The organism is Acidovorax sp. NPDC077693 (assembly GCF_044542805.1).
Lineage (GTDB): Bacteria > Pseudomonadota > Gammaproteobacteria > Burkholderiales > Burkholderiaceae_C > Acidovorax.
This window is the reverse complement of the sequence record NZ_JBITVD010000008.1, coordinates 230,687-283,058: the sequence shown is the minus strand read 5'-3', so window position 1 is coordinate 283,058 and position 52,372 is coordinate 230,687. Positions and strand designations below refer to the sequence as shown.

Here is a 52,372-nt window from a genome sequence, read left to right as displayed (position 1 = left end):
GGGGCTTGGGGCTGGTTCATCATGGCTGTCATGGCAGTTGCTTGTGCCTGACTGGTGAATGGGGCTGCGACCAGGGCATGCGGGCGCAGCCCCCGTGGCCGGCAGACGGTGCGATGATTGGCGGGCCCTCTGCCGCACTGCCGCTGCCTTGGCATCCTCCCAAATCCGGTGTGGCTGCTGCAGGCGGGCGCTTGATCTTCAGCCCCCCATGACCCAGGCAACGCCCCACCAGTCCCCCGTCTCGAATCCGCTGGATTCAATCGCCCCGTTGCTGTTTGTCGCGCTCTGGAGCACGGGCTTCATCGGTGCCAAGCTGGGCTTGCCCTACATCGAGCCGCTGACCTTCCTGGGGCTGCGCTTTGCCATCGTCACCGTGCTCATGCTGGCCGTGGTGGCGCTGGCGCGCGCGCCCTGGCCCCCGGCAGGCAGGGCCTGGGGGCACATCGCAGTGTCGGGCCTGCTGGTGCATGGCGTGTACCTGGGCGGGGTGTTCATGGCCATCGGGCACGGGTTGCCGTCGGGCATCACGGCGCTGGTGGTGGGCTTGCAGCCTCTGTTGACCGCACTGGTCGCGGGCGCCTTGCTGGGCGAGAAGGTGCGGCCCGCGCAGTGGGTTGGGCTGGGGTTGGGGTTCAGCGGCGTGGCGCTGGTGGTGGCGGGCAAGGTGGCGACCGTGCCTGCCGGGGCCTTGGCGGGCATGCTGCTGCCCGCCCTGGTGGCGCTGCTGGGCATCACGGCGGGAACGCTGTACCAGAAGCGGTTCTGCCCCTCGTTCGACCTGCGCACGGGCTCGGTGATCCAGTACCTGCCGTGTGCCGTCGCCATGGCGGTGCTGGCCTATGCGACTGAAACCATGGCGATCACATGGAGCGGTGAGTTCGTGTTCGCGCTGGGCTGGCTGGTGCTGGTGCTGTCCCTGGGCGCCGTCAGTTTGCTGAATGTGCTGATCCGCCGCGGCGGCGCGGTGAACGTGGCCAGCCTGTTCTACCTGACCCCGCCCACGACCGCGCTGATCGCCTGGGCCGTGTTTGGAGAGACGCTCAGCGGCTGGGCGCTGGCGGGCATGGCGCTGGCGGCTGCGGGGGTGTGGCTGGCCAGGCAGGCTCGATAGCGGTCGCGTGTCCCTCCGATTGGGGTCATGCGGGCATTGCCTGAACTCGCGCTGCTCCTACCTTGCTATGCAGGGCTGGAGCGGTCTCGGAAGTCGTGTGCCCATGAGAAAGCCCGCAAGGTGGGCTGGGAGCCAGGAGCGCTCGCATCCTGATGCTCGAAGTGAAGGGTGACGCCCTCACTCGTTGTGAGTATCACTGCAAGCGGTGGTTGCGTTGGAACGACCGAGCGGATTTCGAGGCCTCTTGACTTCGCTAGGATCAAGAATTCATTGAGTGGCCTGCTGTGGCGCAGCAGCGCCGTGTCCGTCAGTTTGAGAGGGCCGCCGCGAGGGCGTCCTGAGAAGAAACAGTCTGAGAACAACGTATACATCAGCAATGGCGCATCGAAATGAAATTCGATGACGCCGTAGGCCAGGATGACTGGAAAACAGCGCTCATCTCCAGCACGATAGGGTCCATTGGGGCCGATGGGCCCGTACATCTCGATGCTGTCTGGTTGACCGAAGATTTTCGTAATGTCTTCGGGCGAGCAATTTCTTTTTGGCGTAAGAGGCCCAAACCAGCCGGACTGAAGAAATTCGAAAAGCGATATCTGAAGCTTCTTGTTTTTCATCTTCGAGTTTGGGCGCGCTTCAGTGCATCACAGCTTGCGCAGCCGCTCCAGCGCGGCGCGCAGCGTCTCGTCCTTCTTGGCGAAGCAGAACCGCACCACGCGCTGGTCGAATCCGTCGCCGTAGAACGCCGACAGCGGAATCGCCGCCACGCCCACTTCGCGGGTGAGCCACTGGCAGAAGTCCGATTCGTTCAAGTCGCTCACGGCAGAGATGTCCACGCACTGGAAATAGCTGCCGGTGCTGGGCAGCAGCTTCAGGCGCGAGTCCGCCAGGCCCTGGCGGAACAGGTCGCGCTTGGCCTGGTAGAACGCGGGCAGCTGCAGGTAGGGCGCCGGGTCTTGCAGGTAGGCGGCCAGGCCGTGCTGCATGGGCGTGTTCACGGTGAACACGTTGAACTGGTGCACCTTGCGGAATTCGGCCGTCAGCGCTGCAGGGGCCGCCACGGTGCCGACCTTCCAGCCGGTGACGTGGAAGGTCTTGCCAAAGCTCGACACGATGAACGCGCGCGCCGCCAGGCCCGCAAAGCGCGCGGCGCTTTCGTGCTCGGCGCCGTCGAACACCATGTGCTCGTACACCTCGTCGCTGATGAGCAGGATGTCGGTGGGAGCGAGCAGGTCTTCGAGCTGGCGCATCTCCTCGGCCGTCCAGATCGTGGCGCTGGGGTTGTGCGGGCTGTTGATGAGGATGGCGCGGGTGCGGGGCGTGATGGCCGCGCTGATCTTGCCGAAGTCGGGCCGGAAGCTGCCGGGCGTGAGCGGCACGCGCACCGCCTTGCCGCCCGCCAGTTCGATGTTGGGCACGTAGCTGTCGTAGCAGGGGTCGAGCACGATGACCTCGTCGCCCGGGTGCACGACGGCCAGGATGGCGGTGATGATGGCCTGCGTGGCGCCGGCCGTGATGGTGATCTCGGTGTTGGGGTGGTAGGCCCGGCCATGCAGCGCTTCGATCTTGCGGGCCACGGCCTCGCGCAGCACCGGCACGCCGGGCATGGGCGGGTACTGGTTGTGGCCGGCCTGCATGGCCGCCGTGACGGCGTTCACCAGCTCGGGGGCGCATTCAAAGTCGGGAAAGCCCTGGCCCAGGTTGACGGCCTGGTGCTCTGCGGCCAGTGCCGACATCACGGTGAAGATGGTGGTGCCCACGTTGGGCAACTTGCTGGGGAAGGACGGAGTGCTCATCGCGTGGTGTCAATCATGGGAAATCAGCGCGGCGTTTGTCGGCCCGAAGGCCGCGGAGCAGGCCAAGCCAGCGGACGCCTTGGAACTGGCTTTGCCAGGCCACCGGCGGCGTCCCCCTGGAGGGGGAAGCCGCGAAGCGGCTCAGGGGGTGTTTCAAAGTTCGTAGTCGTTGACATGGCCGGTCATCGCGCGGGCGATGAGTTCGCGGCTCAGGCGGTCGCTGAGCAGCTCGGCAAACTTGTAGACGAAGTTGCGCAGGTAGGCGCCGCGCTTGAAGGCCACGCGCGCCACGCTCTGGCCGAACAGGTGGCCCACGGGGCGCACCACCAGGTCGCCCAGCGGGTCGTCGCGCATGGCCATCTCGGCCACGATGCCGATGCCCAGGCCCAGGCGCACGTAGGTCTTGATCACGTCCGAGTCGATGGCTTCGAGCACGATGCGCGGCTGCAGCTTGCGGGCGGCAAAGGCGTGGTCGATCTTGCCGCGGCCGGTGAACGAGGGGTGGTAGGTGATCAGGGCTTCGTGGGCCAGGTCATCGAGGCCGATGCGCTCTTTTTGCGCCAACGGGTGGTCGGTGGGCACCACCAGCACGTGCTGCCATTCGTAGCAGGGCAGGGTGACCAGCTCGGGGTAGTCCGCCAGGGATTCGGTGGCCATGCCGATCTCGGCCACCTCGTCGATGATCATGCGGGCCACTTCGTGCGGCGTGGCCTGGTGCAGGCTGATATTGACCTTGGGGTAGGCCTCGCGCAGGCGGGCCACCGGCACCGGCAGCACGTAGCGGGCCTGGGTGTGGGTGGTGGCGATGCTGAGCGTGCCGCTGTCCTGCGCGCTGAACTGCTCGCCGATGCGCTTCAAGTTGCCCACCTCGCGCATGATGACTTCGATGCTCTTGAGCACATGCTGGCCCGGCTCAGTGATGCGCTTGAGGCGTTTGCCATGGCGCGCGAAGATGTCCACGCCCAATTCTTCTTCCAGCTCGATGATGGCTTTGGAGACACCGGGCTGGGAGGTGTGCAGGGCCTTGGCGGCCTCGGTCAGGTTGAGGTTGCGACGCGCGGCCTCTTGCACAAAACGGAATTGGTGCAGATTCATATCTGATATCGCCTAAAGAGTTGCATCATTATGCTGCAACCATCTAAAGAAATCAGACGACCCTGCCGGATTTATCGCTCGGCCGGGCTCTCGCAGGCAATGTCGGCCATCAGGGCGGTCATGCGCGGGTCTTCGCCGATGGCCTGCTGCACATGGAATTGCGTGGCGGGGTGGGCGCTGCGCAGCGCCTGCACCAGCACCGGAAGGTCTTCCCGCGCGTGCTTGCCCGTGCCCAGAAACATCGGCACTACGGTGATCTGCGCGGCACCCTGCGCTACCAGCTGGGCAGCGGCCTCGGGCAAGCTGGGGCTGCACAGCTCCAGGTACGCGCAGGCCACGGGCCGCTCGGGGTGGGCGGCCGCAATGCGGGTGGCGACGGCCTCCATGGGCGCGCGCCACAGGGGGTCGCGTGATCCGTGGGCGAACAGGATGATGGCGCTGAGGCTCATGGCAGGGGGGGGTGTTTCAAGGGGGGCAGCTAGCGCCTGAGCACCAGCCAGCCGAAGGCGGCCAGGGACAGCACGGAGTAGATCAGCCCGGGCGCGGCGGCGGTCAGCCACGGCGACCAGTTCTGCAGGTTGCCTGCGTAGCCGAACACGTTGTTGAGCAGGAAGAAGCTGATGCCCGCCATCACCCCTCCGAACACATAGCCCGCAATGCCGCCCGAGCGGAAATGCAGGTAGGCAAAAGGCAGGGCCAGCACCACCATCACCAGGCACGAAAGCGGGTAGAACACCTTGCGCCAGAACTCGATCTCGTAGCGCTGGGCGGACTGTCCGTTGGCATCCAGATGCCGGATGTACTGGAACAGGTCGATGGTGGCCATGCGGTCGGGCTTGAGCAGCGAGGCAGCGACCATGTCGGCACTGATGCGCGTGGGCCACTGCAGCGTGGGGGTGTCCAGGTGCTCGACCCGGGCCCCGTCGGTGCCGCGCTGCTCGAACTTGCTGCGCTGCACCTTTTCAAGCTCCCAGGCGCCATCGGGCCCGAACTGCCCGGAGGCGGCACGTGTTTGCGATGCCAGTCGGCCCTTGCCGTCGAATTCAAAAATGCGCACGTCCAGCATGCCGCCGTTCGGGGTGAGTGCGCGCACGTTCACCGCGAAGGAGTGGTCTTCCTGGCGCTCCTTGAGCCACGCACCGGTGGCCCCCGTGGTCAGGCGGCCCAGGTAACGCACCTTCACCAACTGGGCCGCTCGGTCGGTCAGCGGCGCGATGTAGTCGCCCACCGCGAACGTGAACAGCACGAACACGCCGCCCAGCGTCAGCAGGGTGCGCAGCGCCCGCCACGGGCCCATGCCGCTCGTGCGCATGATGGTGAACTCCGAGCTTTGCGCCAGGCGCGCCATCACGAAGATGGTGCCGATGAGCACCGTGATGGGCAGCAGTTCGTACAGGTGGCTGGGAATGCTGAGCACCACGAACAGGAAGGCGTGCGACAGCTGGTAGCCCTCCGCGCCCGTCCTGCCTACCCAGCGCAGTTCGTCCACCAGGTCAAAGAAGAAGAACAGGGCCAGGAACCCGGCGGTCACGAAGGTGACGGCCAGCAGGGCTTCGCGGTGGATGAGTCGGCGGATGGTTTTCATGGGGCGCTCCGGGGCGTCGGGCCTGCCTGCCAGAGCCGGCGGATGGTCCATTGGTTGTGGCGCGCGGCCAGCACCAGCAGCGAAGCCACCAGCATGCCGCCGTGCAGCAGCACCATGAAGCTGGCCAGGCCGAGCCTGCCGGCCCCGACCCAGCTTTGCCCCAGGGTCATGAGGTTGTAGTAGACGATGAAGGCAAAGAGCGCGAACACCAGGCTGGTGCTGCGCGCGGCCCGCGGGTTGACGCTGGCCACGGCCAGGCCCAGCACCACGAAGTTCAGGGCCGCAAGCGCGAGGCCGATGCGCCAGCCCAGTTCGGCCTGGAAGGCGGGCAGGGGGTTCATCACCAGTTCATGCGTGGCGCGGGTCTTGACAGACAGTTCTTCGGCCGACCCCGAGGGCGCCGAGCCGATGCGGGTGCCGTATTCGGAGAACTCGCTCACCTTCACGCCGGGTTTGTCGCGCGTGGTCTCCAGGCGCTGGCCGTCCGTCAGCAGGGCCATGCGCTCGCCGTTCTGGGTCTCCAGCCGCGCACTGCGCGCCGATGTCACGGACTCCCGCGTGCCGTCGGTGGCGGCGATGAAGATGTTGTTGCCGGTCTGCGTGTCCGCGCTTTCCTTGTCGATGAAGAACACGCGGCTGCCGTTGGAGGATTCCTGGAATTCGCCCGGCGCGATGCGGTCGATGTCGCTGCGCTGCTCGTAGCGGGTCTTGAGTTCCTGGATCTGCGAGTTGGCCCAGGGCCAGACCAGCAGCGAAAGAACGGCGACCACCGCCATCACCGGCCAGGCAAACCGCACCAGGGGCTTGAGCAGGCTGATGAGGCCGCGGCCGCTGGCGAACCAGATGACCATCTCGCTGTCGCGGTACATGCGCGACAGCGTGCCGACCACGGCGATGAAGAGGCTCAGGCTCAGGATGGTGGGCAGCTGCCCGAGGACGGTGAAGCCCATGACCAGCATCACATCGGATGGACTGACACTGCCCCGGGAGGCCTGGCCGAGGGTGCGGATCAGCATCATGGTCATGACCACGGTCACCAGCACCACGAGCGTCGCACCGAAGCTGCGCGCCAGCTCCTTGCGGATGGATGAATCGAATAACATTGGCTCGCAGCCTGTAGAGCACGCTGAAAAAGGAAAACATCGATTATGAACTTTGATCTCAAGACCCTTGAACTCACTGCGGCCGCGTCGGAAAAATGCGATCTGCTGATCGCGCTCATCCCCGAGGGGTTCAAGCCCGGGAAGGACGCGCTGTCCACCCTGGCTGCGCAGGCGCTCAAGAATGGAGATCTGGCCACCAAGGCGGGCAAGAGCCTGCAGCTCTACCAGGCCGCCGGCACCGCCGCCCGCCGGTTGATCCTGCTGGGCGCGGGCGACGGTGCGGCCCGTGCCGTGCGCCAGGCGCTGCTGGCCGTGGGCGGCGCCATCAAGGCGCCGCAGACCAAGCGCGTGGTCGTGTGTTTTGCCGCCAAGGCGCAGGCGGGGGCCGTGAATGCCGCCGTGCAGGCGGTGGCCGAGGCCAGCTATGTCTACACCACCACCAAGTCCAAGGTGGAGGCGCGGGCCCTGAGTCGCTGCGTGGTGGGCGTGCACAGCGCGGCCGACGTGCGCGAGGCCTTTGATACCGGCGTGGCCTTGGTCTCGGGCGTCGAGTTTGCGCGCGAATGGGGCAACCGCCCTGCCAACCACGCCACGCCGACCCTGCTGGCCGATGCCGCCAAGACCCTGGCCAAGCTGCCGCGCATCCAGTGCAAGGTGCACGGCCCGGCGGAAGTCGCCCGCCTGGGCATGGGCGCCTTCCTGGCCGTGGCGCGCGGCTCGGAAGAGCCCCTGCGCTTCATCGAGCTGCGCTACAGCGGTGCGGCCAAGGACAAGGCACCGGTGGTGCTGGTGGGCAAGGGCATCACCTTCGACACCGGTGGCATCTCCATCAAGCCCGCGGCCGAGATGGACGAAATGAAGTTCGACATGTGCGGCGCCGCCAGCGTGCTGGGCGTGTTCCGCGCGCTGGGCGAGCTGCAGCCCGACATCAACGTGGTCGGCCTGATTCCGGCCTGCGAGAACATGCCCGACGGCCGCGCGGTCAAGCCCGGCGACGTGGTCACCAGCATGAGCGGCCAGACCATCGAGATCCTGAACACCGATGCCGAAGGCCGCCTGGTGCTGTGCGATGCACTGACCTATGCCGCGCGCCTGAAGCCCGCCGCCGTGGTGGACATCGCCACCTTGACGGGTGCCTGCGTGATCGCCCTGGGCGGCGTGCGCAGCGGGCTGTTTGCCAACAACGATGCGCTGGCCACGGCGCTGCAGGACGCAGGTGACACTGCGCAGGACCTGTGCTGGCGCATGCCGCTCGACGACGACTACGCCGACGGGCTCAAGAGCAATTTTGCGGACATGGGCAATGTGGCGGGCCGCGCGGGCGGATCGATCACCGCAGCCAAGTTTTTGCAAAAGTATGTGGGCGACCTGCCCTGGGCGCACCTGGACATCGCCGGCACCGCCTGGAAGGGCGGGGCGGCCAAGGGCTCCACCGGCCGTCCCGTGGGACTGCTGGTGCAGTACCTGCTGAACGAAGCCGGCGCGACCGCCGGCAAGGCTGCCAAGGCGGCCAAAGTGACCAAGGCTGCCAGGCCCGCATCGGCCGCTGCAGCCGCTGGTGCGCCGCGCGCCGCCACCGCCAAGCCCGCGTCGAACCGGCGCACGGCCAAGGCCGGCGGCGCCTGAGTCCTGCAGGGCACAGCGCATGACCGAAGTCGCCTTTCACTTCAATGCCCCCGACAAGCTGGCGTACGCATGCCGGTTTGCGCGCAAGGTACAGCGCAGCGGCGCGCGCCTGGTGATCTCGGCGCCCGCCGACACGCTGGTGGCGCTCGACCGCATGCTCTGGGCGCTGGCACCGCAGGACTTTGTGGCGCACTGCCGTGACGACGCCGACGAAGAACTGGTGCACGCATCGCCCGTGCTGCTGGCCATTGACGCACGCACCGCTGCGCACCACGAGGTGCTGCTGAATCTGCATGCCGAAGTGCCCGAAGGCTTCGGCCGGTTCGACCGCCTGGTCGAGGTGGTGAGTGCGCAGGATGAGTCGGACCGCATGCAGGCACGGGCGCGCTGGAAGCACTATGCATCGCGCGGCTACGCCATCACCCGCCACGACCTCGTGCTGAAAGCCGGCTGATGGCACAGCAACCCCCTCGCACGCCGCCCCGCTTTGTTCCCACGCTCACCGAAGTGGTGCAAACGCCGGATGCCGTGCCTGCACACGGGGCGCCCGGTGCGCCCCTGGCGCCTGCTTCGCCGGTTGCAGCCGGGCGCACCACGGTGGTCTCGTCGCCCTTGCCGCCAGTGGTGCGGCCCGCCGCAGCGGGTGTCGCTGCGCCCGCGGTGCAGGTGTCTGCCGTGCGACCGCCGTTGCCCAGCGCGCAACCGCCCGCGGTGATGACCCAGCGGCCTGCACCGGCACCGGCACCCGTGCCGGCATCGATCCCCGCTCCAGCAGCGGCCTCCGGGTCTGCAGGTGTGTCAGCGTCAGCGTCAGCGACCGCGTCTGCGCCAGTGGCATCAGCCAATGCGAACACCGCGGCAAGCCCGCTGGCAGCGGCTGCCAGCGCGGGTGTACTCACCCGGCGGCTGCCCGCGGTCGATGCGCCCGCGCCGCCGCCTGCCAGTGCGCCCCGCGCCATGGTGGCGCCACCCGCTGTGGCCCGCGCGCTGCCCGATGGCTTCGAGGAATACATGGTGCACCGCGTGATGCAGCGTGTCGACGTTGTGCTGGATCAACGTCTGCGCGAAGCGATCGCCACAGTGGTGCAAGAGCAGACAAGATCGGTGCTGCCGCGGCTGCGCGAAGAGATCGAATCGGTGGTCCGCCACGCGGTGTACGAGGCCGTGGCCGATGAGTTGGCGAGTGGCACGCCTGTGGCGCCCAAGGGTTAACAGGGTATTCCCCTGTGGTTTCCCCCACATTTAATCGTGTTCCCTAATGATCTGGCCCGTAAATTGCGATATGTTCCCCTGCGTTGAGACACAAGAACATTCTCAGCGTTTATCTTTACTGGAGATTGATATGCAATTGAAGTTGAAACTGACCGTGGTTGCTGCTATCGCGGCTGCTGCTGGTGTGGCCTCTGCACAAGAGCAGGTGGTCAAGATCGGCCACGTGGCTCCGGTTTCCGGCGCCCAAGCCCACTACGGCAAGGACAACGAAAATGGCGCCCGCATGGCCATTGAAGAGCTGAACACTCAAGGCATCACCATCGGTGGCAAGAAGATCAAGTTCGAGCTGCAGGCCGAAGACGATGCTGCTGACCCCAAGCAAGGCACCGCTGCCGCACAAAAGCTGTGCGACTCCAAGGTCGCAGGCGTTGTGGGCCACCTCAACTCCGGTACCACCATCCCCGCTTCCAAGGTTTACAACGACTGCGGTATCCCGCACGTGACCGGTGCTGCCACCAACCCCAACCTGACCAAGCCTGGCTACAAGACCACGTTCCGCATCATCGCCAACGACAACGCCCTGGGCGCTGGCCTAGCGTTCTACGCTGTGGACACCCTGAAGCTCAAGACCGTCGCCATCATCGATGACCGTACCGCTTACGGCCAAGGCGTGGCAGACGTGTTCAAGAAGACCGCAGCCGCCAAGGGCATGAAGGTGGTGGACGAGCAGTTCACGACCGACAAGGCCACCGACTTCATGGCGATCCTGACCGCCATCAAGGCCAAGAACCCTGACGCCATCTTCTTCGGCGGCATGGACCCACAAGCCGGCCCCATGCTGCGTCAGCTGGAACAGTTGGGCATGGGCAACGTGAAGTACTTCGGTGGTGACGGCGTCTGCACGTCGGAAATCGCCAAGCTGGCTGCCGGTGCCAAGACCCTGGCCAACGTGATCTGCGCTGAAGGCGGCTCTTCGCTGGCCAAGATGCCTGGCGGTACCGCCTGGAAGGCCAAGTACGATGCCAAGTTCCCCAACCAGTTCCAGGTGTACAGCCCCTACACCTACGACGCCACGTACCTGATCGTGGACGCCATGAAGCGTGCCAACTCGGTCGACCCCAAGGTCTACACCCCCGAGCTGCTCAAGTCCAACTTCAAGGGCGTGACCTCCACGATCGCCTTCGAACCCAATGGCGAAATGAAGAACCCCGCCATCACCTTGTACAACTACAAGGACGGCAAGAAGACGCCTCTGTAATTCAGAGCGGCTTCCCTTCTCTGTCTGGTGCAGCATTCAGTGCTGCACCGGCAGGCGCAAAAAAGGCTTCCTTCATGGAAGCCTTTTTTTATGGGTGGTGTGTCCGTGTGCGGCGCTGATCGATGCCCGATGCCTGGCGGCGCAATGCAGGCCCGGTGATGATCCCGGTATGCGGGCTTGCACCGCGACCGGTCAAGGCTGGAGATTCAGTGTGGGGCCGGTCAGAGGCCGCCTGGGTGCGACCCTGGTCACCCGTCTACCGAACAGGGCGCGCACCAAAGCCTCAGCGGCGCACCTGCAGCGATCCGGGATTCACGATATTGGTGGGCGTGCCCTTGATGAAATTCACCACGTTGTCGAACGCAGCGCCGAAGTACAGCTCGTAGCTGTCCTGCTCCACATAACCGATGTGCGGCGTGCAGATGCAGTTCTCGAGCCGCAGCAGGGCATGGCCTTGCAATATGGGCTCGCTTTCGAAAACGTCGACCGCTGCCATGCCAGGGCGGCCGCGGTTGAGTGCGGCAATCAGGGCATCAGGCTCGATCAGCTCCGCGCGGGAGGTGTTGACCAGCAGGGCCGTGGGCTTCATGCAGGACAGGTCTTCCAGCGACACGATGCCGCGTGTCTCATCGTTCAGGCGCAGGTGCAGCGAGATCACATCGCACTGCGCGAAGAATTCTTCGCGCGTGGTGGCTGCCTGGTAGCCGTCCGTCAGGGCCTGCGCACGCGACGCTTCGCGGCCCCAGATGCGGACGTTCATGCCGAAAGCGCGCCCATAGCCCGCCACCAGCTGGCCGATGCGGCCGTAGCCCCAGACACCGAGCGTCTTGCCGCGCAGCACATTGCCCAGCCCGAAGTTGGGTGGCATGGAGGCCGCTTTGAGGCCCGACTGCTGCCAGGCGCCGTGCTTGAGGTTGGAGATGTACTGCGGCAGCCTGCGCATGGCGGCCATCACCAGCGACCATGTCAGTTCTGCAGGAGCCACCGGCGAGCCGATGCCCTCTGCCACGGCGATGCCGCGTTCGGTGCAGGCGGCCACGTCCACGTGGCTGCCGACCTTGCCGGTCTGCGCAATCAGCTTGAGCCGGGGGAGCTTTTCCACCAACTGCCGCGTGATCTGCGTGCGCTCGCGGACCAGGACGATGATGTCTGCATCCTTGAGTCTGACGGAAAGTTGGCCCAGCCCCTTGACGGTGTTGGTGTAGACCTTGGCTGTGTATGCGTCGAGCCGAGAGGCGCAATGGAGCTTGCGCACTGCATCCTGGTAGTCGTCGAGAATCACGATGTTCATCCCGACATTGTGCCTTGGCACGCAGCGCCGCACTGCACTGGCAGGTCTTCGGGGGGCCCAAAACGCCAGCTTTTGGTGACGGATTGTCGCGGCGGCTGCCGCAGCCGCACGGAGTGGATGGGCTGCGCAAGTCTGGCGAGTGCAGCAGAGCCGACCGCGGCCACGAAGCAGGTGTTGTCAGCGTTTTTTGGTGCCAGTGCTCACAGCACGCCGCGTCGCGACGGCACTGTTTGCAGCACCCTGTGCGGGTTGCAAGCCCGAGGCCGGTGCAGCACCGGCGCGCCGGCCGCCAGCCGCCACCCGCCGGCCTGGGCAGCGATGATCTTTCTACGCTTGGAGCGCCTCGCACGCAGCCATGCGGTCGAGTTCTGCACACACGTCGGCCATGCGGCCTGCGATCACCAGGCGGCCGCTGGCGTGGGATACCTTGCGCACGGCCGGCACGGGCCGTGAGGGCAGCGCGCTGGATGCGATGGACGCCATGAATGCATCACGGCTGCTGCCGCAGGGTGCAGACAGAAACGACCGGTTGGCCGCCACGGAGGTGCGGGCGGCGGATGCCTTGGGCTCGGGTGGAGCCGGCTGGACGGTGAAGGGCCAGTTGCCCCGCAAAGGGCGGAGACGTGGTGACCCTGCGCTGCGCTGGTCGCCGGCAGGCCCGCCATGGCCCGGCGTGCCATGCTCGCCCGGCGGGTTGGCGCTGGCAGGTGGTGATGAAGCCGGGGCGCCAGCGCGTGGGGCTTCGTCCAGGCGGACGAGGTTGTGCAGCCAGCGCGACAGATTCTGCAGCGAATGGGGCAGGGCGGCGGACAGGGTGGACAAGGCAATTCCCATGTGAAAACTCCGAAAGTCGGGGGTTGGACATAGGCAGGATTGCAATGACAACCGGCACCGCAGGGCTGGCGTACCGACGTTGTGCCGGTACACCAAACGCCCGCCACCTGCGGCGCGGCCAGGCAGGGGGCTCTACATGAGCATGGTGTTGCGGATCAAGCCGACGGCCAGGCCTTCGATTTCAAAGGGCTCGCCAGGCTGGACCACGATGACGGGGTAGTCGGGGTTCTCGGGCAGCAGCTCGATGGCGGTGGCCGTGCGGCGCAGGCGCTTGACGGTGACGTCCTCGCCCAGGCGGGCCACGATGATCTGGCCGTTGCGTGCCTCACGGGTGGACTGCACAGCCAGCAGGTCGCCGTCCATGATGCCGGCGTCGCGCATGGACATGCCGCGCACCTTGAGCAGGTAGTCGGGCTTGTGCTGGAACAGGCTGTTTTCCACGCTGTAGGTCTGGTCGACATGTTCTTGCGCGAGAATCGGCGAGCCCGCCGCCACGCGGCCGATGAGCGGAAGCACCAGCTGAGACAGGCCCGGGATGGGCAGGCTGAACTGGCTGCCGCGTGCTGCATTGATGGAGCGCACCGTGTCGCTGCGCAGACGGATTCCGCGGGATGTGCCGCTGACCAGCTCGATCACGCCTTTGCGGGCCAGCGCTTGCAGGTGCTCTTCGGCGGCGTTGGCCGACTTGAAGCCCAGCTCGGCCGCGATTTCTGCGCGGGTGGGGGGCGCACCGGTACGGGCGATGGCGGTCTGGATGAGGTCCAGGATCTGCTGCTGGCGGGCGGTCAGTTTCGGGTTGTCGAGCATGGTGGTTTCCGGTGGAGACGCTACAGTGGCGAACAACTGTTTTTTAATCCAGTAACTGTATTTTTCACCAGTTTTTCGGAGTACGCAAGTGAGTGGGCAAAAAATTGTGGTTTTGGGCACAGGTGGAACCATCGCGGGCACCTCGGCCCAGGCCGGCGACAACATCGGCTACACGGCCGCCCAGGTGGGCGTGGAGCAGCTGCTGGCCGCCGTGCCGGGGCTGACCCTGGCAGCCGGCGGCGCCACCCTGCAGGCCGAGCAGGTGGCCCAGCTCGACAGCAAGGACATGGACATGTCGGTGTGGCAGGCGCTGGCCGTGCGCTGCGCGCAGCTGTTGCAGGACCCCGCCGTGCAGGGCGTGGTCATCACCCACGGTACCGACACGCTGGAGGAAACCGCGTGGTTTCTGAGCTTGGTTCTGGATGCGCGGTCCAAGCCCGTGGTGCTGACGTGCGCCATGCGCCCGGCCAGCGCGCTCACCCCCGATGGCCCGCAGAACCTGCTGGACGCGGTGGCCGTGGCCACCACGCAGGGCGCGCAGGGCGTGGTGTCGGTGGCGGCGGGTGAGGTGCATGGCGCGCGCCATGTGCAGAAGGTGCATCCGTACCGCGTCCATGCATTCAGCTCCGGCGACGCCGGGCCGCTGGGGTGGGTGGAGGAGGGCCGGGTCCGCCTGGTGCAGGATTGGCCTCTGGCGCCCGCTGAGAAAGCGCCATTAGCTATTGAAAAGATAGCGAATGCCGCCGTGTGGCCGCGGGTCGAGATCCTCCTGAACCATGCAGGTGCAAGCGGCGCCATCGTGGACGCGCTGGTGCGCGATGGCGTGCAGGGCCTGGTGGTGGCCTGTACCGGCAACGGCACGATCCACCATGCGCTCGAGGCCGCGCTGCTCAAGGCGCAGGATGTGGGCGTGCGCGTGGTGCGTTCCACCCGCTGCCCCGAAGGCCAGGTGCTGCCCAAGCCGGGCGATGCCCTGCCGGATTCGCGGGGGCTTTCGCCCGTCAAGGCGCGCATCTCGCTGATGCTGGACCTGCTCTCGCATTGACGCGCGGCCGAGCAGTCCACAACACACTACAAGCCCCCAGGCGCCGCGGCCATGCTCTTTGCCTCCCTCAAGACCCACGCCTGGGCCTACCCGGCGCTGGAGGTGGTCCACATCGTCGGCATTGCACTGCTGCTGGGCAATCTGGTGCTGCTGGAGCTGCGGGTGTTCGGCCGTGGCGCCGCATTGCCGGTCAAGGACCTGGCCCGGCTGAGCCTGTCGGTGGCCTTGTGCGGCTTCCTGCTGGCTGCGGCCTCGGGCCTGCTGATGTTCGCCACCCAGCCCGCCGAACTGCTCAGCAGCCGCGCATTCACCTTGAAGATGCTGTTGTTAATGCTTGCGGGTTGCAACGCGGCGTGGTTCCATGGCCGGGGTTCGCTGGCACGCCTGGACGGCGTGGCCAAGGTGCAGATGCTGGTCTCCACCGTCATCTGGCTGGCCGTGGTGGTGTGTGGCCGCTGGATCGCCTACCTGTAGCGCATGCCGCGCCGCAATGGCTGGGCAGTCTGGCTGCTGCAGCGTGCGCACCCCCGTTGTGTTCCCTGATTGATCTTCGAAGGAGAGCCCCGATGACCCTGCAACGACGCCATCTCCTGGTGGCAGCCTCCGCCTTGCCGCTGGCAGCGCATGCGCACCATGGCTGGAGCAGCTTCGACGCGGACCGCCCGATCTATCTGGAAGGCACGGTGAAGTCCGTGCGCTGGCAGAACCCGCACGCGGAGCTGCAGTTGGAGATTCCGGCCGGGCTGAAGCTGCCCGCCGACCTGGCGCAGCGTGCGGTGCCCGCGCAGACCGCGCCGGTGGACGGCAAGGCCTTGCTGGCCAAGGCGGTGCTGCCCACGCGCAAGGACCGCCAGTGGGAGGTGGAACTGGCACCCCTGACGCGCATGCAGGCTTGGCAGGTGCCGCAGATCCAAGCCGGTGCAGCCGTGTCGGTGGTGGGCTTTACCCTGCGGGACGAGAAGGGCGACGCCGTCTTGCGGGCCGAGTATCTGTTCGTGGATGGCAAGGCGTACGGCTTGCGCTCGGGGCCCGCATAAGTCTGGAGCGCGTTCCAGCCAGCCTGCGGGCCTTGATGCCCCAGCCGGCAAGTCCGCAGCGGTGCAGGTAACTGTGCTGACAGGTGGGCCTGACGAGGCTGTGCAAAAGCGCTTTCACTACCCCCAAGAAAAACGGCGCCTTGGTGTCAAGGCGCCGTTGGGGTGCGGTCAGTGCCGGCGCTACTCGGTCGTGCAGACCGTGCGCGCCGCGTTGCCAGTCGCTGTGGTGGTCAGCTGGCCAGGGCCTGCAGCGCGCGGGTGGTGATTTCGTCCACGCTGCCCGTGCCGCTGATGGCGCGGTACTTGGGGGCGGCAGCGGGTTCGGCCTTGGCCCAGTTGCTGTAGTAGTCCACCAACGGGCGGGTCTGGTCGCTGTACACCTGCAGGCGCTTCTTGACGGTCTCTTCCTTGTCGTCTTCGCGCTGGATCAGTTCTTCGCCCGTCACGTCGTCCTTGCCTTGCACCTTGGGAGGGTTGAACTTGACGTGGTAGGTGCGGCCGCTGGCCGGGTGCGAGCGGCGGCCGCTCATGCGTTCGATGATGGCGTCGAAGGGAACATCGATCTCCAGCACGTAGTCGAGCTTGACGCCCGCCGCCTTCATGGCGTCGGCCTGCGGGATGGTGCGGGGGAAGCCGTCGAACAGGAAGCCCTGCGCGCAGTCGGGCTGGGTGATGCGTTCCTTCACGAGACCGATGATGATGTCGTCGCTGACCAGGGCACCAGAATCCATCACCGCCTTGGCCTGCAGGCCCAGAGGCGTGCCAGCCTTCACGGCGGCGCGCAGCATGTCGCCGGTCGAGATTTGCGGGATGCCGTACTTCTGGCAGATGAACGTGGCTTGCGTGCCCTTTCCGGCGCCAGGCGCGCCCAACAGAATCAGTCTCATGGAAGTCCTCGAAGTTTAGAAATCGGGTGGCGCCGCTGGCCGGGGCGCGCCAAGGCCACCGCGTGCAGTCAGCGGTGGCCAGAGTACTCCCGGGGTGCGATGCTCTCTCTCGTTACAGTCGAGGATAGCATGTGACAACCTTGCCCTGACTTACACGGCGCACCGTTTATGGGCGTGTTTTCCTGGGGGCCCGCATCCCTGCCAGCTCAGGGCCCGGGCGGCTCTGCACCGTGGTCTGCCAGGGTGGGGTGGATACGGCGCACGCGTTCGGTGGGCACCACCCCGGCGAGTCGCACGCGCGTCAGCGCAGCGAGCCGGGGGTCAGCGGAAAAGCGCGCGCACGCGCTCCAGGTCCTGCGGCGTGTCCACGCCGGGGCCTGGTGCTTCCCCGGCCAGATAGACGGCAATGCGGTGGCCGTGCCACAGGGCACGCAGTTGCTCCAGGGCCTCCACCGCCTCGGTCGGCGCGGGTGCGAGGGTGGGAAACTGCCGCAGGAAACCCGCACGGTAGCTGTAGATGCCCACATGGCGCAGCGGCGCAAAACCCGCCAGTGCGGCGACGCCGGGTGTTGCCGCTTGCGCGGCGCCGTCCTGCCACCAGGCCGTGCCTGCATGGTCGCGTGCCCACGGGATGGGCGCGCGGCTGAAGTAGTGCGCCAGGCCCCGGGCATCGAGCACCACCTTGACCACATTGGGGTTGGAGTAGTCGGCCAACGTGGCCAGTGCATGGGCTGCGGTGCCCATGCTGGCTTCGGGCCGCGCGGGCAGCAGGGCGGCCACTGCGTCGATGAGGGCCGGGTCCATCAGGGGTTCGTCGCCCTGCACGTTGACGACGATGTCATCGCCGTCCAGCCCCAGCTGGGTGCAGGCTTCTGCCAGGCGGTCGCTGCCGCTCGCGTGGTCGGCCCGGGTGAGGATGGCCTCGACACCGTGCCGGGCACAGGCCTCGAGGATGCGCGGATCGTCCGCGGCCACCACCACGCGGCTCGCGGCGCTGTGGGCGGCGCGCTGCGCCACCCGCACCACCATCGGCAGGCCGCCGATGTCTGCCAAGGGCTTGTCGGGCAGGCGGCTCGACGCCATGCGCGCCGGGATCAGCACCGTGAAGGCCTCGTCACCTCCAGGCAGCGTGGCGGGCAGCGCGCTCACCGCTCCAGTTCCTCGTCGGTCAGCGTGCGGGCCTCGTTTTCAAGCAGCACCGGGATGCCGTCGCGCACCGGGTAGGCCAGGCGTGCGCTGCGCGAGACGAGTTCCTGCGCCTCGCGGTCGTACGTCAGCGGGCCCTTGGTGACGGGGCAGACCAGCAGTTCAAGCAGTTTGGGGTCCATGGTGTGGCTCTCGGGAAAAGGGCGTTCGTCGGGCAGGCAGGCGGGGATGATAGCGGTGGCGCGGGCGGTGTATGCGGGCGTTTTGCGGGTGCAGCGGCTCAGGCCGTCAGGCGAGCGTCCAGGGCCTGGAAGAAGGCGGGATCGATGTGCAGTTGCAGCGGCACCGCCAGCGCGTCGGGGTGGCGCGGCCAGAGTTTGACGGCGTCTTTTTCAGTGCAAATGAGCAGGTACCGCTTGTCCTGTAAGCGCTGCCAGCTATCAAAATCATAGTGATCAGGCAGTGCCTCGGCATGCGCCAGCGCCAGCCCTTGCGCTTGCAGCATGGCAAAGAAGTCGCCCGGGCGCGCCACCGCGGCGACCGCGTGCAGGGGCTGGCCCCGCAGGTCCTGCAAAGGCACCCGGCTGCCATCGGCGCGCAGCGCGTAGTCGGCCAGGCGGCGGTCCAGGCGAAAGCCGGGCGCGTCGCTGCGGGGAGGCGCATGGCCGGCGTACAGCACCATGTCCACCGCCCGGGGCCACGGCTCGCGCAAGGGGCCCGCGGGCAGCAGGAAGCCGTTGCCGATGCCCTGGTCGTTGAAGATGCAGATCTCCACGTCGCGGCGCAGCGCCAGGTGCTGCAGGCCGTCATCGCAGATGATCACCTGGGTCTCGGGGTAAGCCGCCAGCAGGGCGTGCGCCGCCTCAGTGCGTTGCCGCGCCACGAAGATCGGCACGGGGGCGTGGGCGTTGGCCGCCAGATGGCGCGCAATGAGCGCAGGCTCGTCGCCGACGTCGGCGGCCAGGCTGTCGCCACGCACCTCGCGGCAATCGGTGGTGCGCCGGCCATAGCCGCGCGAGATGATCCCTGTGCGCAACCCCCGCGACTGCAGGTGCCGGGCCAGATCGATCACCACGGGGGTCTTGCCGGCACCGCCAGCAATCACGTTGCCCACCACGATCACGGGCCGGCCCGGATGGCTGGAGGCGAGCACCCCGGCCTTGTACAGCCAGCGCCGCAGCGACACCAAGGCCAGGTACACCATCGACACGGGCCACAGCGCCCAGGCCAAGGGGCCGCGTGACTGCCAGGCTTTCTGCAGGCCTTGCGCGGCAGGAACGGGCTGTGCGCGGGGTGATGAGGAAGTGAGAGAAGAGGGGGCGGGCGCTGGTTGCCCGGGCGGCCGGCTCATGGTGTGCTGTCGGCCGCGTTGCGGCGGGGCCAGGCCTGGGCCCTGGCGTTCCGGCTTGTGGCGCCTAGGGTTGCATGGGGGGCGCTGCGGCGCACCGGGTGGGGGGCCTTCAGCCCATGGCGCTCAGGCGAGCCCGCAGCCAGATAGAGAACCGTTGGCACCCAGCCCGCCATGCGGGTCAGCGGCTGGCCGCGCGCCCCGCTGCGGAGGACTGAGTGGCAAACGTGATCTGCGTCAGCCCGACACGGCGGGCCGCTTCCATCACGGACACCACGGACTGGTGCGGCGCCATCGCGTCCGCACTGATGATCACGACGCTGCCCTGGCCGGCGGTGGCCGCGGTGCGCAGGGCTTGCGCAATGGCGTCCACGCTCTTGCCTTCGACGCCGGTCTTGTTGACGGCGTAGCGCCCGTCCGACGCCACGGACACGATGACTTCCTTGGGGTGGTCGCGCTGCTGCTCGGCGTCGGCCACCGGCAGCGTGAGCTGCAGCTCGGTGAACTTGCTGTAGGTGGTGGTCAGCATCAGGAAGATGAGAACCACCAGCAGCACGTCGATGAACGGGATCAGGTTGATCTCGGGCTCTTCCTTGGTGCGGGGGCGAAAGTTCATGTCAACGATCCAATCTGCTGCACGCCGTGACAGCGGGCTTTGGAAACCGGCGCGGCCCTTGCGAGCGGCCGCCGTTCAATGGCCGCCCCGCCGCACAGGCGGCATCCATAGGCCCCTGGCGCGCAGCGCTGAACAACGGGGGAATGGAACGATGGCGTCTCAAGGGGGAGTTCACTTCTTGCGCAGGCGCAGGATGTGGCGCACGAACTGCTCGGAGGCCAGCTCCAGCGTGAGCAGATAGGCATCGACGCGGGCGCGGAAGTAGCGCCAGAAGATCAGTGCCGGGATGGCCACGATCAGGCCGAACGCCGTGTTGTACAGCGCAATCGAGATGCCGTGCGCCAGCTGCGCAGGGTTGCCGCCGCCCATCGCCTGGCCGACACCGCCGCCACCAGACTGCGAGCCGAAGATCTCGATCATGCCGATCACCGTGCCCAGCAGGCCGAGCAAAGGCGCGGCAGAGGCGATGGTGGCCAGGGCTGCCAGGTACTTTTCCAGCCGGTGCGCCACGGCGCGGCCCGTGCCTTCCATGGCGGCGCGCAGGTCGGTTTCGCTGCACTGGGGGTTGCTGTTGATGGTGCGCAGGCCGCTGGCCAGCACCTCGCCCAGCGCGGAGTTCTGCGCCAGCTGGTTCACCACGTCGGGCGTGGGAATGGCCTTGGAGGACACCGTGATCGCTTCATCCAGCAGCTTGGGCGGGGCGACGCGGGCGGTTTTCAGGGCCAGGAAACGTTCGAAAATCAGCGCCAGTCCCAGGACGGAACACGCAATCAGGGGCCAGATCGGCCAGCCTGCGGCTTGTATGATGGACAGCAAATCTCTCTCCGCGCAGATGAAGCAATCGGCGATTATGGCCCAGCTTCCCGCCCCCTCCGGCGCCAGTTTGCGTCACAAACAGTTACCTTGCTGCCCGCCCACCACGGCCTGCCGCTCACCCACAAAAACTGTGGATAACTTTGTGGGAAACCCGTCCCCGGCAGCCCGCAAAGTGGCGTCGCTGCGTGATTGCAACAGATTGATGAAAAATTGTGCAGTGAAAAATCCTTATAAATCAACAGCTTGCACGTGCAAACGTGCTATGCGGCCATTTTGCGCAGGCTTGGCCGGCGTTACGGTCGCTCCCTCCGTTCTGTGGAGTACTTCCCCGGTGGCAACGCCGCCAAACCCCGCTGTGGCCGATGCTTGAGCGTCCAGGCCTCGCTGCGACGCCGCGCGTCTGGGAAGTTGGCGCGCTGTGCCGCGCCATTGCTGATGCGCTGGAGGCAAGGTTCAATCCTGTCGCGGTCCGCGGCGAGATCACGGGCTTCTCGCGCGCATCCAGCGGTCATTGCTACTTCTCGGTCAAGGACGCGAACGGTCAGTTGCGCTGCGCAATGTTCCGGCGTGCCGCCAGCCTGCTTGACTTTTCGCCGCGCGATGGCGAATTGGTCGAGCTGCGCGGGCGCATCGGCGTGTACGAGGCCCGGGGCGACCTGCAGTTCATTGTCGAAAGCATGCAGCGTGCAGGGCAGGGCGCCCTGTTCGAACAGTTCCTGCGCCTGAAGGCACAACTGGAGGCCGAGGGCCTGTTCGACGCCGCCCGCAAGCGCCCGCTGCCCCTGATGCCGCGCGGCATCGGGCTGGTCACGTCGCTGGGCGCAGCGGCGCTGCACGACGTGGTCACCGCACTGCGCCGCCGCGTGCCGCACATCCCGGTGGTGCTGGTCCCGGCCCAGGTGCAGGGCGGTGCAGCGCCTGCATCGCTGGTGGCGGCGCTATCAAAACTGTATCGGCTCGCGCAGGCGGGGCAAGCGCCAGGGGCCGATCACGGCACCACGACGCCCATCGATACGATCTTGCTGGTGCGCGGTGGGGGCTCCATGGAAGACCTGTGGTCGTTCAACGACGAGCAACTGGCGCGCACCATCGTCCAGAGCCCGGTGCCGCTCGTCTGCGGCGTGGGCCACGAAACCGACTTCACCATCGCCGACTTCTGCGCGGACCTGCGCGCGCCGACACCCACGGCGGCGGCCGAACTCGTGTCCCAGCCGCGCGCCGTGTGGCTGGGGGCGCTGGACCTGATGGCCGAGCGCCTGGAAGACAGCCTGCAGCGCCAACTGGACAGCCGGCACCAGCGGCTGGACCAGGCCGCGGGCCGCCTGGGGCGCCCTTCGGGCCTCGTCGCACGCCAGCAACTGCAACTGGCGCGTCTGTCGCAGCACATGCGCCACGGAATGCTCCTGAAATTGCAGCAGCTGGCGCAGACCCAGCAGGCGCTACAGGCCGATCTGCCTGTCAAGATGCAGCGCCGCATCGGCCAGCAGGCAGAGCGGCTGGACCGCGCAGCCCTGCGGCTGCAATTGCTCGACCCGCGGCTGGTGCTGCAGCGCGGCTACGCATTGCTGACGGACGCCCAGGGCCACGCCGTGACCAGCGTGGGGCAGGCCCAGCCCGGCGATGCGTTGCGCGCCACGCTGGCCGATGGAGCGGTGGATGTGACCGTGGCCGCCCAGCCCCGCCTGCTGTAGTCCCGTGGGTGGGTGCCCGGCCCGCGGCACAGGGCGCGTGATGGCGCAGTGAGGGCGGCAGGTTCGGTCGCCGCTGTAGGACGTGCGCGCCATCTGAAGCTTTTTGAGGGCGGGGCCGGGCAGGAGCCTGCACAGGTCATCCGATGTTCCTACAATGCCCCTTTCGCGCTGTGTCCGACTGCATTGCCGAGGTGAGCGCTGCAGGTGGCATGCATCCCAGAATTTCAAACCACGAGGAAAACACCATGGAACATACCCTTCCCCCGCTGCCCTATGCCATCGACGCCCTGGCACCGCACTACAGCCAGGAAACGCTGGAGTACCACCACGGCAAGCACCACAACGCCTATGTGGTGAACCTCAACAACCTGCAAAAGGGCACCGAGTTCGAAAACCTGACGCTCGAAGAGATCGTCAAGAAGTCCAGCGGCGGCATCTACAACAACGCTGCGCAAATCTGGAACCACACCTTCTTCTGGAACTGCATGGCCCCCCAAGGCGGCGGCGAGCCATCGGGCGCGCTGGCAGCAGCCATCAACGCCAAGTGGGGCAGCTACGCTGCATTCAAGGAAGCCTTCGTCAAGAGCGCCGTGGGCAACTTCGGTTCGGGCTGGACCTGGCTCGTGAAGAAGGCCGACGGCAGCGTCGACATCGTCAACACCGGTGCCGCTGGCACGCCCCTGACCACCGCCGACAAGGCACTGCTGACGGTCGATGTGTGGGAACACGCGTACTACATCGACTACCGCAACCTGCGTCCCAAGTTCGTCGAGACCTTCCTCGACAAGCTGGTCAACTGGAAGTTCGCTGAAGCCAACTTCGCCTGATCCATCGCGATCAGGCCATCCCGCTGCATCGCGCGGCGGGGCCCACAAAAAAAAGCGGCCCCGGGGCCGCTTTTTTCATGGTGCGCGGGCCGCTCGCGTCACTGGCGGCGAAACGGGGCCCCGTTGAGCTTGGCACCGGCCTTGATGCCCTTCTGGGCAAACCAGCCCTGGTTCATCTCGAGGACATAGCGCACCGGCTTGGCCGAGCAGTGCGAGTCCAGCGTCTGCGGCTTCATGTCCGCCAGGTTCACCACCGTGCCGTCGTCGGCCACGAAGGCGGCCGTCAGTGGCAGCAGGGTGTTCTTCATCCAGAAGCACTGCTGCGCGGGCTGCTCGAAGACGAACAGCATGCCCTCGTGCTGGGGCATCTCCTTGCGGTGCATGAGCCCGGTCTGGCGCTGCTCCGGCGTAGCCGCCACCTGAGCATCGATGCGGTGCATGCCCGACGTCAGCTCCACACGCTGCAGGTTGAGCTGCGGGCCCTCCTGGGCCGTGGCCGCAGTGCTCACCAGGCCCAGGGCCAGCAACAGGGTGGCCGCCAGCGTGGGGCGTGCAGCGGCGGCGATTGCAAACAGCGGTGTCTTCATGGGAGATGCTTTCGGTTCAACAGGACTGGACGGCGAGAGTATGGGGCAGGGGTTGCGTGCAGTGGCGCTGCACGGGCTGAATAAAGCAGGCCACTGGAGCCAGCGCGCCTGCCTGACGATGGAGGCACGCGGGCCGCAAAAATTCCAAGGCAGGGCGCGCATGCTGGCAAAACGCTGGGCGTGCCGCAAGCCCGTCGTGCGGCCCACCAAGCAAAACGCCCGCAAATGCGGGCGATTCCGAGGTGGTGTTTAGGGCCGGAGAGGACCCTGAAGGCCCAGATCAGGCTGCCTTGTGGGCGGTTTTCTTCTTGGCGACCTTCTTGCCGGTCTTCTTTTTGGCCGTGTGGGCGGCCTTGGTCTTCGCTACGGGGGCCGGTGCTGCAGCTGCGGGTGCGGCGACGGGGGCAGGAGCGGGGGCTGGAGCCGGTGCGGGTGCCTGTGCAAAAGCACCTGCAGCGAACAGGCCAGCCACCAGGACAGCGAGGAGTTTTTTCATATATGCCGTTTCCAGTGTTGTTGAACGAAGGGTTGAGGGCCATGCGCAAAAATCGCACAGCTCCACTCGCAACGATAGCAGTGGCGGGCGCGTTGACAGGGTCTTTTGCGATTTTTTTTGTCATTAGAATTGTTCGGTTCTGAATGCCGGCAAGGCATCACCTGCTGATTCCTGTCAGCTTCCACTGGAGACCACCGTTTCATGACCAGCTACCAGCACATCACCGTGCCCGCCGAAGGGCAGAAGATCACGGTCAACGCCGACATGTCGCTCAATGTGCCGGACCAGCCCATCATCCCGTTCATCGAAGGCGACGGTACCGGACGCGACATCACGCCCGTGATGATCAAGGTGGTGGACGCCGCCGTGGCCAAGGCCTACGGCGGCCAGCGCAAGATCCAGTGGATGGAGGTCTTCGCCGGTGAAAAGGCCACCAAGGTTTATGGCCCCGATGTCTGGCTGCCCGACGAAACCTTGCAGGTGCTGCGCGAATACGTCGTCTCCATCAAAGGCCCGCTGACCACGCCCGTGGGCGGGGGCATCCGCTCGCTCAACGTGGCACTGCGCCAGGAGCTCGACCTGTACGTCTGCCTGCGCCCGGTGCAGTATTTCAAGGGCGTGCCTTCGCCGCTCAAGGAGCCCGAGAAGACCAACATGGTGATCTTCCGCGAGAACTCCGAAGACATCTATGCCGGCATCGAGTTCGAAGCTGAATCCGACAAGGCCAAGAAGCTCATCAAGTTTTTGAGCGAGGAGCTGGGCGTCAAGAAGATCCGCTTCCCCAATACGTCCGGCCTGGGCGTGAAGCCCGTCTCGCGCGAAGGCACCGAGCGCCTGGTGCGCAAGGCCATCCAATACGCCATCGACAATGAAAAGCCCAGCGTGACCATCGTGCACAAGGGCAACATCATGAAGTACACCGAAGGGAGCTTCCGCGACTGGGCCTACGCCCTGGCGCAAAAGGAGTTCGGTGCCGAGCTGATCGACGGCGGCCCCTGGTGCAGGCTCAAGAGCCCCAAGACCGGCAAGGACATCACCATCAAGGACAGCATCGCCGATGCCTTCCTGCAGCAAATCCTGCTGCGGCCTGCCGAGTATTCGGTCGTGGCCACGCTCAACCTCAATGGCGACTACATCTCCGACGCACTTGCGGCGCAGGTGGGCGGCATCGGCATTGCGCCGGGTGCCAACATGTCCGACTCGGTGGCGTGCTTCGAGGCCACACACGGCACGGCGCCCAAGTACGCGGGCAAGGATTACGTGAACCCCGGCTCCGAAATTTTGTCGGCCGAGATGATGCTGCGCCACATGGGCTGGGTCGAGGCCGCCAACCTGATTTTGAGCTCGCTCGAAAAATCCATCGGCTCCAAGAAGGTCACTTATGACTTCGCCCGCCTGATGGAAGGTGCGACGCAGGTGAGCTGTTCCGGCTTCGGGCAGGTCATGATCGACAACATGTGAACCCGTTTCACCCGGTTCTCTGGCGTTCCAAAAAATCAGCCCGCCCTATATGGCGCGGGCTTTTTTATGCCCGTTGCGTTCCGGTTAGTTCCACCGCGTTCTATACAATCTGTTCCATGGTCTGTGCCATGGTGTTCCATGGCGTGGGTGCCTGCAACCTTCATGGAACACCATGGCCACTGATAGCCGCGCGATCAATTACCAGCTCAAGGCGTCGCAGCTTGCGGCCGCGAAACCGAGGGACAAGAACTATCTGCTCCTGGATGGGGGTGGGTTGTATGTCGAGGTGCTGACCACCGGCACCAAGATCTGGCGATACATCTACTCGTTTCAGGGAAGGCGGCCAAAGCTGACCATCGGCCCGTTTCCTGAGATTTCCATTGCGCAGGCCCGCGATGTGCACGCGCTCATGCGGGCCAAGGTTGCGCAGGGCATAGACCCCGTGGAAGAGCGAAAGCGAGATGAGCAGACCCGGATCGAGGAAGAGCGGCGCGGGGTGGCCTTCCGCGACTTTGCGGCCCTCTGGGTGAAAGAGACTCTGTTTTACCGCTCCGCGTCGTACCGGGCCCAAGTGGTGCGCTTTCTGGACTCGTACATCAACCCCCACATTGGCGACAAGGCGCTGGCCAGAGTGAAAGCGGCCGATGTGTTGAAGGTGATGGAAGGCTGCAGGGCCACGCCGGTGACTGCAGACCGTTGCCGGGTGATCGTTCAGCAGGTGTACAACTACGCGATTCGCAAGCTGATCGTGGAATCAAACCCAGCCATCGCGGTGCGTGGGGCCATTGTGATTCCGCCCAAAAAGCACCACGTGCACCTGCGCGAGCCGCAGCTGGCGGCCTTCTGGCGTGAGCTGGACAAGCAGGCCGGGGCCAGCATGTTGACGGTGCTGGCGGCCAAGCTGCTGGCCTACACCATGCTGCGCAAGTCTGAGCTGCGTCTGGGGCAGTGGAGCGAGGTGGACATGGCCGCAGGCACGTGGGATGTGCCTGCCGAGCGGATGAAGATGAAGCGGCCGCATCGTGTGTACCTTTCGCGCCAGGCGTTGGAGCTGCTGCAGCAGCTGCACAAGATGACGGGGCACGGGGCCTACATGTTCCCGATGCGCTTCCGGGGAGGGGAGGGGCGCCCCATGGGCGATGCCACCCTGAACCACATGTTTGGGCGCCTGGATTTTGGCGTGCCGGAGTTTGCGCCGCATGGGCTGCGGTCCACGGCAGCCACGTTGTTGAAAGAAAACGGCTTCACGCGTGACGTGATCGAGCTGCTGCTGGCCCACCAGGAGCGCAGCCAGGTGGTGGCCGCGTACACGCATGCAGAGCTGGCCGAAGAGCGGCGCAAGGCCCTGCAGTGGTACGCGGACCGCATCGACGCCATCACTCGGACTGGGGTGGTTGTTCCGCTAGTTGCTTGATCACGGAGTAGGGCCACAGCGGCGTGCCGCCGATCTTCTTGCCCTCTGGCACCAGGCCACCATCCAGCCAGCGGTAGAAGGTGGTTTTGCCAATGGGTAGCACCCCGCGCCGCTTGGGTGTGCTGAAAATGTCGGAAGCGCGCAGCAGGCTGCTGTCGTTGTACTGCGGCGAGGCAGCGGGCGAAGCGGCCACGGTGGTGGTTTCATTCATTGGTGGCATCCTTTGCCGCGCGCTTGGCGGCAAAACGTTCCCGCACCCAGGCTTCGGCCGTCGCAGGGTCGCCCAGCTCGCCTGTGACCCGGCGGCGGGTGTTCATGGCGCCCGCCTGGCGCCAGGTGATTGCGATGGCGCCGGCGGCTAGGGCCTGGGTGCGCTTGCCCATGGCGATGTCGTAATGACTGCCACTGGTCTTCTCAGGGCTCTGCCACCAGCGGCGGGCCACGCCGATCTTGTCGGCCATGGAGTGCAGCTCTTCGTCGGTGTCTGCCAGCATGTGGGACATCTTCATGCGCCCCATCTGGCCGGCGGGGGAGAGGTACATGTCATCAACGTAGACGGCCATCACGCAGCCCCTCCGCTGCTGGCCGGGGTGTACAGCACGTCCACCACCATGCCGGATTCAAGATCCTGCGGCACCTCGGCGCCGTTGCACATCTGCAGTTGGATCTCGCCCGCGAGGTTGGCTGTTTTGACCACTTGGGCCCGCAGTTCGCTGCCGGGTGGGATCATGCCAAGAATGGGCGCGCTGTGGTCGCTGTCGCGGCTTACGAAGATGGTGGCCCCGCCGTGTTCAATCACGCTGCTTCCAGCAGGCGCGTCCTTGATGGCTTTCACCAGGTCCTGGGACAGCGGGGGCAACTTGGTGGACTCGCCGCGCATGTGCAGCATCATGGCCAGCGCCGCGACGTCCAGCGGGTCGCCCTTGTGGAGCTGCTGACGTAGCTCCATGGCGAGATCCAGTTGGTCAACCTTCGCAGTATCTTCCCAGCCGCTGCGCCCCTTTGCGCGGGCCTTGGCCAGCTTAGCCTTGAGATCCGCGGCGAACTCGTCCACGGCCGCATCGTCAGGGTGGGTTGGCGCCGGAATCCACCCCAACGCCTCCCGCGCTTCATACGTGGCGACCCTCTTGCGCAGCAGGCGCAGCTCGGCCTCAATGCCGCCGTCTGGCACCAGCACCTGGCGCAGCGCCCACTCAGCCTTGCTACTTGGTCCCATGATCTCGCCCGGCTTGTCGTCGGGAAGGTCCTCCAGATGGTCTATGGCCTCGCACAGGTCATCAAAGTGCTGGCCGTCAATGGCATGTTGGCGTCCATCTTGGCCTTGTTGTTCTTCGCTATCGTCCAGCGCCAGGTGTACGCGGCGGGCAAGTTCGATAAGGTCGCGCACTACCTTGAGGTGTGAATCGGTAAGGGCTGGCGTTGCAAAGTAGGGGGTGGCCAAGGCGCCCGTTTCTTGTTCCAGCCGGGCACGCTCTGCCCCTTCGCGTGTCCAGTAGCGGATGCTGTTGTACGCAGGGTTGAACGATATGTAGATGACGGCTTCTGGCATGGTCAAACTCCTGCAAGCGCCAGCTGCTCACTGGCCGGGGTGGGGTTGATGACGACGGCGCCGGCAGTGCGGCGCACGTCTGCGGCCGCGTGGTCTTCGGCGCGCTGGTACTCGCCGCGCGTGAGGTGGCGCAGCTGGTGGTGGTAGATGGCCAGGCCGTCGCGGATCAGGTCCAGCTCTTCGTAGAACAGGGCGGTGGGGCGCCACTCGCCGGTTGCCATGGCGCGGCGCATGACGCCATCCAGGGCGCGCTGCGCGGGTTCGATGTGCCCGCGCGTGCCGCGTATTGGGCTGGTGATGGCCACCGAGTCGGCGATGTTCATGGCACTGACCAGGTGGGCCCACTGCAGTTCAGTGGCCACGCCCTCGCGCAGCCGTGTGAAGGCTTGGCGAAGCGGGGTCATGATGGTTTCGACCTGGCTGCGGCTGAGCAGCGCAGATTGCCAAGCGGCCAGGCGCGCGGGGTCTTGTACGCGCGTGCGCTGGGTGCGGGGTTTGCGGCCGTGGGTCATTTGGGGGCCTTTCGGTGTGCCGCTGCCTTGAGGATGGCGCGGCGCATGGCTTGTTCCCGTTCGCCGTCGTAGAGGCCGAATTCGACACGCCAACCGAGATCGCCGCATTTGCGTTGGTCCGCGACGACGGCGTGATCTTCAAACCAGATCGGTATACGCAGCAGGGCAGCTAGTTCCAGTGCGTGGCCGCTGTCGTTCTCCGGGTCCCAATGGTGGGGGCGTTGCTCGGTGGCGCTTGTGACGTAGGCGCCACCAGGCTCACGCCAGTGGGTTATGCGCAAGCCAGCGGCGGCTGCGGCCGCCCTGAGGGTCTGCATCTCTTTGGGCGTCATAGCGGCAGTTCCTCCTGAGCAGGTTCGTGCTGGCGCTTGTTCCATGCCTCGGCCACCAGGGGGCGGCAGTCGTCCATGACGCTGCGGTACTGCTGGGTGCCCAGATGGCAGCGTGAGCACTCCACCCATGCCCAGCCGTCGGCGGTGGTGTGCATGGCTGCTGCCCCGCCGCAGCAAGGGCAGGGCTTGAGGGGGTGTAGTTCGGCAGTCACAGCACAACCCCCCTTGGCAACCGGAAGTAGCCCAGCGCGCCCTTGCAGGCCTGGAAGGGTACGGGCACGGCGTGGTGAAGCACGTGGCCGAAAGGGCCGGTGAAGAACGGGGACTCGTGCACGCGCGTGCATGCCACCAGCTCGGCGCGGCCCACGATGCCGCCGCGTGGCAGATCCTCGGGTGCCGGCAGCGCGTCAACGATGTGGCGCAGGCCCGGGGTGGTGCGCAGGAAGTCCACGCACTCGGCGTAGTCGTCCTGGCTCACGCGCTGGCTCGCGTGGATGGCCACCGGGCCACGGTAGACGGTCTCCCATGTGCGGTTTTCCACGGGCTTGTAACCCATGGTGATGAGCCATGGCCAGGGCTGGCGGATGCTGATGACCTTCATGCCAGGACCTCCAGCTCGCGAGCCTCGTACGTGTTCTCGCCCCGGCCGGGGAAGTTGACCGCCCAGCCGTTCCCTGCACATGCCTGCACCACGCCTTCTTCCCACAAGTAGGGGTCTCTGATGCCGCTGGCCTTGAGGCCGATCACGCGCACCTTGCTGCCGATACGCGGATCTGCGGTGTACACCTCCAGGTCCTCGTAATTCAGGCCCGTGTGCACGTCGCCAGACTTGGGGCCGAAGTGCACGAACAAACTGCCGCCGGCATTGGCCACCACGCCCACGCGGCCGCAAACTTTGAGCTTCTTGCCGCCGGGGCCGCGCACATCGGCCTTGACCCGTACCGGAGTGCAGTGGGCGATGGCGGGGCCTGGCTTCGACCCGGCTGGCTGGGATGGGGCCTCCAGATCTTCGGCGAAGAATGTTCCACGCTCTGCGTGTGCGGTGGGCTGATCGGCAGCACGCACCTTGATGCCGCCGGCTTGCACGTCGACAACGATCACGCTGCGGCCGCGCCAGCTCTTCGCGTTGGCGGTCTCTTTGACCTTCAGCAGTGCGCCTCGCTCAATCACCGCAGCACCGCCCCCTAGGGGCGGCTGCGCCTCGTTGCCCTGCGCCGCAGGCGCCACGTCCTGGGCCTTGAGCTTGGGCACCGCCTTATCCACCGGCCCCGCGCCGGCAGGTGCCGGCGCTTCGTCGCCCTGCAGCGCGGCAGCGCTGCCTGTAGTGGACCCTTCGCCCAGCGCTTGCATCGCGGCCGCGATGTCGGCTGACGCCTGCGCCTTTGACGTCTTGGGCTCACCAGCGGCCTTTGCGCCCGCGCGCGCAGCCGGTTTTTTCGCGCCGGCCTTGGCACTTTTGCCCCCCTCCGCACCTTCCCCCGCTTGCGCAGCCAGGTTGGTCGCGGCAGCTGGTTTTTTTCGTTTTTCGGCCTCTTCCAGCTCCTTCGCGCGGTCGTCGCTCTCCATGCGGCGCTTCACATCGGCTTGCACCTCGCGCACGTCAACGCCCGCAACGCCCGCCAGGAGGGGCAGCATGTGGGTGGAGTCGCCCAGCACATCGCCATATGTGCTGCCCATGGCGCGGTAGAGCAGCCACCGTGTGAAGACGCCGGGCACCTCTGCCGCCGGCATGGAGTGCAGCCGGTTCTCCATCTCTGACCAATCAAACTCGGTTGGTAGGCCAAGAGCTTCGCCAATCGGGCCTTCATCTTCGTAGCCGGCGGCATCGATCAGGTAGGCGCGCAGCGCCTCGGCCGGCACAACTACATCAGCGCCCTGGAACTTTGCGGCCACGGCATCAGCGCTGGCATTCAGCCAGGCAGTGCGGTACTCGGGGCGCTTGTCCACCGGCAGTGCGGCTTTCTTGGCCACTTCCTTGTCGGCCTCTTTGGCGGCTGCGGCCTGGCGCTTCTCGCTGATGAGGCGCTTGGCGGTGCTGGTCTTCACCGCCTCCATGCTCTTGCCAGTCAGTGGGTGGATGATGATGGTGGTCTCGGGGCAGTCAGAGCCCAGGGCTTTCCGCGCGGTGGTGCCAATCACGCCGATGCCATAGGCCGATTCGTCCAATAGCGTGAAGCCTTTGAAATTTGGGCGGTCCTCATACGACGTTGGAACAATCAACCCCCGAGCCTCGTCGGCCGTGATGACCTTGTGCCCTGTCTTCCTGGCCTTCGCAACTGCAGCCTCATCGTGTAGGGCCTCCTTCTTGCGATAGCACGCCTGATCAGTGCACAGGTCCGGGCCGTCGCTGCCGAACAAGTCGGGGTTGGCTCCTGTGCGCTTCGGGCACGTGCCGCAGGCGCCGGCCTCGGGGTGAAGCCTGTCGCTCGCAATGTCGAACCGGGCCCGGTCCATGCGCAGCATGATGTTGCTGCTGATCCAGCTCGCGAGTTCTCGAGAGCTGTGCAACGGCTCTCCGTTCCATTCCTTCTGCAACGCGTAAGTCAGCGCCTTTTGCTGCAAGGTAGGGTCCGGGATGTACGAGATCTCGCGGGCCTTGGTGGCGTCCAGCCCACCGGTGCGCATAGCCTCTTGCACCTCATGGCACAGGGTGAGCAGCTGCAGGCGCTGGTAGACGTGGCGCACACTCTTGCCGATGCGCTGCGCCACGTCCTTCGCTGTCATGTGGCTGTGTTTGATCAGCGCGTTGATGCCTTCGGCTTCTTCCAGGGCCTGCACGTCTACGCGCTGCAGGTTTTCAACAATCTGCACTTCAAGGGCCTGGTCGTCGGTCAGCTCGCGGATCATCGCGGGGATCTCTGCCACGCCCGCCAGCTGGCAGGCGCGCCAACGGCGCTCACCAGCCACCAGTTCGTACTCAATGGGCTCACGCTTGCGGGTGGTGGCAAAGGGCCAGGCCGGCACGTTGTGTTTGAGCGCGCGGGACGTTTCTTCAACCCGCGCCGCAGGCAGCGGCCGCACAAGGATGGGCTGGTGCACGTGCATGGCCTTGATACTGTCGGCAAGCTCCTGCAGCTTGGCCTGGTCGAAGGTCTTGCGCGGGTTGGTGGTGCTGGCCACGATGCCGGCCACGGCCAGCATGCGCATCTGGGGGCCTGCTCCGGGCGTGGGCAGGGCTCGGGTACGGGTGTCGTCTACTTCGGTTGCCATGGTGATGAGACCTCAGAAGGGGTAGCCGGGGGCGTTGTGTTGGAGCATTGCCAGCGCGGTCTGGATGGGGATGGCGCGGCGCTGGTGGTCGGGGGGCGGGCAGTGGCTGAAGACGATGTGGTCCTCTTCGGGCCAGCGTTCGCCTGGTACCCAGTCGGGCAGCAGGTAAGGCAGGTCGAAGTGCCTGCACAGCTCTTCCCCCGCTTCCTCGCTCTTGCCGCTGCCCTGGGAGCCGTAGATCAGGATGGACTTGCGGCCCTTGCCCGGGGTGGGGGTGTGTGGCTTGCCGCCGCCCTTGCCGCCGCGGAAGCGCGGCTTCGTGCGTGCCAGGTGTTGAAGGTTCATGGTGTCTCCTGTGGGGTCAGGGAAGGCAGAAGAGGCCATCGGTGCGGGGCGTTTTGCCGGGCAGCATCAGCAGCGATGGGTAGCCGCGGCTGCGGGTGTAGGCAGCGTGTGCCAGCGCTTCCGGCAAGGGCTCGGACGGGTCGGTGCGGCAGTAGCCGTAGTCCATCTCCCAGTTGGGAGAGCCATAGCCGCAGTTGTCGTCAATCCAGACAACGAACCGCAGCGGTCCTGTTGGCACGGTGTCTTGCTCGGGACGGCGTTCAGTGATGATTGCCGCACTCATGCGGGCACCTCGCCTGGCTGGCTGGGGGTGGGCCTGCCCAGCAGGCGGCTGGCTGCGCGGAAGACCTCGTGGCTGACTGCGTAGCCGTACTGTTCGGGGTCTACCAGCTCTTGCACCAGCTCCATGGCCTTGTCTTTGCCGTGCCAGTACCGCACATCGCTTGCGCGGTGGGCGCACTGGGTGAGCAGGTCGGTGGCCAGCGCCTGGCCGGGGGTGAGGCGCTGGCCTGGCAGCGACGTGCCGGCGGTGGTGTACACCATGACGCCGCCGCCGGGCTGGTCAATAATGTGGATGGTGGTGGTCTTGCAGTTCATTCGAGGTCGGCGCGGGGCGCGCTGGTTTGGGGTGGGTTGATCAGGTCTGCCTCGCACTCCAGGCGCTTGGCTTTGAATCGGGGGTTGATGGCCTGCAGGTCGGCGTGCTGGCCCTGCATGCGGCTGGCAAGGGACCGGGCGGCAACGCAGCTGGCGGTGCCCTTGTCGGGGTAGTGGTGGCTGATGCAGACGGTTTGGCCTGTGGTGCCGTCCTCTATCTCCAGCTCGACCACGGGCACGCCGTGGCGTGTGTAGCGGCAGGTGCTGCGGGTGACCTTGCCGCTGATGCGCAGCGTGAAGGTGCCCGCAGTGGGTTGTGCACGCGCGTGCACAGCTCACCCCACCAGCGTGAGGTAGTGGTAGGCCACGCTGAAGGTGACCAACCCCACGAACACGCAGAAGGACAGGAAGAAGGCCTTGCCCACCACGCCGACGGCGCGCACGAGCCAGTGCGGGCGCTTGCGGCGGCTGGTGGACTGCACCAGCTGTACGGGAACGAAGGGCGTGCGCAGCGCCCTGGGCGCGCCCTTGGCTGGGGGGCGGTAGGGCGGGACTTGGTAGGTCATTGGTGGGCCTCCAGGCGGGTGCGGGACGTGCACACCACGCTGGCGGGGTGCGCGTCGGGGTAGATCTGTTCGGCCTGCAGGCGGGCCGCGTTGGCGTTGGGGAACAGGCCGTGGAAGGGGTCGTGGCCTGGCACGCTGATGCGGAACTCGTGGAGCTGCGGGGCCTTGATGACCGCAAAGCGGCGGTCGCCGTTGGAGGGGCGCAGGTAGTCGGACCAGCCGGTGGTTTGCACGATGTGCAGGGCGCGGGCTGAGGTCATGGCGCAGCCCTCCCGTTGTCGATGGCGAACGGGTAGGAGATGGGGTTGATGCCGGCATGCTTGGCTACGGCAAGCCAGCGGGCTTGCATGTCCCCGCCGTCGTCGTTGCAGAGCGCTATGGCGCTTGCAGCCTCGTACATGTGGCGGAACAAGGCCTTGTCCAGGCGCGCCCGGATGGCGGCTGTTTCGCGGTGCTGCATGGCCAGCGTGGTGGTAGCGTGGAAATCCACTTCTTCGGCTACCGTGGCGCAGGCTTGGGCGCACAGGGCGTCCAAATCAGGTCTGTCGCGCTGCGCCGCTTCAAACTGGGCGGCGTCTACGTGAATCAATGCACACCCTTGGTAGGGTAGGCGGACGAACACCTTTGTTGTCCGTTGGCCGTTGCGCGGCTCCCGCACTCGCATTGCCAGCAACTCGTCGTTCGTGGGGCGGCGTGTCATGCGGCACCGCCTTGCTCTTCAGCTTCGGCAGCGAGTTCCTGCGCAGCCTCGCGCAGCTCTTCCAGCAGCTCGGCTGCTGGCTTGAGGACGGGCGGCACGTCGCACACTGCCTGCCGCCGGTCGGACTCGTACCAGCTCACCGGGGCCACCGCCGCCTCGATAGCAGCCACATCCAGCGCGGTGACTACCTCCATCTCATCAAGGTAGGACGTGCCGTCCCATTGCTTCAGCTCCCCACCGTAGGCGTAATCGAAAGCGGCCTGCAGGCCCATCAGCTCGGCCAGTTCATCCGGCGTAGCGTGGTAAATCGTGGTGCGCTGCGCCCAGCGCCATTCATCCTTCTGGATCGGGTCGGCATGGTCGTCGGTCATGTAGATGGACGTGCCGCGGTCGGCGTTGAACAGCGCGGCGCGTGCATGGCCTGGCTGGCTGATCGCGTACCCCAGCGCATTCACGATGGCCTGAGCTTGTTCAATGCTGTGGACCGGGATGTCCTCGGGGCGCTGGCCGTGGTGGCCGCACTGCCAGGTCATGAACCGCAGCGTGTAGGGGGTGGGGTTGGCTGCGGTCTCGTGCTGCGAGCTTGGCTCTGTGCACGCGGGTGCACTGGGGGTGGGGTGGGTTTGCATGTGGCCCTCGTTAGTTAACGATGGGCGCATTGTTAGTCATAACTAATGACTCAGTCAATAGGCATGACTAACGTTTTGCGATGGAGAATTGTTTTGAAACAACCTGCCGGGCACATGTGTGCTGGTCCGGTAGCACTGGGAGGAGCTATGCAATCAAGGGTCTTGTGTGGGTTTGCGTTGGCGTTTTGTGTCGCCTTGGCGGGATGTTCAAAGCCCACTGAGGCGATCATTCCAACTGATACAGGCAAGTGGGACACCGACCTCGCGCCCCACGTCAAAAATCTCTCCGAAGAGGATAAGAAGCTAATCTCTGCTTACTTGGTTCGGGTGAAGCTCGGGGAGGCTTTTGGAAAAGAAGGGATGCCGTTGGGGACGACTATTGCTGATGGGATTGCCGCGCAAAAGAAGTGGGCCGCTGACCAGGAGAAGAAGGCGGCGGAAGAGCGGGCTTTGAAGGAGAAGATGGAAAAGGAAGCTGCAGAGGCCCGCGCCGCAGTGGATAACGCAGTGACTGTGGCTCTAATCAAGCTCGGTCGTAGGCCCAAAAATTACGATGTCGGTCGTTTCAGTGAGCAGCAAGAGATCGCGATTGCGATCCAAAACAAGGGGCAAAAAGAGATCAAGGGTATCTCTGGCAGACTCGTTTTCGTTGACGTGTTTGACAAGGATCTGGGTGCAGTAGGTTTCGACGTTACCGAGAAGATCCAGCCAGGGGGCACTGTCAAGTGGGAGGGGGTGCGCGATTACAACCAGTTCATCGCAGAGCACAAAGCCATCTGGAATCTGCGCGATGGCGACTACAAGACGCGTTTTGAGCCGCGTGCGATTGTGTTTTCAGATGGCACGATCCTGTCCGCTGAAAAATAGCACCCACTGGCGGGGCAGCACGGGCGTGTTGTTCCTGCTAGGTGTCCCACAGGTCAGGCTGCGCGTTTCGCCGCGCTGGGAACTGGATCACGTTGTTGCGCGCCTGTGGTCTTGAAAGAGCTTGGGTGCTTCGTGCCCAAATATTTGAGGTAGTCCAATGCCTCAGCTTGCCCCAGCGGCGGTAGTGCTTGGAACATCCGTAACGCCTCCCTTGCGGTAGCGTCTATCTGCCAGGGATCAGGCTCCCGGGTGCCAATGGGGGTCTGAGAGGCGATGGCGTTTGCGTCCATCGGACCTTTGCCTGTCGCCAGCCATTTTGGTGAGCACTGCAGTGCCGCAGCGGCCAGCAGTAGTTTCTCGCCAGCAATCTCTTTGGTTCTCCCATTACGCCACTGTGCAACAGAGGCTGGCGCGACTTGGCATAGGCGCGCCAAGTCAACCTGACGAAGGCCAAGTGCCTTCATCCGATCTTCAACGCGTTCTGCGAGCGACGACATTAGTCTAGCCTAACGGATAAATGATTAGGCATGCTTGACTGATTTATTAGTCATGCCTAACATTGGCGGCTATGAAGAAAACTGCCGCTGAAATTGTGAAGATCCTGGGCGGGGTAAACGCTACAGCTCGGTTTTTTGGCCTGAAGCCACCCAGCGTTAATGCGTGGGTGAAGGTTGGGTGGGTGCCAGAAGAGCGGCTGATTCCAAAAGCAGCTTCCATTGAGGTCATTAGCAAAGGTGCGTTTTCTCGCGCAGCCCAGTTCCCGGACCGTTACCGCGAGATCTGGCCGGAGATGTGCCCGGTGCAGGAGCCAGCCCATGCGTAGCTCAGCCCTCGAATGGAAGCAAGCGCGCCTGCACAGGCGCGCCAAGCGCCTCCAGGCGGCCCTGTACTTCATTGCCCCTGACAGCCCGTTGAGTGGACGGCACGTGCGCGCCTTTGCTGATCCGTGGGTGTACGGCACCGCGCTGGCGGAGGCTATCGCGCGGCGCCGAGCGGTTCGGTTTGTGGCTGCACTTATGTCACAAGGTCGAACAGCATCTGATCGATCTGGTCTTCCGTCAACGTCCCATCCTCCTGCAGGCGTGCAATGAGCAGCGCCAGCAGCTTTGCGCAGCGGTCGCCTTGGATCGGTCTGTGGTCGGTGAGGGTGTAGTAGATGCGCCGGCCTGTGTCGAGTCCGTCTCCCTTGTGCGTCTGCTCGCGCAGCACATCGTCTTCTGTCATGTCCGCCTCTTTCGGTGTTGGTTGTGTAGGAGCTTCCATCGTATGCCGGAAGAAGGCGGACACCTTCTTTCACACCCACCACGCCCGCAGCCATGCCGCCGGGCTTCAACTCCTTTCCCACATGGTGTGCCGCGCGCGGGAAGGTGCGCGGCGCTTCGCATGGCGGCGTGGTGGGTGCTTTTTCTTCCCTCTTCATGTTGTTGTTCCCTCTCTTGTGGCTGCAGTGTCTGCATTCACGGGGGAGGGCGCCAGCCTGATCAATTTGACTTTTCAAGGTAGCCACCCATGACCTGCCGATATTCAGAGACCGATTGGCGCGATGTCCTCTACAACAGTGTTCGGGCCTGCCCTGGCAACGTGGTGGACGCTGCAGCCTTTCTCACCAAGCGGCGCGGCCGCAGCATGCATGGGGAGACCCTGCGCGCGCGGTTGCGGGGTGTGGATGGCGATTCCATCAGCATGGAGATTGCCGAGCTGCTGACGGAGTGGATGCAGGAGCTGAACAGGCCGGATGCACTGGATTGGCTCCATGCGTTCAATGCCCGTTTTGGCCTGGCTGCATCGGTGGTGGGGGTGGACGCCCCTGCCAGCCAGCAGGACGCGGTACAGGCCCTGCAGCGCAAGCTGCTGGAGAACAATGTGTCGGGTGGGCGCCTGACCGAGCTGGGCCTGCGCACGATTGCTGACGGCAAAGTGGACGGCCTGGAGGCTGACGCGCTGGAGGCGCAGGCCCTGGGCGAGGTGCGCGAGCTGCTGCAGCTGGTGGACGCGGTGCGTGTTGCATCGGGCAAAGGCGGTGCCGCGTGAGGCCCGCAGGCGAGATCCGCAAGGCTCTGCTGGATGCCTGCGCCGCCCTGGCCAGCGGGGTGCAAGACCCTGACCATGGGCCCACCCTGCGCGAGATTGCGCACCGGGCCTGCGTGGGCCTGGATGCCGCGCAGGACACCATGAAGAACATGGTGCGGGCGAAGGTGGTTCACACCGTGAACACGCGCAAGGTGCCGTACCGCAATCGCCCTGTGGCGGAGTACCGCCCTGGTGCCCTGGCGCTGGCCGCCAATGACCCCATCGCGGCCCTGGCCGGCGCTGTGCGGGCCTGGGGGTAAGCGATGCATTTGATTCAAGCCGCCGGCGGGAGGGACGCCGGCTTGCATGCTGCTACGTGCGCGGGAGGGCCTGCGCATGGGTGAGCCGTCTTCGGCAACAACAACTCCACCACCCCCACCGCCACACGTAGAGCCGCCTGTATGGGACACCATACCGGCGCGCCTTGCGCAGGCGCAGCAGTGGGTGCTGTGGAAGTTTGAATGGGATGCCAAGCGCAGCGCCTGGCTGAAGGTGCCGTACTACGTGCAAGGCGGGCGGCGCACGGGCGGGCAGGGTGATGACCGGGACCGGCAGCGCCTGGCCACGTTGCCGGTGGTGCGCCGGGCCTTTGAGCGTGCTGTGGGTTCGGAGAAGCCTTGGACGGGCGTGGGCTTCGGCTTTCTGCCGGGTGATGGGCTGATTGGCATTGACCTGGACAAGTGCATTGATGCCGATGGCAAGCTGAGCGAGCGCGCGGCCAAGATCGTGCAGGCGTTCTACTCGTTCACGGAATTCTCGCCATCTGGCAAGGGTCTGCACATCTACGTCGAAGGGCACACGGCGACGGCGAAGAGCAACGATATCGGCGTGGAGATGTTCTGCGAGAAGCAGTATTTCACCGTCACGGGCCGGCACATGGAGGGCACGCCGCTGGATGTGACTGTGGCGGAAGAGGGCGCTATCAAGCGCATGCATGCCACTATTGCGGAGGCCAAGGAGAAGTACCAGGGCGCAGCGCCTGCGAAGGCTGCACCGCGCAGCGCCCATGTTCCTGGCGCGCGCGAGGGGCGTGACGATTTCGCGTACGTGAACGATGAGGCCAAGAAGGCATTGCACGCGTGGGTGCCGGTGCTTTTTGGGGGCAAAGAAACCCCGCACACCACCATCAAGGGGCAGGGCTACCGGGTGACCAGCAAGGCGCTGGGGCGCGATCTGCAGGAGGACATTGGGATCACGCCCGATGGCATCACCGATTGGGGTGTGGCCGATATGGGCGACGCTCGCCAGGGGAAGCGCACGCCCATCGATCTGGTGGTGGAGTGGGGGCCCGGCACGTCGAAGGCAGCCGATGCGCTGCGGTGGCTTGCGCAGGTGCTGGGGATTCAGCTCAGCCCGCCGCCGGCACCCCGCGCGAAAAATTCGGCTCCCGCTGGGGGGGATGACGCGGGCGCGGCCACTGCGCCTGCGCCTGCGGCTTCGGCCGGTGGGGGCAAGGACGGCAAGCCGCCGGGCAAGGGTCGGGGCGGTGGCGACGATGGCGATAGCCCGGGCGGGGATCTGGATGCGCTGTATGCAAAGCTGGTAATGCATCGGGGCCGGCCCATGGATTGCCGCGAGAACGTGATGTATGCGCTGCTGCTGGACCCTGAGCTGGCAGGCCTGGCCAAGATGAACGACTTCACGCGGCTGATTGAGCGCAGCCGCACCACGCCATGGGGCCACCCTGCAGGCGAGTGGGACGAAGAAGACGACCTGATGCTGGGGGAGTACCTGTTGCGCAGCCACGGGCTCGGCATCAAGGCCAAGGGCACTCTGCGTGACGGCGTGATGATGGCCGCCCGCTCGCACCGGTTTAACCCGGTGGTTGACTTGATCAAGACTAAGACCTGGGACCGCGTGGACCGGCTGGATACCTGGCTGTCGAAGGTGTACGGCCTGGTGGAGCGCAAAGACCCTGCGGAGCGGGAGCGGTTGCAGCAGTACGCCAGTTTGATCGGCCGGTGCTTCTTCATGGGCCTGGTGAAACGGGCCATCCAGCCAGGGTGCAAGTTCGATTACATGCTGATCATCAAGGGTGATCAGGGCTTGGCGAAGTCCACTGCGTTCCGGGCCATCGCTGCGCCGTTCTTCACCGACAACGGCACGAAGGTGGGGGAGAAAGATTCCCTCATGGCGCAGCAGCTGGCATGGATCGTGGAGTCTGCCGAGCTGGAGTCTTTGAACAAGGCGGACAGTACGGCGATTAAGCAATATCTGAGCGTGCAAGAGGACCTGTACCGGCCGCCGTACGGGGCGCAGATGATCAAGGCGCCCCGGCACTTTGTGAACGTGGGCACGACGAATGCCGACACGTTCTTGAAGGACGCCACCGGGGACCGGCGCTTTTGGCCGCTGGAGGTGCTGACGGTGGACGTGGAGCTGTTGCGCGAGATGCGCGGGCAGTTGCTGGCCGAAGCGCTGCACCGTGTCCTGGCTGGTGAGCAGTATTGGCCCACGCGTGAGCAGGAGAAGTCGCTGATCTTCCCCGAGCAAGAGCAGTTCAAGCGCACGGATGCGTGGGAAGACCTATTGCACGACATCGTGAATGAGCCGATGTCGCACAAGGTGGGCGTACCTGCAGGGGCGTCCAGAGAGTTCTGGGCTACCACCGAGCTGTATGCGGCCATGGGCATCAAGGCGGATCGCATTGATGGCCAGGGCAATATGGATGAACGGATGGCGCGGGCCATGAAGGCGCTGGGCTTTGACAGGCACAGGGAGACCAGCGGCCAGCGCAGGCGCGGCTTCAAGCGGCGCAAGGAAGAACCCCCCAAGGATGGAGCACCAGGGGCGCCAGGCGGCGCACCCGCACCCGAACCACCACCACCAGCCGCCGATGCGCAGCAGGGGCCTTCGCGCCTGCCGCCCGGTGCTTTCAACGTAGTAGATGGCGACGACGATGCGTTGCCCTTCTGACTTCACACCCCTTTACCCGTGGCGCTGTGGGCGCCTTGCGGTTTGGTCACGCCCCGGCCGGGTCTGCGCACGCGTGTGCAGCCCGGTGGTCCTGTCGCCACCGCCGTCCACCCCGACCACCCTACGTCCACCCGGGGGTGGACGGCGTAAGCGGTTGATTTCGTTAGGGAAATGGGTAGTACGTCCACCCGTCCACCCCTGATGCTCCACCTTCATCACACAAGCGCGTGTGCAGACACGGGGGCGCGTGTCTGCGCACGCGCACGGGCACAGCTCACCTACCTACCTATGGTCAAGGTGGTCCTATGGACGGATCAAGGATTGGCGCGGGTTTGCGCCGTCCACCCCTCGTCCACCCTGGTCCATCTGGTGGCCGTCTTTCACCACATCACAGGCAGTGCACGCGCGTGCACATCAAGGATTTCGCTATGACCACACCCACCAAGCCAGCCAGCATGCGGCTATCGATGCCAGAGACTGCGGAGTTTGTAGACCGCAAGCGCGTGGAGTGGGGCCGGGCCTACGTGGACGACTGCCTCAAGCGGGCGTTGGCCGGTGAGCCGGGGTACTTCTACGCCATTGAGGGCGGGCATGTGATGGGCACGCCGTGGGGTGTGCCGGTCGGCGGCATGGCGGGTGGCATGTGCATTGCCAGGCTGCAGGCAATGGCGCTGATGATGGGCACCACGTTCGCGGGGTTCATGCGGGAGCCGTCTGCATCTGTTGCAGTGCAAGGGGGCGGCAGTGGCAAGGCTTGAGCACATCCGCCAGCGGCTGGAGAACTGGGCACTGTGGAAGGTGCGGCAGAACGATGGTGGCCTGGGCTACCACACGCGGAGCGTGCTGGCGGTGGACGTGTGGGATGCGGGCAGCTACAACAACAACCATGTGCCGCACCTTGAGCTGGAGGCAGAGCGGACCGATGAGGCAGTCGGGGCCTTGCGCCTAGGGCGCGGTCACTTGCACGTGACGCTGTGCCATTACTACCTTGATGGCCTGGGCATCAGAGAGACAGCGCGTGTGATGAGGCGAGGTGAGTCCACCATCCGTGCGCAGCTGGAACAGGCTGACCATGCCATCGCGGTGTTGCTGTCGCATCAGGCCGAAGAGCGCGAGCGGCAGCGCATGGCAGCGGAGCAGGCAGAACGAAAAAGGAGTTTTACACCTTAGCGCTACTTGCTACATTTCAGGCACCTTGTGTTTATTGCGTCCCCTCCCAGCGATGGGCACAAGGGGGAACCCCGGCAGGCTCAGCTTGTCGGGGTTTTCTTTTTGGAATCACCACATGAACACACGCCGCGCAGCTGACCGCAAAGACTTTGACGCACGGCGGGGCACGGCGCACGAGCGCGGCTACACATCCGCGTGGCAGCGTGCGCGGGACGGATTCCTGCGGTCGAACCCGTTGTGTGTAGAGCATGAGAGGCGCGGTGATGTTGTGGCCGCTGCGGTGGTGGACCACATCAAGGCGCCGAAGCTCAAGGAAGCGAACGACAGCGGAGACCCGGACCGGATCACCGAAGCGCGGCAGCTGTTCTGGGACCGGGCGAACTGGCAGAGCTTGTGTAAGCACTGTCACGACTCCATAAAACAGCGGTTCGAAAAGTCAGGCCGCATCGCGGGCTGCGGGCCAGACGGCCGGCCCATCGATGCCGGGCACCACTGGAACCGCGAACCAGGGGGTAGGGGGGGGTGAAAAGTTTCTGCCCCCTTCAACCAAGACCGACCTCCACTCTTCGCTCGCAACGCCGGGAAATATGGGGAGGGGGGGGTATCGACAGAAGGGGCCACCATGGCAGGAAATGGAAACTCGGGACGACACGCAGACCCGGCATTCATGCACCAGCTGCGCGGGGACGCCAGCAAGCTGGGTAAGGCTGCTCTGGCAGCAAAGAACGAAGAGCAGCAGATTGCAGCCAGCTCGCCGGACAAGCCGGCGTGGCTCAGCGTGAAGGCGTCGAAGGAATGGGACCGTGTGGTGCCTGACCTCCTGTTGCTCGGCTGGGTGCACCGCCTGGACCGCGTGGCGCTCGCCAGCTACTGCGAAGCGGTGGCGGACTATGAGAAGTTCCGTGAGCGCATCGCTGCCGAGAACAAGCGGCAGGACGATGCCGGCGATGTGCAGACGTTCGCCACCGGCGCCAAGCAATTGAGCATCTGGCGACAGCTCGCCAACGATGCAGAAAAACGCGCGAACGCCGCTGGCGCGGGCTTCGGCTTTACCCCGCTTGCGCGCCGCACGATGAAGGCCGTGGCCGTTGCACCCCAGGGGTCACTGTTCCCCAACGAACATGAAGAGGCCGCAAACCGATACTTCAACTGACCGCGTTTCCGATTACTGCCATCAGGTTCTCAGCGGTGCCATCGTTGCCGGGCCGGCGGTCCGGGACGCGGCGCAGCGGCATCTTGACGATTTGCTGGTGGGCCACCTGCGCGGCTTGGTGTGGAGGCAGGACAAGGCAGACCATGCCATCGGTTTCTTTGAAGATGTCCTGAAGCTGAACGGCGGCGAGTATGAAGCAAAGCCCTTCTTACTCGCGCCGTGGCAGTCGTTTGTAGTCGGGTCCATCTTTGGCTGGTACACGGATGATGGTTCCCGCCGGTTCAACACGGCATATATCGAGACCGGCAAGGGATCGGGCAAGTCGCCCTTGGCAGCGGGCATTGGGCTGTATGGCCTGGTGTCGGACAAAGAGCAGCGCGCGGAGATCTACGCGGCCGCCACCAAGCGCGATCAGGCGCAGATCCTGTTTCGGGACGCGGTGGCGATGGTTGATCTATCGCCCCTGCTCAGCTCGCGGCTGGTGCGGTCTGGCCGTGATGAGAAGGTGTGGAACCTTTTCTACGACAAGACGAACAGTTTCTTTCGAACCATCAGCGCGGACGAGGGCCAGTCCGGGCCGCGCCCGCACATCGGTCTGGTGGATGAGGTGCATGAGCACAAGACCCCCACTGTGGTGAACATGATGCGCGCCGGCCGCAAGTCGCGGCGGCGTGCGTTGCTGCTGATGATCACCAACAGCGGCAGCGACAAGAAGACGATTTGCGGCACGTACCACGATCTGGGCGTGCGTGTATGTCGGAGAGAGTTTCAGGACGACACACTGTTCGCGTTCATCTGCAACCTGGACAAGGGCGAAGACCCGTTCAAAGATGAGGCGTGCTGGCCGAAGGTGAACCCCAGCCTGGACTACCGTGCGCACGGCCAGTCAGATGGCATCCCTGGCCGGCGCTACCTGCGCGAGCAGGTCAACCAGGCACGAGGCGCACCGGCGCAGGAGGCATTGGTACGGCGTCTGAATTTTTGCCAATGGACCCAAGCGGAAGCGCCGTGGATCAGCTGGGAAGTGTGGAGCCAGGCGCAAGAGCGCGTGCCGCTGTCGATGCTGCGCAACCGCCCAGCCGTTGCGGGGCTGGACCTGTCCAGCACCACCGACCTGACAGCCTTTGTGCTGATGTTCTTCCCCACTGCGGAAGACCCGCACTGGCGCGTCATGCCGTACTTCTGGATTCCAGATCACGACCTGGACAAGCGGGAAGAAAACGACCGTGTGCCGTATCGCCTGTGGATCAAAGAGAAGTGGTTGGAGACAACGCCAGGCCGCGCCATCAGCAAGCTGCACGTGTTGCGCCGCCTGGTCCAGATCTGCAGCTACTTCGATGTTCGCAAGATCGCTTACGACCGCTGGCGTATCGAGGATCTGCAGATGCTCATGGCGGAGCACGGGATCACGCTGCCGCCCCTTGAAAAATTCGGGCAGGGCTACCAGGACATGGGCCCTGCAGTCGATGAGTTTGAGCGGCGGCTGCTGGGCGTAGTGCCGTTGGATGAGGACGGCAACCCGCTGGACGTTGAGGTAGAGACCCTGCGCCATGACGGCAATCCGGTAATGACCTGGTGCGCTGGCAATGCCGTGACGGTAAGCGATCCGGCGAACAACCGGAAGGTGGACAAGGTGAAGTCCATTGGTCGTATCGATGGCGTCGTGGGGGGCGTCATGGCCGCAGGCATCAGTAGCGGCGGGCGCCCCGACTCCGGGAAGTCCGTCTATGAAAAGGAAGGGGTAGGGATATGAAGCTGGTCATTCTTTCGTGGGTGGTCGGGCTGCTGGGCTTCGCCCTGGTTGTTTTGGGCGTGGCATTGGTGCACGTGCCATCAGCGTGCGTCGTCGCAGGCGTGGCCATGGTGGCGTATGCCCGATTGATGGACCGCGCCGCTGCAGCCGCCGCCGCTGCGCCGCCTGGCGGGGAGGGCTGACATGTTCTTCTCCAGCATCCTTTCGGCTGCGCCGGGCACCGGCACTGTGTCGGACAGCAGCGGCGACTTTTGGCGCGGCTTCATCGGCAGCGCACGTACCAGCTCTGGTGTTGTCGTCACACCGGGAACGGCCCTCGCGGACCCCATCCTGCAGAACTGCGTCACGCTCTTGGCAGAGAGCCTGGCCCAGCTCCCCTGTGAAGTCTTTGAGCGCAAGCTTGGAGGCCAACGGGAGGCGGCCTTGGATCATCCGGCCTACGACGTGCTGCGGTACAGGCCCAACCCGTTCCAGACGCCGTACGAGCGGACCGAGCAAGCCCAGATGTCGGCAGGCCTGCGGGGCAACTCCTATTCGTTCATTGAGCGGCGCAGCGATGGAAACATCACGGCGCTGTGGCCACTCGATACGGAGAAAGTGCAGGTGCTCAAGGGCCCCGACATGCTGCCGTACTACCGGATCGGAACGCGGGCCGATGCGGTGCCGATGCGATTCGTTCATCACGTCCGTTGGCACTCGCACAACGGGTACGAAGGCATCTCTCCCATAGCGCTGCATGCCGAGTCCATCGGGCTGGGTCAGGCCTTGCGCAAGTTCGCCAGCGCATCGTTTGCCAACGGCGCATCCATTGCGGGTGTGATCGAGCGGCCGAAAGAGGTAAGCGCGATCAAGGACCAGAAGTCCATTGACAGCGTGCTGGACCAGTGGGGCACCAAGTTCGCCGGACCGGACAACGCCAAGAAGGTTGCGCTGCTGCAGGAGGGCATGACGTTCAAACCAGTCTCACAAAACAATGTGGACTCGGAGATCGTCGCGCTGATCAAGTCGGCAGGCGTGAGCATCGCGCGGATCTACAAGATCCCGCTGCCCATGGTCAACGATCTGGAGAAGGCCAGCTACAACACGGTCGAGCAGCTGCTGATCTACTTCGTGATCTTCTCGCTGCTGCCGTGGGTCAAGCGGCACGAGCAAGCCATGGCGCGGGACTTCCTGCTGGATGCGGACCGCAAGCGGTACTTCATCGAGTTCAACCTGGCAGGCCTGCTGCGAGGCGATCAGAAGAGCCGCTTTGAAGCCTACGCCATCGGCCGCCAGTGGGGCTGGCTGTCGGTCAACGACATCCGCCGCCTTGAGAACCTGCCCCCCATTCAAGGTGGCGAGGTGTACCTGCAGCCACTCAACATGGTGGACAGCACCAAGGGCACGCCGGACCTGAAGAACCCCAACACGCGCGCCTCCCTGGAAGCGCAGCAGAAAGAAATTGAAAGGTTGCTTGCACTATGAAGTCCTACCTTCGGGCATCCAGCATGCTCTTCAACACGCCGCTGATGGTCACCCTCGAGGTGATGGACTTGGCGGTGCGCTGGGCGAACCACGTGATGAACCTCAACATCATCAACGTGGGGCCGCTCGGCAGTGAACGCATGTGGCACGATGAAGACGACCACATCAGCGCGCGCATGCAGCTGGAGGAGCAGCGGCGCGCCAGCATCGCAGCGACAGGAATCTCTGTCATCCCGGTGCACGGGGTTCTGGTCAGCCGAGATGCCCACGTCAACGCGTGCGACACCATGACCAGCTATGAGAGTCTGCGCACCGCGGTGAGTGCGGCCATGGCAGACCCGATGGTTGAGCGCATAGCGCTTGACATTGACTCGCCTGGCGGGGCGGTAACGGGCGCTTTCGAGTTCGCCGCAGATCTGCACGCCATGGCGCAGGACAAGCCCATCACCGGCATCGTCAATTTCATGGCGGCATCCGCTGGCTACCTGATCGGCTCTGCGTGTACCGAGCTGGTCACCAGCCGCACCAGCATCGGCGGGTCCATCGGTGTGATCGCTTCGCACCTTGATCGCTCTGCCGCGCTGGAGAGGGCTGGCGTGAAGGTCACCACCGTGTATGCAGGCGCGCACAAGAACGACCTGACTCCGAACGAGCCGATCTCGGACCAGTCGCTGGCAACGCTCACTGAGATCGTGAGCAGCAGCTACGACATGTTCTGCAATGCCGTCGCCGAGTACCGGGGCATCTCTGTCGCACAGGTCCGCGCGACGGAAGCCGCGGTGTATCGCGGCCCAGGCCTCATTGATGCCGGCCTGGCTGACCGCCTGGAGTCGCCGCAGGATGCGGTGAATGGCCTCATGAACGCGGTGCAACAGCAGCGCGCACTGCGCAGCCAGAGCAATCGCACATCGGTCCGTGCGAGAGCCGCGCTGATCCAGTCCCGAATCTGACAGCGTTCGCTGCCAGTCGTCCCGCCCGCATCTGCGGGCTTTTTTTTGCCCAGAAAGGCATCCCATGTCCCTCGTTTTGCAACTCCGCAGCGAACGCGCCAAGCTCAACGACGAGCTGCAGGCCCTCGCCAAGAAAGAAGCCGGAGGCGTCTCGCTCGCCGCTGAAGAGCTGGAACGCTTCACCAAGCTCGAAGCCGATATTGCCGACCTGTCGGCCAAGATCGCGCGGGCAGAAGCCGCCGAGCGCGTCAATGCATCCGTCGCGGTTCCTGTCAACGAATCGGCCCAAGGCAACAACAGCCCGCCAGTGCACATCACGGTGCATGACAACGCCCCGCGCGCCTCTGGCGTGGCCCAGATGGCCCGCCTGCTGGCCGCTACCCAAGGCAACCAGGTGCAAGCTGCCGAGCTGGCGCGGGCCGGCAACTATCCTGAACAGGTGGTGATGGCCCTGTCCACCACCACGCCCGGCGCCGGCGGCGTACTGGTGCCTACCAACCTCGCACGCGAGGTGATCGAATCGCTGCGCCCCACGTCGGTGCTGCGCAGCTTCGGCGCGCGGCCGCTGCCGCTCTACAACGGCAACATGACCCTTCCGCGCATCAAGGGCAACACCACGGTGGGATACATCGGTGTGGACACCGACATCCCGGTAACTACCATGGTGTTCGAAGACCTGAAGCTGCAGGCAAAGAAGCTCGGCGCCCTGGTGCCGATTGCGAACGACCTGCTGCGCTTTCAGGGCACCAACCCGCAGGTGGACCAGATTGTGGCTGGTGACATGTTCGTCAGCGCCGGCCTGTATGAAGACCTGACGTTCATTCGGTCTGCAGGTGGCCCGCTGATCCCGAAGGGCCTGCGTTACTGGGCGGCCGCTGGCAACGTGGTGGTGGCTCCGGCCGGCGTCACGATGGCAGACATTGACGCGTTCTGCGGTGGGCTCATGCTGCGGGTGGAGATGGCCAACGCCAACATGGCCGGTTGCGGCTGGATCATGAACCCTCGCACCATCCGCTTCCTGCAGATGGTGCGCGACGGCAACGGCAACCTGGCCTATCCCGAGATCAACGACGGCAAGTTCAAGGGCTACCCCTTCAAGCTGTCCACGCAGATCCCGATCAACCTGGGCGCTGGTGCCGACGAGTCCGAAATCTACTTCGGCGATTACTCCGATTGCTATATCGGTGAAACCGGAGAGATGTACCTGGCCTACAGCACCGAGGCGTCCTACAAGGACGGCAACGGCGACCTGGTGAGCGCGTTCAGCCGCGACCAGACGCTGGTGCGACTCACCCAGCACAACGACTTTGGCCCGCGCCATGTGGAGTCCATCGCCGTGGGCACGGGCGTGAAGTGGGGCAAGGCAATGCTGGCCTGATCCCAGCAGCTCAGTTCAGGGGCTGTGCACGCGCGTGCACGGCCCTTCTTTGATTCTTCAATTTGGAGGTGCACATGAGCACTCAACCCCACATCGTCAAATTCCTCAAGCCCTGGCGCGGGTACAACACGGGCGAAGTTGCCGGCTTCGATCCCGACGTGGTAGAGACCCTGAAAGCGGGCAAGGTGGTCGAAGACTACGACCCAGAGCAGGGCGGCAAGAAACCTGCCCAGCCGCGCAAGCCAGAATCGACAGGCAAGCGCGCAACCGGGAAGACAGCCGGTACGGAGCAGGCCCCTGATAGTTCCAACGCAGCACCAGGCAGCGACGGCAACAGCCAGGCGGACGGCCAGGCCGGCGCGGACGGCAAGGGCACCGATGGCGCACCTGATGGACAGGGCGGCAACGACAACGACCAGCGTCCTTAACCCATGGCCCGGCGCATCGCGTACACCGGCGCGCCGGTGCTGACGGCGCAGGACATCGCCACGTGGCGGCGCAATGACGCAGTGCTGCTGGAAAGCGATCTGCTGGAGACCATCATCATCCCGGGTGTGATCGGCCAGGCCGAATCCCGAACGGGTGCGGCGATCCGGCAGGCGACGTATCAGGAGCACTGGCCGGCCAGCTACGCGTCCGGGCATGCTCTGGACATGGGGCAGGCCAGCGAGATCAAGACCGTGGAGATTGTCGGGCCCGATGGTGCTGCCACGCCCACGGTTGCAGCGCGCTACCTTGAGCGCGGCCAGCGGCTGAGCTTCTTGCATTTCCCCGCTGGCCGGCCGCCTGGCGGCTTGCTCATCACGTACGAGGCCGGCGCTGATTTGGCGGCGTATCCAGCCGTGAAAAACTGGCTGTTGATGCACATCGGCACGGTGTACGCGCAGCGCGAGTCCCTGGTGATCGGCGCAAGTGTGGCGGAGCTGCCGCCTTCGTTCCTTGATCACATGCTGGCTGAAATCACCGTGCCCCCACGGTTCTAGGAGAAACCTATGTTGCAAGCCGGCGCGTTCGACAAGCGCGTGCGCTTTGAAAAGCCGTCCGACGTGGTGGCCAGGTTTGGACACCGTGCGGAGGGTTGGGCGCTGGTCAAAGAGGCCTGGGTTCGCATCCGGCCGGTGGGCAGCAACGAGCGCCTGGCAGCGTCCCAAATGCAAAGCGGGCAGACCCACGTTGTCGAGACCGGCTACCACCCTGCGCTTGCCGTAGCGGTGGGCAGCTGGCGCATTGTGTTCGGCACACGCACATTCAACATCGTGGGCCTGCCGCGCAATCGCAACGAGGCCAACGAGTTGTTGACATTCGACTGTTCTGAAGGGGGAGCCGATGGCCACTGACACCATCACCGTGAAAATCGAAGTGCGCATTGCGTGGTGGGTGCGGCCCTACATCACAGCATGCGCCTTGTTCGCAGCTCTGCACGGCCTGGTGCCGAATGCCGCCAAGATCGTCGGCACCGTGGCCCGTCACGGCATCCGCTTCAAGGTGCGGTGAATGGCCGGCGAAACACACATCGCAGGCCTAGATGAGCTATACAAGGTCCTGCAGGAGCTGCCTGCCAAGGTAGAGGGCAACGTCATGCGCGGTGCCCTGCGCGCCGGCATGAAGGTGCAGATGGACGCGGTAAAGGCCCTGGTGCCGGTCATGTCCGGGGAGCTGCAGAAGAGCATTCGAATCAGTTTCCGAAGTCGCAGCCAGAAATTCGGCTGGGTCCGCATGCACCTCGTCGCTGGCAATTCCAAGGCCTGGTACGCGCACCTGGTGGAGTACGGCACGGCCGGCCAGTACACCGGCAGCGGCAACACGGTGGGCGGCCCCTACGAGATCCGGCCCAAGGGCGCGAAGAGCCTGTTCTTTGCAGGCCTGTCTCGCACGCTCATCACGCACCCGGGCGCCAAGGCGCAGCCGTTCATGCGGCCAGGCTTTGATGCAGGGCATGTAGCGGCATTGATGGCGGTGCGTGACTACGTAGCGACCCGCCTGCCAAAAGAAGTAGCCAAGCAAGGGAGATAGTGACCATGAACGCCGTAGACAGCGACGTAGAGATTGCCGAGGCCCTGCTGCAGGCGCCCGGCATTGCCGCCCTTGTCGGGGCCCGCTGTGCCCTTGCGCAGCTGCCGCAGGGCACCCAGTTGCCGGCGCTGGTGTACCAGGTCATCACGTCCACCGACACGCCGTATCTGGACGACCAGTCCGGCGTGACGGTGTTTCGCCTGCAGGTCAACCCTCTGGCTGGGGACGTGCCCACCGTGAACCAGATCCACCAGGCTGTCGCTGCCGCGCTGCGCGATGTGCGTGACCAGGTGGTGGCGGGCAAAAGAGTTATCGGCGTGGAGTTCGCTGGCCGCGCCGGCTATGACAAAGACGATGTAACGGGTGCGTGGACGCGCCCCGCTGATTACCTCGTGAAGTTCGATCAATAGGCCCATCACCGGGCCCCAAAAGGCGTGCCGCCCGGAGAGATCCTGGCGGCTTTTTCATGCCCGCGCATTGCGGGTTTTTTTGTATAGGAAGGCAACCGCAATGGCAACCGCACCCAAGACGCACAGCTCTGCTGGCACCACCATCGGCATCGCATCCGGCGTCCCGGCCACCTGGGACCAAGCCGGTTTCACCGCACAGGCACCCGACAAGATCGGCAAGATCAAGAACGGTGGCGAGTTCGGCAAAAAGTTCCAGCTCATCACCAGCCAATACCTCTCCCAGCGTGGTGAGGAAAAGCGCAAAGGCACTTTCAATGCCGGCACGCTGTCCCTGCAGGTGGACCTTCTCAAGGGCAGTGCTGGCCAGGACCGCTGCGAGGAAGCGCTGGACAGCGACGACGACTACACATTCGAGATCGTTCTGCAGAACGGCCGCACCTTCTGGGTGCGTGGACAGGTCACATCGTTTCCGATCAACCTGGGCGGCGCCAACGACATGACCAGCTCCACGATCACCGTGGAACTCAACCCCATCTTTCTGGCGAACGGCGACGAAGTTGCCGCGCTGGAAATGACCCCCTGACCTTCGCCTAGAAGGCACCCCCGCACCGACTCCGGCCCGCTTCACCCTTCGCAGGGGTGGGCGGGCTGGGGCACGGGCATATCCCGGCCGTTCTGTGCACGCGTGTGCACAGCGCGGCT

At 65.2% G+C, this 52,372-nt stretch carries 68 protein-coding genes; 33 read left to right on the top strand and 35 right to left on the bottom strand.

The window, feature by feature from the left end; genetic code table 11:
• The first annotated feature begins 208 nt into the window (after positions 1 to 208).
• Positions 209 to 1,111, top strand: a complete 903-nt coding sequence (locus tag ACIGHN_RS13705) for a DMT family transporter (protein WP_396504808.1) — start codon at positions 209 to 211, stop codon at positions 1,109 to 1,111.
• Between the two features lie 65 nt (positions 1,112 to 1,176).
• On the opposite strand, the gene ACIGHN_RS13700 is transcribed toward ACIGHN_RS13705, so the two are convergent.
• The 6 genes from ACIGHN_RS13700 to lptF all read right to left on the bottom strand — a co-directional run bounded on the left by ACIGHN_RS13700 (position 1,177) and on the right by lptF (position 6,687).
• Positions 1,177 to 1,725, bottom strand: coding sequence for a hypothetical protein (locus ACIGHN_RS13700; RefSeq protein WP_396504806.1), 549 nt, complete (start codon positions 1,723 to 1,725; stop codon positions 1,177 to 1,179).
• A gap of 27 nt (positions 1,726 to 1,752) precedes the next feature.
• The gene (locus ACIGHN_RS13695; RefSeq protein ID WP_396504805.1) at positions 1,753 to 2,904 is read right to left on the bottom strand and encodes a pyridoxal phosphate-dependent aminotransferase; all 1,152 of its coding nucleotides are present in this window, start codon (positions 2,902 to 2,904) and stop codon (positions 1,753 to 1,755) included.
• A 153-nt stretch (positions 2,905 to 3,057) separates the two neighbouring features.
• On the bottom strand, positions 3,058 to 3,999 hold the full coding sequence (locus tag ACIGHN_RS13690) for a CysB family HTH-type transcriptional regulator (protein WP_056165626.1): 942 nt from the start codon (positions 3,997 to 3,999) through the stop codon (positions 3,058 to 3,060).
• A 71-nt stretch (positions 4,000 to 4,070) separates the two neighbouring features.
• Entirely contained in the window at positions 4,071 to 4,448 is a 378-nt protein-coding gene (locus ACIGHN_RS13685; RefSeq protein WP_396504804.1) for a sirohydrochlorin chelatase, read from the bottom strand.
• A 29-nt stretch (positions 4,449 to 4,477) separates the two neighbouring features.
• Complete coding sequence (lptG, locus tag ACIGHN_RS13680; RefSeq protein ID WP_056414872.1) at positions 4,478 to 5,584, bottom strand: LPS export ABC transporter permease LptG; 1,107 nt, start codon at positions 5,582 to 5,584, stop codon at positions 4,478 to 4,480.
• Entirely contained in the window at positions 5,581 to 6,687 is a 1,107-nt protein-coding gene (lptF, locus tag ACIGHN_RS13675) for an LPS export ABC transporter permease LptF (protein WP_396504803.1), read from the bottom strand. The genes lptG and lptF overlap by 4 nt, the downstream gene beginning before the upstream one ends.
• Before the next feature lie 45 nt (positions 6,688 to 6,732).
• Between lptF and ACIGHN_RS13670 the strand changes: the two genes are divergently transcribed.
• From ACIGHN_RS13670 to ACIGHN_RS13655, 4 genes are all read left to right on the top strand, one after another.
• The gene (locus ACIGHN_RS13670; RefSeq protein WP_396504802.1) at positions 6,733 to 8,313 is read left to right on the top strand and encodes a leucyl aminopeptidase; all 1,581 of its coding nucleotides are present in this window, start codon (positions 6,733 to 6,735) and stop codon (positions 8,311 to 8,313) included.
• A gap of 19 nt (positions 8,314 to 8,332) precedes the next feature.
• A complete protein-coding gene (locus tag ACIGHN_RS13665) occupies positions 8,333 to 8,767 on the top strand; it encodes a DNA polymerase III subunit chi (protein ID WP_396504801.1) in 435 nt (144 codons plus the stop codon).
• Positions 8,767 to 9,525 (top strand): hypothetical protein, encoded by a 759-nt coding sequence (locus ACIGHN_RS13660; RefSeq protein ID WP_396504799.1) that lies wholly within the window; start codon positions 8,767 to 8,769, stop codon positions 9,523 to 9,525. The genes ACIGHN_RS13665 and ACIGHN_RS13660 overlap by 1 nt, the downstream gene beginning before the upstream one ends.
• Before the next feature lie 130 nt (positions 9,526 to 9,655).
• Positions 9,656 to 10,783, top strand: coding sequence for a branched-chain amino acid ABC transporter substrate-binding protein (locus ACIGHN_RS13655; RefSeq protein WP_056414743.1), 1,128 nt, complete (start codon positions 9,656 to 9,658; stop codon positions 10,781 to 10,783).
• A 283-nt stretch (positions 10,784 to 11,066) separates the two neighbouring features.
• On the opposite strand, the gene ACIGHN_RS13650 is transcribed toward ACIGHN_RS13655, so the two are convergent.
• From ACIGHN_RS13650 to lexA, 3 genes are all read right to left on the bottom strand, one after another.
• Positions 11,067 to 12,074 (bottom strand): D-2-hydroxyacid dehydrogenase family protein, encoded by a 1,008-nt coding sequence (locus ACIGHN_RS13650; RefSeq protein WP_056414746.1) that lies wholly within the window; start codon positions 12,072 to 12,074, stop codon positions 11,067 to 11,069.
• Between the two features lie 327 nt (positions 12,075 to 12,401).
• Entirely contained in the window at positions 12,402 to 12,908 is a 507-nt protein-coding gene (locus ACIGHN_RS13645) for a hypothetical protein (protein WP_396504798.1), read from the bottom strand.
• A 132-nt stretch (positions 12,909 to 13,040) separates the two neighbouring features.
• A complete protein-coding gene (gene lexA / locus ACIGHN_RS13640; RefSeq protein ID WP_056414752.1) occupies positions 13,041 to 13,715 on the bottom strand; it encodes a transcriptional repressor LexA in 675 nt (224 codons plus the stop codon).
• 112 nt (positions 13,716 to 13,827) lie between these two features.
• Between lexA and ACIGHN_RS13635 the strand changes: the two genes are divergently transcribed.
• From ACIGHN_RS13635 to ACIGHN_RS13625, 3 genes are all read left to right on the top strand, one after another.
• Complete coding sequence (locus ACIGHN_RS13635; protein ID WP_396504797.1) at positions 13,828 to 14,760, top strand: asparaginase; 933 nt, start codon at positions 13,828 to 13,830, stop codon at positions 14,758 to 14,760.
• A 51-nt stretch (positions 14,761 to 14,811) separates the two neighbouring features.
• On the top strand, positions 14,812 to 15,234 hold the full coding sequence (locus ACIGHN_RS13630; protein ID WP_396504796.1) for a hypothetical protein: 423 nt from the start codon (positions 14,812 to 14,814) through the stop codon (positions 15,232 to 15,234).
• A 92-nt stretch (positions 15,235 to 15,326) separates the two neighbouring features.
• On the top strand, positions 15,327 to 15,797 hold the full coding sequence (locus tag ACIGHN_RS13625; RefSeq protein ID WP_056414761.1) for a DUF6152 family protein: 471 nt from the start codon (positions 15,327 to 15,329) through the stop codon (positions 15,795 to 15,797).
• Between the two features lie 230 nt (positions 15,798 to 16,027).
• Here the strand turns inward: ACIGHN_RS13625 and adk are convergent, their stop codons facing one another.
• From adk to ACIGHN_RS13595, 6 genes are all read right to left on the bottom strand, one after another.
• On the bottom strand, positions 16,028 to 16,684 hold the full coding sequence (gene adk / locus ACIGHN_RS13620; RefSeq protein WP_396504795.1) for an adenylate kinase: 657 nt from the start codon (positions 16,682 to 16,684) through the stop codon (positions 16,028 to 16,030).
• A 321-nt stretch (positions 16,685 to 17,005) separates the two neighbouring features.
• On the bottom strand, positions 17,006 to 17,833 hold the full coding sequence (gene kdsB / locus ACIGHN_RS13615) for a 3-deoxy-manno-octulosonate cytidylyltransferase (RefSeq protein WP_396504794.1): 828 nt from the start codon (positions 17,831 to 17,833) through the stop codon (positions 17,006 to 17,008).
• Positions 17,830 to 18,012 (bottom strand): Trm112 family protein, encoded by a 183-nt coding sequence (locus ACIGHN_RS13610; protein WP_056165650.1) that lies wholly within the window; start codon positions 18,010 to 18,012, stop codon positions 17,830 to 17,832. The genes kdsB and ACIGHN_RS13610 overlap by 4 nt, the downstream gene beginning before the upstream one ends.
• Positions 18,013 to 18,110: 98 nt before the next feature.
• Positions 18,111 to 19,181, bottom strand: coding sequence for a tetraacyldisaccharide 4'-kinase (lpxK, locus tag ACIGHN_RS13605; protein WP_396504793.1), 1,071 nt, complete (start codon positions 19,179 to 19,181; stop codon positions 18,111 to 18,113).
• 178 nt (positions 19,182 to 19,359) lie between these two features.
• Positions 19,360 to 19,794, bottom strand: coding sequence for a biopolymer transporter ExbD (locus ACIGHN_RS13600; RefSeq protein WP_056414765.1), 435 nt, complete (start codon positions 19,792 to 19,794; stop codon positions 19,360 to 19,362).
• Between the two features lie 171 nt (positions 19,795 to 19,965).
• A complete protein-coding gene (locus ACIGHN_RS13595) occupies positions 19,966 to 20,610 on the bottom strand; it encodes a MotA/TolQ/ExbB proton channel family protein (RefSeq protein WP_056414768.1) in 645 nt (214 codons plus the stop codon).
• 362 nt (positions 20,611 to 20,972) lie between these two features.
• On the opposite strand from ACIGHN_RS13595, the gene xseA reads away from it, so the two are divergent.
• Together xseA and ACIGHN_RS13585 are read left to right on the top strand one after the other, a co-directional pair.
• Entirely contained in the window at positions 20,973 to 22,301 is a 1,329-nt protein-coding gene (gene xseA / locus ACIGHN_RS13590; RefSeq protein WP_396504792.1) for an exodeoxyribonuclease VII large subunit, read from the top strand.
• Between the two features lie 245 nt (positions 22,302 to 22,546).
• Positions 22,547 to 23,128, top strand: coding sequence for a superoxide dismutase (locus tag ACIGHN_RS13585; RefSeq protein WP_056414774.1), 582 nt, complete (start codon positions 22,547 to 22,549; stop codon positions 23,126 to 23,128).
• Positions 23,129 to 23,226: 98 nt separating this feature from the next.
• Here ACIGHN_RS13585 and ACIGHN_RS13580 read toward each other — a convergent pair whose 3' ends face one another.
• Both ACIGHN_RS13580 and ACIGHN_RS13575 read right to left on the bottom strand, forming a co-directional pair.
• Positions 23,227 to 23,715, bottom strand: coding sequence for a DUF192 domain-containing protein (locus tag ACIGHN_RS13580; protein ID WP_396504791.1), 489 nt, complete (start codon positions 23,713 to 23,715; stop codon positions 23,227 to 23,229).
• 280 nt (positions 23,716 to 23,995) lie between these two features.
• The gene (locus ACIGHN_RS13575) at positions 23,996 to 24,211 is read right to left on the bottom strand and encodes a hypothetical protein (RefSeq protein ID WP_396504790.1); all 216 of its coding nucleotides are present in this window, start codon (positions 24,209 to 24,211) and stop codon (positions 23,996 to 23,998) included.
• A gap of 201 nt (positions 24,212 to 24,412) precedes the next feature.
• Here ACIGHN_RS13575 and icd point away from each other — a divergent pair, with 201 nt between their 5' ends.
• Together icd and ACIGHN_RS13565 are read left to right on the top strand one after the other, a co-directional pair.
• Positions 24,413 to 25,672, top strand: a complete 1,260-nt coding sequence (gene icd / locus ACIGHN_RS13570; protein ID WP_396504789.1) for an NADP-dependent isocitrate dehydrogenase — start codon at positions 24,413 to 24,415, stop codon at positions 25,670 to 25,672.
• Positions 25,673 to 25,844: 172 nt separating this feature from the next.
• Entirely contained in the window at positions 25,845 to 27,086 is a 1,242-nt protein-coding gene (locus tag ACIGHN_RS13565) for a tyrosine-type recombinase/integrase (protein WP_396504788.1), read from the top strand.
• Here ACIGHN_RS13565 and ACIGHN_RS13560 read toward each other — a convergent pair.
• From ACIGHN_RS13560 to ACIGHN_RS13485, 16 genes are read right to left on the bottom strand one after another with little or no spacing between them, the layout of a single operon-like run.
• Entirely contained in the window at positions 27,049 to 27,297 is a 249-nt protein-coding gene (locus ACIGHN_RS13560; RefSeq protein WP_396504787.1) for a hypothetical protein, read from the bottom strand. The two genes, ACIGHN_RS13565 and ACIGHN_RS13560, sit on opposite strands and share 38 nt — an antisense overlap.
• Complete coding sequence (locus ACIGHN_RS13555) at positions 27,290 to 27,649, bottom strand: DUF4031 domain-containing protein (RefSeq protein WP_396504786.1); 360 nt, start codon at positions 27,647 to 27,649, stop codon at positions 27,290 to 27,292. The genes ACIGHN_RS13560 and ACIGHN_RS13555 overlap by 8 nt, the downstream gene beginning before the upstream one ends.
• Positions 27,649 to 28,635, bottom strand: coding sequence for a hypothetical protein (locus ACIGHN_RS13550; protein ID WP_396504785.1), 987 nt, complete (start codon positions 28,633 to 28,635; stop codon positions 27,649 to 27,651). Before ACIGHN_RS13550 ends, ACIGHN_RS13555 begins: the two co-directional genes overlap by 1 nt.
• A gap of 2 nt (positions 28,636 to 28,637) precedes the next feature.
• Positions 28,638 to 29,147: a hypothetical protein gene (locus ACIGHN_RS13545; protein WP_396504784.1), complete on the bottom strand. Its 510-nt coding sequence runs from the start codon at positions 29,145 to 29,147 to the stop codon at positions 28,638 to 28,640.
• Positions 29,144 to 29,479, bottom strand: coding sequence for a hypothetical protein (locus ACIGHN_RS13540; RefSeq protein ID WP_396504782.1), 336 nt, complete (start codon positions 29,477 to 29,479; stop codon positions 29,144 to 29,146). Before ACIGHN_RS13540 ends, ACIGHN_RS13545 begins: the two co-directional genes overlap by 4 nt.
• Positions 29,476 to 29,691, bottom strand: a complete 216-nt coding sequence (locus ACIGHN_RS13535; RefSeq protein WP_396504781.1) for a Lar family restriction alleviation protein — start codon at positions 29,689 to 29,691, stop codon at positions 29,476 to 29,478. Before ACIGHN_RS13535 ends, ACIGHN_RS13540 begins: the two co-directional genes overlap by 4 nt.
• Entirely contained in the window at positions 29,688 to 30,080 is a 393-nt protein-coding gene (locus tag ACIGHN_RS13530; protein ID WP_396504780.1) for an ASCH domain-containing protein, read from the bottom strand. Before ACIGHN_RS13530 ends, ACIGHN_RS13535 begins: the two co-directional genes overlap by 4 nt.
• A complete protein-coding gene (locus tag ACIGHN_RS13525) occupies positions 30,077 to 32,689 on the bottom strand; it encodes a ParB/RepB/Spo0J family partition protein (RefSeq protein WP_396504779.1) in 2,613 nt (870 codons plus the stop codon). Before ACIGHN_RS13525 ends, ACIGHN_RS13530 begins: the two co-directional genes overlap by 4 nt.
• 12 nt (positions 32,690 to 32,701) lie before the next feature.
• Positions 32,702 to 33,034 carry a hypothetical protein gene (locus tag ACIGHN_RS13520; RefSeq protein ID WP_396504778.1) on the bottom strand — a complete coding sequence of 111 codons (333 nt, stop codon included), beginning with the start codon at positions 33,032 to 33,034 and terminating at the stop codon, positions 32,702 to 32,704.
• Between the two features lie 16 nt (positions 33,035 to 33,050).
• Complete coding sequence (locus ACIGHN_RS13515; RefSeq protein ID WP_396504777.1) at positions 33,051 to 33,272, bottom strand: hypothetical protein; 222 nt, start codon at positions 33,270 to 33,272, stop codon at positions 33,051 to 33,053.
• A gap of 41 nt (positions 33,273 to 33,313) precedes the next feature.
• Complete coding sequence (locus tag ACIGHN_RS13510) at positions 33,314 to 33,631, bottom strand: hypothetical protein (RefSeq protein ID WP_396504776.1); 318 nt, start codon at positions 33,629 to 33,631, stop codon at positions 33,314 to 33,316.
• A complete protein-coding gene (locus ACIGHN_RS13505; RefSeq protein WP_396504775.1) occupies positions 33,628 to 33,963 on the bottom strand; it encodes a hypothetical protein in 336 nt (111 codons plus the stop codon). Before ACIGHN_RS13505 ends, ACIGHN_RS13510 begins: the two co-directional genes overlap by 4 nt.
• 3 nt (positions 33,964 to 33,966) lie before the next feature.
• Positions 33,967 to 34,197, bottom strand: a complete 231-nt coding sequence (locus tag ACIGHN_RS13500; RefSeq protein ID WP_396504774.1) for a hypothetical protein — start codon at positions 34,195 to 34,197, stop codon at positions 33,967 to 33,969.
• Positions 34,194 to 34,457: a hypothetical protein gene (locus ACIGHN_RS13495; protein ID WP_396504773.1), complete on the bottom strand. Its 264-nt coding sequence runs from the start codon at positions 34,455 to 34,457 to the stop codon at positions 34,194 to 34,196. The genes ACIGHN_RS13500 and ACIGHN_RS13495 overlap by 4 nt, the downstream gene beginning before the upstream one ends.
• A complete protein-coding gene (locus tag ACIGHN_RS13490; RefSeq protein ID WP_396504772.1) occupies positions 34,454 to 34,897 on the bottom strand; it encodes a hypothetical protein in 444 nt (147 codons plus the stop codon). The genes ACIGHN_RS13495 and ACIGHN_RS13490 overlap by 4 nt, the downstream gene beginning before the upstream one ends.
• A complete protein-coding gene (locus tag ACIGHN_RS13485) occupies positions 34,894 to 35,526 on the bottom strand; it encodes a hypothetical protein (RefSeq protein WP_396504771.1) in 633 nt (210 codons plus the stop codon). Before ACIGHN_RS13485 ends, ACIGHN_RS13490 begins: the two co-directional genes overlap by 4 nt.
• A 93-nt stretch (positions 35,527 to 35,619) precedes the next feature.
• Here ACIGHN_RS13485 and ACIGHN_RS13480 point away from each other — a divergent pair, with 93 nt between their 5' ends.
• A complete protein-coding gene (locus tag ACIGHN_RS13480) occupies positions 35,620 to 36,393 on the top strand; it encodes a hypothetical protein (RefSeq protein WP_396504770.1) in 774 nt (257 codons plus the stop codon).
• A gap of 53 nt (positions 36,394 to 36,446) precedes the next feature.
• On the opposite strand, the gene ACIGHN_RS13475 is transcribed toward ACIGHN_RS13480, so the two are convergent.
• Positions 36,447 to 36,890, bottom strand: coding sequence for a helix-turn-helix domain-containing protein (locus ACIGHN_RS13475; protein WP_396504769.1), 444 nt, complete (start codon positions 36,888 to 36,890; stop codon positions 36,447 to 36,449).
• A gap of 71 nt (positions 36,891 to 36,961) precedes the next feature.
• On the opposite strand from ACIGHN_RS13475, the gene ACIGHN_RS13470 reads away from it, so the two are divergent.
• Positions 36,962 to 37,216 (top strand): hypothetical protein, encoded by a 255-nt coding sequence (locus tag ACIGHN_RS13470; RefSeq protein ID WP_396504768.1) that lies wholly within the window; start codon positions 36,962 to 36,964, stop codon positions 37,214 to 37,216.
• 191 nt (positions 37,217 to 37,407) lie between these two features.
• Here ACIGHN_RS13470 and ACIGHN_RS13465 read toward each other — a convergent pair whose 3' ends face one another.
• The gene (locus tag ACIGHN_RS13465; RefSeq protein ID WP_396504767.1) at positions 37,408 to 37,617 is read right to left on the bottom strand and encodes a hypothetical protein; all 210 of its coding nucleotides are present in this window, start codon (positions 37,615 to 37,617) and stop codon (positions 37,408 to 37,410) included.
• Between the two features lie 285 nt (positions 37,618 to 37,902).
• Between ACIGHN_RS13465 and ACIGHN_RS13460 the strand changes: the two genes are divergently transcribed.
• The 19 genes from ACIGHN_RS13460 to ACIGHN_RS13370 all read left to right on the top strand — a co-directional run bounded on the left by ACIGHN_RS13460 (position 37,903) and on the right by ACIGHN_RS13370 (position 52,253).
• Positions 37,903 to 38,424 carry a hypothetical protein gene (locus tag ACIGHN_RS13460; RefSeq protein ID WP_396504766.1) on the top strand — a complete coding sequence of 174 codons (522 nt, stop codon included), beginning with the start codon at positions 37,903 to 37,905 and terminating at the stop codon, positions 38,422 to 38,424.
• A complete protein-coding gene (locus tag ACIGHN_RS13455) occupies positions 38,421 to 38,723 on the top strand; it encodes a hypothetical protein (protein ID WP_396504765.1) in 303 nt (100 codons plus the stop codon). The genes ACIGHN_RS13460 and ACIGHN_RS13455 overlap by 4 nt, the downstream gene beginning before the upstream one ends.
• A gap of 313 nt (positions 38,724 to 39,036) precedes the next feature.
• Positions 39,037 to 41,379, top strand: coding sequence for a VapE domain-containing protein (locus ACIGHN_RS13450; RefSeq protein WP_396504826.1), 2,343 nt, complete (start codon positions 39,037 to 39,039; stop codon positions 41,377 to 41,379).
• Between the two features lie 428 nt (positions 41,380 to 41,807).
• Complete coding sequence (locus ACIGHN_RS13445) at positions 41,808 to 42,137, top strand: hypothetical protein (RefSeq protein ID WP_396504764.1); 330 nt, start codon at positions 41,808 to 41,810, stop codon at positions 42,135 to 42,137.
• On the top strand, positions 42,124 to 42,549 hold the full coding sequence (locus ACIGHN_RS13440) for a hypothetical protein (protein WP_396504763.1): 426 nt from the start codon (positions 42,124 to 42,126) through the stop codon (positions 42,547 to 42,549). Before ACIGHN_RS13445 ends, ACIGHN_RS13440 begins: the two co-directional genes overlap by 14 nt.
• A 115-nt stretch (positions 42,550 to 42,664) precedes the next feature.
• Positions 42,665 to 43,075, top strand: a complete 411-nt coding sequence (locus ACIGHN_RS13435; RefSeq protein WP_396504762.1) for an HNH endonuclease — start codon at positions 42,665 to 42,667, stop codon at positions 43,073 to 43,075.
• 141 nt (positions 43,076 to 43,216) lie between these two features.
• Positions 43,217 to 43,702, top strand: coding sequence for a phage terminase small subunit P27 family (locus ACIGHN_RS13430; protein ID WP_396504761.1), 486 nt, complete (start codon positions 43,217 to 43,219; stop codon positions 43,700 to 43,702).
• Positions 43,671 to 45,455, top strand: a complete 1,785-nt coding sequence (locus tag ACIGHN_RS13425; RefSeq protein WP_396504760.1) for a terminase large subunit — start codon at positions 43,671 to 43,673, stop codon at positions 45,453 to 45,455. Before ACIGHN_RS13430 ends, ACIGHN_RS13425 begins: the two co-directional genes overlap by 32 nt.
• Positions 45,452 to 45,637 carry a hypothetical protein gene (locus ACIGHN_RS13420; RefSeq protein WP_396504759.1) on the top strand — a complete coding sequence of 62 codons (186 nt, stop codon included), beginning with the start codon at positions 45,452 to 45,454 and terminating at the stop codon, positions 45,635 to 45,637. The genes ACIGHN_RS13425 and ACIGHN_RS13420 overlap by 4 nt, the downstream gene beginning before the upstream one ends.
• 1 nt (position 45,638) lies before the next feature.
• A complete protein-coding gene (locus tag ACIGHN_RS13415) occupies positions 45,639 to 46,919 on the top strand; it encodes a phage portal protein (protein ID WP_396504758.1) in 1,281 nt (426 codons plus the stop codon).
• A complete protein-coding gene (locus tag ACIGHN_RS13410; protein ID WP_396504757.1) occupies positions 46,916 to 47,869 on the top strand; it encodes a S49 family peptidase in 954 nt (317 codons plus the stop codon). The genes ACIGHN_RS13415 and ACIGHN_RS13410 overlap by 4 nt, the downstream gene beginning before the upstream one ends.
• Before the next feature lie 64 nt (positions 47,870 to 47,933).
• Positions 47,934 to 49,247 carry a phage major capsid protein gene (locus ACIGHN_RS13405; RefSeq protein ID WP_396504756.1) on the top strand — a complete coding sequence of 438 codons (1,314 nt, stop codon included), beginning with the start codon at positions 47,934 to 47,936 and terminating at the stop codon, positions 49,245 to 49,247.
• 74 nt (positions 49,248 to 49,321) lie between these two features.
• On the top strand, positions 49,322 to 49,675 hold the full coding sequence (locus ACIGHN_RS13400) for a hypothetical protein (protein ID WP_396504754.1): 354 nt from the start codon (positions 49,322 to 49,324) through the stop codon (positions 49,673 to 49,675).
• Positions 49,676 to 49,678: 3 nt separating this feature from the next.
• On the top strand, positions 49,679 to 50,230 hold the full coding sequence (locus ACIGHN_RS13395; protein ID WP_396504753.1) for a hypothetical protein: 552 nt from the start codon (positions 49,679 to 49,681) through the stop codon (positions 50,228 to 50,230).
• Between the two features lie 9 nt (positions 50,231 to 50,239).
• A complete protein-coding gene (locus ACIGHN_RS13390; RefSeq protein ID WP_396504752.1) occupies positions 50,240 to 50,584 on the top strand; it encodes a phage head closure protein in 345 nt (114 codons plus the stop codon).
• Complete coding sequence (locus ACIGHN_RS13385; RefSeq protein WP_396504751.1) at positions 50,574 to 50,741, top strand: hypothetical protein; 168 nt, start codon at positions 50,574 to 50,576, stop codon at positions 50,739 to 50,741. Before ACIGHN_RS13390 ends, ACIGHN_RS13385 begins: the two co-directional genes overlap by 11 nt.
• Positions 50,742 to 51,260: an HK97-gp10 family putative phage morphogenesis protein gene (locus ACIGHN_RS13380; RefSeq protein ID WP_396504750.1), complete on the top strand. Its 519-nt coding sequence runs from the start codon at positions 50,742 to 50,744 to the stop codon at positions 51,258 to 51,260.
• A 5-nt stretch (positions 51,261 to 51,265) separates the two neighbouring features.
• On the top strand, positions 51,266 to 51,670 hold the full coding sequence (locus tag ACIGHN_RS13375; protein ID WP_396504749.1) for a DUF3168 domain-containing protein: 405 nt from the start codon (positions 51,266 to 51,268) through the stop codon (positions 51,668 to 51,670).
• Positions 51,671 to 51,770: 100 nt separating this feature from the next.
• On the top strand, positions 51,771 to 52,253 hold the full coding sequence (locus tag ACIGHN_RS13370) for a hypothetical protein (RefSeq protein ID WP_396504748.1): 483 nt from the start codon (positions 51,771 to 51,773) through the stop codon (positions 52,251 to 52,253).
• The last annotated feature ends 119 nt before the right edge of the window (positions 52,254 to 52,372 follow it).

Coding starts and splice junctions, on each gene's coding strand:
- ACIGHN_RS13705 (WP_396504808.1), top strand. CDS start 209: ATGACCCAGGCAACGCCCCACCAGTCCCCCGTCTCGAATCCGCTGGAT.
- ACIGHN_RS13700 (WP_396504806.1), bottom strand. CDS start 1,725: ATGAAAAACAAGAAGCTTCAGATATCGCTTTTCGAATTTCTTCAGTCC.
- ACIGHN_RS13695 (WP_396504805.1), bottom strand. CDS start 2,904: ATGAGCACTCCGTCCTTCCCCAGCAAGTTGCCCAACGTGGGCACCACC.
- ACIGHN_RS13690 (WP_056165626.1), bottom strand. CDS start 3,999: ATGAATCTGCACCAATTCCGTTTTGTGCAAGAGGCCGCGCGTCGCAAC.
- ACIGHN_RS13685 (WP_396504804.1), bottom strand. CDS start 4,448: ATGAGCCTCAGCGCCATCATCCTGTTCGCCCACGGATCACGCGACCCC.
- lptG (WP_056414872.1), bottom strand. CDS start 5,584: ATGAAAACCATCCGCCGACTCATCCACCGCGAAGCCCTGCTGGCCGTC.
- lptF (WP_396504803.1), bottom strand. CDS start 6,687: ATGTTATTCGATTCATCCATCCGCAAGGAGCTGGCGCGCAGCTTCGGT.
- ACIGHN_RS13670 (WP_396504802.1), top strand. CDS start 6,733: ATGAACTTTGATCTCAAGACCCTTGAACTCACTGCGGCCGCGTCGGAA.
- ACIGHN_RS13665 (WP_396504801.1), top strand. CDS start 8,333: ATGACCGAAGTCGCCTTTCACTTCAATGCCCCCGACAAGCTGGCGTAC.
- ACIGHN_RS13660 (WP_396504799.1), top strand. CDS start 8,767: ATGGCACAGCAACCCCCTCGCACGCCGCCCCGCTTTGTTCCCACGCTC.
- ACIGHN_RS13655 (WP_056414743.1), top strand. CDS start 9,656: ATGCAATTGAAGTTGAAACTGACCGTGGTTGCTGCTATCGCGGCTGCT.
- ACIGHN_RS13650 (WP_056414746.1), bottom strand. CDS start 12,074: ATGAACATCGTGATTCTCGACGACTACCAGGATGCAGTGCGCAAGCTC.
- ACIGHN_RS13645 (WP_396504798.1), bottom strand. CDS start 12,908: ATGGGAATTGCCTTGTCCACCCTGTCCGCCGCCCTGCCCCATTCGCTG.
- lexA (WP_056414752.1), bottom strand. CDS start 13,715: ATGCTCGACAACCCGAAACTGACCGCCCGCCAGCAGCAGATCCTGGAC.
- ACIGHN_RS13630 (WP_396504796.1), top strand. CDS start 14,812: ATGCTCTTTGCCTCCCTCAAGACCCACGCCTGGGCCTACCCGGCGCTG.
- ACIGHN_RS13625 (WP_056414761.1), top strand. CDS start 15,327: ATGACCCTGCAACGACGCCATCTCCTGGTGGCAGCCTCCGCCTTGCCG.
- adk (WP_396504795.1), bottom strand. CDS start 16,684: ATGAGACTGATTCTGTTGGGCGCGCCTGGCGCCGGAAAGGGCACGCAA.
- ACIGHN_RS13610 (WP_056165650.1), bottom strand. CDS start 18,012: ATGGACCCCAAACTGCTTGAACTGCTGGTCTGCCCCGTCACCAAGGGC.
- lpxK (WP_396504793.1), bottom strand. CDS start 19,181: ATGAGCCGGCCGCCCGGGCAACCAGCGCCCGCCCCCTCTTCTCTCACT.
- ACIGHN_RS13600 (WP_056414765.1), bottom strand. CDS start 19,794: ATGAACTTTCGCCCCCGCACCAAGGAAGAGCCCGAGATCAACCTGATC.
- xseA (WP_396504792.1), top strand. CDS start 20,973: ATGCTTGAGCGTCCAGGCCTCGCTGCGACGCCGCGCGTCTGGGAAGTT.
- ACIGHN_RS13585 (WP_056414774.1), top strand. CDS start 22,547: ATGGAACATACCCTTCCCCCGCTGCCCTATGCCATCGACGCCCTGGCA.
- ACIGHN_RS13580 (WP_396504791.1), bottom strand. CDS start 23,715: ATGAAGACACCGCTGTTTGCAATCGCCGCCGCTGCACGCCCCACGCTG.
- ACIGHN_RS13575 (WP_396504790.1), bottom strand. CDS start 24,211: ATGAAAAAACTCCTCGCTGTCCTGGTGGCTGGCCTGTTCGCTGCAGGT.
- icd (WP_396504789.1), top strand. CDS start 24,413: ATGACCAGCTACCAGCACATCACCGTGCCCGCCGAAGGGCAGAAGATC.
- ACIGHN_RS13565 (WP_396504788.1), top strand. CDS start 25,845: ATGGCCACTGATAGCCGCGCGATCAATTACCAGCTCAAGGCGTCGCAG.
- ACIGHN_RS13560 (WP_396504787.1), bottom strand. CDS start 27,297: ATGAATGAAACCACCACCGTGGCCGCTTCGCCCGCTGCCTCGCCGCAG.
- ACIGHN_RS13555 (WP_396504786.1), bottom strand. CDS start 27,649: ATGGCCGTCTACGTTGATGACATGTACCTCTCCCCCGCCGGCCAGATG.
- ACIGHN_RS13550 (WP_396504785.1), bottom strand. CDS start 28,635: ATGCCAGAAGCCGTCATCTACATATCGTTCAACCCTGCGTACAACAGC.
- ACIGHN_RS13545 (WP_396504784.1), bottom strand. CDS start 29,147: ATGACCCACGGCCGCAAACCCCGCACCCAGCGCACGCGCGTACAAGAC.
- ACIGHN_RS13540 (WP_396504782.1), bottom strand. CDS start 29,479: ATGACGCCCAAAGAGATGCAGACCCTCAGGGCGGCCGCAGCCGCCGCT.
- ACIGHN_RS13530 (WP_396504780.1), bottom strand. CDS start 30,080: ATGAAGGTCATCAGCATCCGCCAGCCCTGGCCATGGCTCATCACCATG.
- ACIGHN_RS13525 (WP_396504779.1), bottom strand. CDS start 32,689: ATGGCAACCGAAGTAGACGACACCCGTACCCGAGCCCTGCCCACGCCC.
- ACIGHN_RS13520 (WP_396504778.1), bottom strand. CDS start 33,034: ATGAACCTTCAACACCTGGCACGCACGAAGCCGCGCTTCCGCGGCGGC.
- ACIGHN_RS13510 (WP_396504776.1), bottom strand. CDS start 33,631: ATGAACTGCAAGACCACCACCATCCACATTATTGACCAGCCCGGCGGC.
- ACIGHN_RS13500 (WP_396504774.1), bottom strand. CDS start 34,197: ATGACCTACCAAGTCCCGCCCTACCGCCCCCCAGCCAAGGGCGCGCCC.
- ACIGHN_RS13495 (WP_396504773.1), bottom strand. CDS start 34,457: ATGACCTCAGCCCGCGCCCTGCACATCGTGCAAACCACCGGCTGGTCC.
- ACIGHN_RS13490 (WP_396504772.1), bottom strand. CDS start 34,897: ATGACACGCCGCCCCACGAACGACGAGTTGCTGGCAATGCGAGTGCGG.
- ACIGHN_RS13485 (WP_396504771.1), bottom strand. CDS start 35,526: ATGCAAACCCACCCCACCCCCAGTGCACCCGCGTGCACAGAGCCAAGC.
- ACIGHN_RS13475 (WP_396504769.1), bottom strand. CDS start 36,890: ATGTCGTCGCTCGCAGAACGCGTTGAAGATCGGATGAAGGCACTTGGC.
- ACIGHN_RS13470 (WP_396504768.1), top strand. CDS start 36,962: ATGAAGAAAACTGCCGCTGAAATTGTGAAGATCCTGGGCGGGGTAAAC.
- ACIGHN_RS13465 (WP_396504767.1), bottom strand. CDS start 37,617: ATGACAGAAGACGATGTGCTGCGCGAGCAGACGCACAAGGGAGACGGA.
- ACIGHN_RS13460 (WP_396504766.1), top strand. CDS start 37,903: ATGACCTGCCGATATTCAGAGACCGATTGGCGCGATGTCCTCTACAAC.
- ACIGHN_RS13445 (WP_396504764.1), top strand. CDS start 41,808: ATGACCACACCCACCAAGCCAGCCAGCATGCGGCTATCGATGCCAGAG.
- ACIGHN_RS13435 (WP_396504762.1), top strand. CDS start 42,665: ATGAACACACGCCGCGCAGCTGACCGCAAAGACTTTGACGCACGGCGG.
- ACIGHN_RS13430 (WP_396504761.1), top strand. CDS start 43,217: ATGCACCAGCTGCGCGGGGACGCCAGCAAGCTGGGTAAGGCTGCTCTG.
- ACIGHN_RS13425 (WP_396504760.1), top strand. CDS start 43,671: ATGAAGAGGCCGCAAACCGATACTTCAACTGACCGCGTTTCCGATTAC.
- ACIGHN_RS13420 (WP_396504759.1), top strand. CDS start 45,452: ATGAAGCTGGTCATTCTTTCGTGGGTGGTCGGGCTGCTGGGCTTCGCC.
- ACIGHN_RS13415 (WP_396504758.1), top strand. CDS start 45,639: ATGTTCTTCTCCAGCATCCTTTCGGCTGCGCCGGGCACCGGCACTGTG.
- ACIGHN_RS13410 (WP_396504757.1), top strand. CDS start 46,916: ATGAAGTCCTACCTTCGGGCATCCAGCATGCTCTTCAACACGCCGCTG.
- ACIGHN_RS13405 (WP_396504756.1), top strand. CDS start 47,934: ATGTCCCTCGTTTTGCAACTCCGCAGCGAACGCGCCAAGCTCAACGAC.
- ACIGHN_RS13400 (WP_396504754.1), top strand. CDS start 49,322: ATGAGCACTCAACCCCACATCGTCAAATTCCTCAAGCCCTGGCGCGGG.
- ACIGHN_RS13395 (WP_396504753.1), top strand. CDS start 49,679: ATGGCCCGGCGCATCGCGTACACCGGCGCGCCGGTGCTGACGGCGCAG.
- ACIGHN_RS13390 (WP_396504752.1), top strand. CDS start 50,240: ATGTTGCAAGCCGGCGCGTTCGACAAGCGCGTGCGCTTTGAAAAGCCG.
- ACIGHN_RS13385 (WP_396504751.1), top strand. CDS start 50,574: ATGGCCACTGACACCATCACCGTGAAAATCGAAGTGCGCATTGCGTGG.
- ACIGHN_RS13380 (WP_396504750.1), top strand. CDS start 50,742: ATGGCCGGCGAAACACACATCGCAGGCCTAGATGAGCTATACAAGGTC.
- ACIGHN_RS13375 (WP_396504749.1), top strand. CDS start 51,266: ATGAACGCCGTAGACAGCGACGTAGAGATTGCCGAGGCCCTGCTGCAG.
- ACIGHN_RS13370 (WP_396504748.1), top strand. CDS start 51,771: ATGGCAACCGCACCCAAGACGCACAGCTCTGCTGGCACCACCATCGGC.